This is a genomic window from Mycoplana azooxidifex, from assembly GCF_014196765.1.
Classification (GTDB): Bacteria; Pseudomonadota; Alphaproteobacteria; order Rhizobiales; family Rhizobiaceae; genus Mycoplana; species Mycoplana azooxidifex.
This window is the reverse complement of record NZ_JACIEE010000004.1, coordinates 383,344-441,014: the sequence shown is the minus strand read 5'-3', so window position 1 is coordinate 441,014 and position 57,671 is coordinate 383,344. Positions and strand designations below refer to the sequence as shown.

At 67.1% G+C, this 57,671-nt stretch carries 40 protein-coding genes and 1 riboswitch (2 of these 41 only partly in view); of the genes, 24 read left to right on the top strand and 16 right to left on the bottom strand.

Going from position 1 to position 57,671, the window contains the following annotated elements; translation table 11 throughout:
- The 5 genes from GGQ64_RS11265 to GGQ64_RS11245 all read right to left on the bottom strand — a co-directional run.
- Positions 1-650: the 5' portion of an FAD/NAD(P)-binding protein gene (locus GGQ64_RS11265; RefSeq protein WP_183803836.1), read on the bottom strand. Its footprint begins 721 nt before the window's first position; 650 of the gene's 1,371 nt are visible here — the first part of the coding sequence; its start codon is at positions 648-650; its stop codon lies off the left edge, out of view.
- Positions 651-1,101: 451 nt separating this feature from the next.
- Positions 1,102-1,308 (bottom strand): hypothetical protein, encoded by a 207-nt coding sequence (locus GGQ64_RS11260; protein WP_183803833.1) that lies wholly within the window; start codon positions 1,306-1,308, stop codon positions 1,102-1,104.
- A gap of 141 nt (positions 1,309-1,449) precedes the next feature.
- Positions 1,450-1,917, bottom strand: a complete 468-nt coding sequence (locus GGQ64_RS11255) for an RrF2 family transcriptional regulator (RefSeq protein WP_183803830.1) — start codon at positions 1,915-1,917, stop codon at positions 1,450-1,452.
- 247 nt (positions 1,918-2,164) lie between these two features.
- Positions 2,165-2,464 carry a DUF6074 family protein gene (locus GGQ64_RS11250; protein ID WP_210300224.1) on the bottom strand — a complete coding sequence of 100 codons (300 nt, stop codon included), beginning with the start codon at positions 2,462-2,464 and terminating at the stop codon, positions 2,165-2,167.
- A gap of 80 nt (positions 2,465-2,544) precedes the next feature.
- Positions 2,545-3,045 carry an Lrp/AsnC family transcriptional regulator gene (locus GGQ64_RS11245; RefSeq protein WP_183803826.1) on the bottom strand — a complete coding sequence of 167 codons (501 nt, stop codon included), beginning with the start codon at positions 3,043-3,045 and terminating at the stop codon, positions 2,545-2,547.
- Positions 3,046-3,236: 191 nt separating this feature from the next.
- Here GGQ64_RS11245 and putA point away from each other — a divergent pair, with 191 nt between their 5' ends.
- Positions 3,237-6,938, top strand: coding sequence for a trifunctional transcriptional regulator/proline dehydrogenase/L-glutamate gamma-semialdehyde dehydrogenase (gene putA, locus GGQ64_RS11240; RefSeq protein ID WP_183803823.1), 3,702 nt, complete (start codon positions 3,237-3,239; stop codon positions 6,936-6,938).
- 60 nt (positions 6,939-6,998) lie between these two features.
- Here the strand turns inward: putA and GGQ64_RS11235 are convergent, their stop codons facing one another.
- The 4 genes from GGQ64_RS11235 to GGQ64_RS11220 all read right to left on the bottom strand — a co-directional run bounded on the left by GGQ64_RS11235 (position 6,999) and on the right by GGQ64_RS11220 (position 9,475).
- Positions 6,999-7,433 (bottom strand): metallopeptidase family protein, encoded by a 435-nt coding sequence (locus tag GGQ64_RS11235; RefSeq protein WP_183803809.1) that lies wholly within the window; start codon positions 7,431-7,433, stop codon positions 6,999-7,001.
- A 644-nt stretch (positions 7,434-8,077) separates the two neighbouring features.
- Positions 8,078-8,458 (bottom strand): RidA family protein, encoded by a 381-nt coding sequence (locus tag GGQ64_RS11230; protein WP_183803806.1) that lies wholly within the window; start codon positions 8,456-8,458, stop codon positions 8,078-8,080.
- A 14-nt stretch (positions 8,459-8,472) separates the two neighbouring features.
- Positions 8,473-9,078 carry a 3-isopropylmalate dehydratase small subunit gene (gene leuD / locus GGQ64_RS11225; RefSeq protein ID WP_183803803.1) on the bottom strand — a complete coding sequence of 202 codons (606 nt, stop codon included), beginning with the start codon at positions 9,076-9,078 and terminating at the stop codon, positions 8,473-8,475.
- 148 nt (positions 9,079-9,226) lie between these two features.
- Complete coding sequence (locus GGQ64_RS11220) at positions 9,227-9,475, bottom strand: hypothetical protein (RefSeq protein WP_183803800.1); 249 nt, start codon at positions 9,473-9,475, stop codon at positions 9,227-9,229.
- 170 nt (positions 9,476-9,645) lie between these two features.
- Between GGQ64_RS11220 and GGQ64_RS11215 the strand changes: the two genes are divergently transcribed.
- A complete protein-coding gene (locus tag GGQ64_RS11215) occupies positions 9,646-10,557 on the top strand; it encodes an HpcH/HpaI aldolase/citrate lyase family protein (RefSeq protein ID WP_183803796.1) in 912 nt (303 codons plus the stop codon).
- Positions 10,554-10,760 (top strand): DUF1737 domain-containing protein, encoded by a 207-nt coding sequence (locus GGQ64_RS11210; RefSeq protein WP_183803792.1) that lies wholly within the window; start codon positions 10,554-10,556, stop codon positions 10,758-10,760. The genes GGQ64_RS11215 and GGQ64_RS11210 overlap by 4 nt, the downstream gene beginning before the upstream one ends.
- Before the next feature lie 10 nt (positions 10,761-10,770).
- Here GGQ64_RS11210 and GGQ64_RS11205 read toward each other — a convergent pair whose 3' ends face one another.
- The 3 genes from GGQ64_RS11205 to GGQ64_RS11195 form a co-directional block, all read right to left on the bottom strand.
- The gene (locus GGQ64_RS11205; protein ID WP_183803788.1) at positions 10,771-12,114 is read right to left on the bottom strand and encodes a sensor histidine kinase; all 1,344 of its coding nucleotides are present in this window, start codon (positions 12,112-12,114) and stop codon (positions 10,771-10,773) included.
- A 24-nt stretch (positions 12,115-12,138) separates the two neighbouring features.
- Positions 12,139-12,801 carry a response regulator transcription factor gene (locus GGQ64_RS11200; protein WP_183804270.1) on the bottom strand — a complete coding sequence of 221 codons (663 nt, stop codon included), beginning with the start codon at positions 12,799-12,801 and terminating at the stop codon, positions 12,139-12,141.
- A gap of 101 nt (positions 12,802-12,902) precedes the next feature.
- Positions 12,903-14,546, bottom strand: coding sequence for a phosphoethanolamine transferase (locus GGQ64_RS11195; RefSeq protein ID WP_183803785.1), 1,644 nt, complete (start codon positions 14,544-14,546; stop codon positions 12,903-12,905).
- 342 nt (positions 14,547-14,888) lie between these two features.
- Between GGQ64_RS11195 and GGQ64_RS11190 the strand changes: the two genes are divergently transcribed.
- Genes GGQ64_RS11190 through GGQ64_RS11165 form a run of 6 tightly spaced genes read left to right on the top strand, consistent with a single transcriptional unit; the run spans position 14,889 to position 22,217 of the window.
- Positions 14,889-15,875 (top strand): BMP family protein, encoded by a 987-nt coding sequence (locus tag GGQ64_RS11190; RefSeq protein WP_183803782.1) that lies wholly within the window; start codon positions 14,889-14,891, stop codon positions 15,873-15,875.
- Between the two features lie 11 nt (positions 15,876-15,886).
- Positions 15,887-17,326, top strand: a complete 1,440-nt coding sequence (locus tag GGQ64_RS11185) for an amidase (RefSeq protein WP_425488503.1) — start codon at positions 15,887-15,889, stop codon at positions 17,324-17,326.
- Positions 17,323-18,912, top strand: a complete 1,590-nt coding sequence (locus tag GGQ64_RS11180; RefSeq protein WP_183803778.1) for an ABC transporter ATP-binding protein — start codon at positions 17,323-17,325, stop codon at positions 18,910-18,912. Before GGQ64_RS11185 ends, GGQ64_RS11180 begins: the two co-directional genes overlap by 4 nt.
- Complete coding sequence (locus tag GGQ64_RS11175; protein WP_183803775.1) at positions 18,902-19,951, top strand: ABC transporter permease; 1,050 nt, start codon at positions 18,902-18,904, stop codon at positions 19,949-19,951. Before GGQ64_RS11180 ends, GGQ64_RS11175 begins: the two co-directional genes overlap by 11 nt.
- On the top strand, positions 19,948-20,889 hold the full coding sequence (locus GGQ64_RS11170; protein ID WP_183803772.1) for an ABC transporter permease: 942 nt from the start codon (positions 19,948-19,950) through the stop codon (positions 20,887-20,889). The genes GGQ64_RS11175 and GGQ64_RS11170 overlap by 4 nt, the downstream gene beginning before the upstream one ends.
- Before the next feature lie 29 nt (positions 20,890-20,918).
- Positions 20,919-22,217, top strand: a complete 1,299-nt coding sequence (locus GGQ64_RS11165; protein WP_183803769.1) for an amidohydrolase family protein — start codon at positions 20,919-20,921, stop codon at positions 22,215-22,217.
- Between the two features lie 62 nt (positions 22,218-22,279).
- Here the strand turns inward: GGQ64_RS11165 and GGQ64_RS11160 are convergent, their stop codons facing one another.
- On the bottom strand, positions 22,280-22,678 hold the full coding sequence (locus GGQ64_RS11160) for a (R)-mandelonitrile lyase (RefSeq protein WP_183803766.1): 399 nt from the start codon (positions 22,676-22,678) through the stop codon (positions 22,280-22,282).
- Positions 22,679-23,086: 408 nt separating this feature from the next.
- On the opposite strand from GGQ64_RS11160, the gene leuB reads away from it, so the two are divergent.
- Positions 23,087-24,199: a 3-isopropylmalate dehydrogenase gene (gene leuB, locus GGQ64_RS11155; RefSeq protein WP_183803762.1), complete on the top strand. Its 1,113-nt coding sequence runs from the start codon at positions 23,087-23,089 to the stop codon at positions 24,197-24,199.
- A 163-nt stretch (positions 24,200-24,362) separates the two neighbouring features.
- A complete protein-coding gene (locus tag GGQ64_RS11150) occupies positions 24,363-25,136 on the top strand; it encodes a phosphatase PAP2 family protein (RefSeq protein ID WP_246422574.1) in 774 nt (257 codons plus the stop codon).
- A 58-nt stretch (positions 25,137-25,194) separates the two neighbouring features.
- On the opposite strand, the gene GGQ64_RS11145 is transcribed toward GGQ64_RS11150, so the two are convergent.
- Positions 25,195-27,084: an MFS transporter gene (locus tag GGQ64_RS11145; RefSeq protein ID WP_183803759.1), complete on the bottom strand. Its 1,890-nt coding sequence runs from the start codon at positions 27,082-27,084 to the stop codon at positions 25,195-25,197.
- Between the two features lie 536 nt (positions 27,085-27,620).
- On the opposite strand from GGQ64_RS11145, the gene GGQ64_RS11140 reads away from it, so the two are divergent.
- Entirely contained in the window at positions 27,621-28,655 is a 1,035-nt protein-coding gene (locus GGQ64_RS11140) for an aspartate-semialdehyde dehydrogenase (RefSeq protein WP_183803757.1), read from the top strand.
- Positions 28,656-28,853: 198 nt separating this feature from the next.
- Positions 28,854-29,666, top strand: coding sequence for a lytic murein transglycosylase (locus GGQ64_RS11135; protein WP_246422594.1), 813 nt, complete (start codon positions 28,854-28,856; stop codon positions 29,664-29,666).
- 66 nt (positions 29,667-29,732) lie between these two features.
- On the opposite strand, the gene GGQ64_RS11130 is transcribed toward GGQ64_RS11135, so the two are convergent.
- Together GGQ64_RS11130 and pdxY are read right to left on the bottom strand one after the other, a co-directional pair.
- Positions 29,733-30,374 (bottom strand): carbonic anhydrase, encoded by a 642-nt coding sequence (locus GGQ64_RS11130; RefSeq protein WP_183803738.1) that lies wholly within the window; start codon positions 30,372-30,374, stop codon positions 29,733-29,735.
- Between the two features lie 144 nt (positions 30,375-30,518).
- Positions 30,519-31,397, bottom strand: coding sequence for a pyridoxal kinase PdxY (pdxY, locus tag GGQ64_RS11125; protein WP_183803735.1), 879 nt, complete (start codon positions 31,395-31,397; stop codon positions 30,519-30,521).
- Positions 31,398-31,717: 320 nt separating this feature from the next.
- On the opposite strand from pdxY, the gene GGQ64_RS11120 reads away from it, so the two are divergent.
- The 11 genes from GGQ64_RS11120 to GGQ64_RS11070 all read left to right on the top strand — a co-directional run.
- Positions 31,718-36,508, top strand: a complete 4,791-nt coding sequence (locus GGQ64_RS11120) for an NAD-glutamate dehydrogenase (protein ID WP_183803731.1) — start codon at positions 31,718-31,720, stop codon at positions 36,506-36,508.
- Between the two features lie 199 nt (positions 36,509-36,707).
- The gene (locus tag GGQ64_RS11115) at positions 36,708-38,126 is read left to right on the top strand and encodes an MFS transporter (RefSeq protein ID WP_183803728.1); all 1,419 of its coding nucleotides are present in this window, start codon (positions 36,708-36,710) and stop codon (positions 38,124-38,126) included.
- A 28-nt stretch (positions 38,127-38,154) separates the two neighbouring features.
- A riboswitch (TPP riboswitch) is annotated at positions 38,155-38,258 on the top strand.
- A gap of 141 nt (positions 38,259-38,399) precedes the next feature.
- Positions 38,400-39,185 carry an ABC transporter permease gene (locus tag GGQ64_RS11110; protein WP_183803724.1) on the top strand — a complete coding sequence of 262 codons (786 nt, stop codon included), beginning with the start codon at positions 38,400-38,402 and terminating at the stop codon, positions 39,183-39,185.
- The gene (locus tag GGQ64_RS11105; protein ID WP_183803723.1) at positions 39,182-40,126 is read left to right on the top strand and encodes an ABC transporter substrate-binding protein; all 945 of its coding nucleotides are present in this window, start codon (positions 39,182-39,184) and stop codon (positions 40,124-40,126) included. Before GGQ64_RS11110 ends, GGQ64_RS11105 begins: the two co-directional genes overlap by 4 nt.
- Positions 40,127-40,131: 5 nt before the next feature.
- Positions 40,132-40,869: a hydroxyethylthiazole kinase gene (locus tag GGQ64_RS11100; RefSeq protein WP_183803720.1), complete on the top strand. Its 738-nt coding sequence runs from the start codon at positions 40,132-40,134 to the stop codon at positions 40,867-40,869.
- Positions 40,856-41,518: a thiamine phosphate synthase gene (gene thiE, locus GGQ64_RS11095; protein ID WP_183803717.1), complete on the top strand. Its 663-nt coding sequence runs from the start codon at positions 40,856-40,858 to the stop codon at positions 41,516-41,518. Before GGQ64_RS11100 ends, thiE begins: the two co-directional genes overlap by 14 nt.
- Positions 41,515-42,315, top strand: coding sequence for a bifunctional hydroxymethylpyrimidine kinase/phosphomethylpyrimidine kinase (gene thiD / locus GGQ64_RS11090; RefSeq protein WP_183803714.1), 801 nt, complete (start codon positions 41,515-41,517; stop codon positions 42,313-42,315). The genes thiE and thiD overlap by 4 nt, the downstream gene beginning before the upstream one ends.
- Before the next feature lie 20 nt (positions 42,316-42,335).
- Positions 42,336-44,081 (top strand): TRAP transporter large permease subunit, encoded by a 1,746-nt coding sequence (locus tag GGQ64_RS11085; RefSeq protein WP_183804261.1) that lies wholly within the window; start codon positions 42,336-42,338, stop codon positions 44,079-44,081.
- Between the two features lie 11 nt (positions 44,082-44,092).
- Positions 44,093-45,088: a TRAP transporter substrate-binding protein gene (locus GGQ64_RS11080; RefSeq protein ID WP_183803710.1), complete on the top strand. Its 996-nt coding sequence runs from the start codon at positions 44,093-44,095 to the stop codon at positions 45,086-45,088.
- 610 nt (positions 45,089-45,698) lie between these two features.
- Positions 45,699-50,162, top strand: a complete 4,464-nt coding sequence (locus tag GGQ64_RS11075) for a MupA/Atu3671 family FMN-dependent luciferase-like monooxygenase (protein ID WP_183803707.1) — start codon at positions 45,699-45,701, stop codon at positions 50,160-50,162.
- 64 nt (positions 50,163-50,226) lie between these two features.
- A protein-coding gene (locus GGQ64_RS11070) for a non-ribosomal peptide synthetase/type I polyketide synthase (RefSeq protein ID WP_183803704.1) crosses the window boundary here: on the top strand, positions 50,227-57,671 show its 5' portion. 1,786 nt of this gene lie beyond the right edge of the window; 7,445 of the gene's 9,231 nt are visible here — the first part of the coding sequence; it begins with the start codon at positions 50,227-50,229; its stop codon lies off the right edge, out of view.

The window sequence follows — 57,671 nt, the reverse complement described above, 5'->3', positions numbered from 1 at the left end:
ATGGCTGCCATGCGGGGGCCGTCTCCCGCCACGAGAAGAGGCGTGTCGGCCTTGCGCTGCCTGCTCCAGAGAAGCTGTTCGGCTGTGCGCCAGGAGGCGGATTCGCCTCCTTGCCTGCCATGTCCGGTCGAAAGGAAAACCTGGTCGAAAGCCATTTCGCTTCCGTCGTCGAGCGCCAGGCAAAGGCGGCCCCCGGAAGCCGGCCGAAGGGCCGTGACGGCAGCGGAGACGGTCTGGACCGTCGTGTCGCGGCGGGCGGCAAACGCCTCGCCGAAACGGGCCGTCAGATAGTCGCGAAAGACCGAGCGCGGCACATAGACGTTTTCGAAGCCGCGAAGTGCCAGAACGGAGCCGCGCCCGCTGCTCAGGCCGGCCTTCAGCCAGTCGACGAAATCCAGCGGCCGGTCGGCAAGCGCAGATAGCTGGCCCGCCCGCTCGCTCATCAGCGCCTGCCCGGCGGGGCCGTTGCCGAAGCTCTGGGGAAAGTCGGCCACGTCTATCATCCACAGGTGGAACGGCCGGCGCAGGCGGCGCAACAGGGCGATCGCCGTCGTCATTCCGGCCGGGCCGCGCCCGACGATGGCAATGTGCGGGTGGCCGTCGGTCGGCTGCATCGAAGGGTTTACCCTGACAGCGTTGCGAGAAGACATGTCGCGTTCTCTCCCTTGTTTGCGCATCCCTCCGGTGTTGGCCGGAAACGGCCGGCCCGGCATTCGGGGCGGGGCCTCAGGGGCGCAGGGACGAGATCATAACGCAGTTTTCTATAAAATCTATAGAATATAATTTTGTACTGCGGGAAACCCTTCCGGCGAGGATAGCGCCGGGGCCGCGGGAAGCCGGTTGCCTGCCGCAGGCAGCCACAACGGCAAGCCCGCGCGGCACGGTTCCTGCCATTTCAACCTGTGGGGATCAATTCATCGGAGTCTGCGGCCGCATCGCTCTTCGATCCGGCGCCGATCCGGATTGCCGGATCGTGGATGCCGCGTCAGAGACGCGACGGGGAAGGCGAGCGTCGCTCGCTCGCACGCCAGACATGGGCCTGACTGAATGCCGGCCCGTGATGGCCGGTACGCCCGATCCGCCGGGGCGGGCGCCGCCCCGTCAATAGAAGACGTGGATCGGCCAGGCAGGCGGCTGGCGCGACGACTTCGGTTGCCGTGCCTGTGAAACGGGTTTCAGGAAATCCAGGAGCCCCTTGCGCTCGGCCTTCCGGTCCGTGACGGATGGTCCTTCTCCCGATTCGCCGGCACTCGCTTCGGCCGGATGCGGAGAGAAATAACCAAGCGTCATTCCACCCATATAGAACATGCGCCAACTCCTGATCGTTCCCGGTCGTTAACGGCCGTGAAGGGATCATGGCGGAAACAAGGCGATTGTCAATAGTCTATAGAATTGGTGATCTATGGGGTCGCCGGCGCAGCGGCCGTCATGCGCCCCTGCGAGACATGCCTAGCCCGCAACCTTCCGCTCTTCGATCTCGTCGTCGACGAGGCTTGCTGCGCCGGGGGCTGCGACGAACTGCTCCAGCGTCATCGTGTCGAGAATCGCGGCGATCGCGTCGCGGACATCGGTCATCGCTCGGCGAACCTGGCAGGCCTGCGGATCGGCACAATCGTCACAGGCCTCGTAGGCGGTGCGGCTGGCGCAGCGGATCGGCGCCAGGGGCCCGTCAAGCACGCGGATGGCGTGGCCGATCCTGATCGCGGACGCGGGATGCGACAGCGCATAGCCGCCGCCGGGGCCCTTCTTGGAGCGCAGCATGCCGGCGTTGCGCAGTTCGAGCAGGATCGTGTCGAGGAACTTCTTGGGGATGTTGTTGCGGAGCGCGATCTCGCTGACGAAGGCCGTCTCCCCGGGCGCCAGCCGCGCCAGATCGACTAAGGCCTTCAACCCGTACTTACCCTTCTTCGTCAGCATGTCTTTCTGCTTTCCAGATGCAAAATGTTCTCCGGGCGGATAGCGCATGAAGCGCGCCCCCGCTTGCGAGAAACTGCCCGTCTATCCCGGGAATCGAATGCGTGTCAGCCATACGAATGATTCAGACGCATTTTAGGCACGCAAGTCCTAAAAACATATAAAAAAGATATAATTTGCCGGCACAATCCGTGAACTGGTCACATGCCTGTGCGCACGGCCCTGAACGAGCGTGACTGCGTCAAGCGAATCAGGCCGTGCCGGCGTTTTCCTGCAGGCTGCGGGCCTCCTGCCGGCGCTGCAGTTCCGCCTGTACCTCGTCCTGGAAGTCGAGGACCTGCAGGCGCATCTCGGCATCGTCGCAGCCGAGCGAAAGCAGCTCTTCGGCGAGCTTGCGGCATTCGGAACGCCAGTAAACCAGCGCCGGCTCGCCGTGCAGGGCTTCCAGCTCGGCGGCGCAACGGCGCACCACCCTCGTCCGCCTTGCGATCGGAAACGGGATCGGAGCCGTGCTCGTCGTCGGGCGGGCGGTTGCGGATGCGGCGCTCATGAATGCTGTCCCCTCGTATGCGGTCGGTCCTGCATACCGGGCGCATGGTTAACGTCAGGTTTCCGCTTCGTTATTCCGTTTCACCGCGCGACATCCGTGATCGCGGGGCTCGTCGCGCCGCTGTCCTTGACGGCCTGCATGACCACGAAGGTCGAGGTGTTGGCGACGTTCGGCAGGCTGGAGATCTTCTCCCCCAGTACCTCGCGATACCTTCGGATGTCGGACGTGCGCACCTTCAGGAGATAGTCGAAGGAGCCCGCGATCATGTGGCACTCCTCCACTTCTTGAATGCGGCGCACAGCGCTGTTGAAGGCCTCCAGCGCCTTCTCGCGCGTATCCGACAGCTTGACCTCGGCAAAGGCGATATGGTCGAGGCCGAGCTTGCGCAGGTTGATCTCGGCGTGGAAGCCGAGGATGAAGCCCTCGTCGATCAGCCGCTTCAGCCGCGCCTGGCACGGCGTCTTTGACAATCCCACCCGCTTGGACAACTCTGTCACGGAGATCCGTCCGTCCTGGCTGAGCACGTCGAGGATGCGAATGTCGAATTGGTCCAAATCGTCGATGGTTTGCGCCTTCGCCATCCATATTTCCTTAAAAACGGGTTCCAAACAGATTGATCGGACTAATCTGTCGGAAAATCAAGTCAACATGAATTTCGCATCGATGCTACCATCTCTTCGCTGCGAGAGGGCGCGCCGGAGATGACCGGCGAAGCGGCGCGGCCCGGCCGGGCGACCGGTTGAATTGCCCCATCATCCGAGAGCGCGCCACCATGACCAAGACCTCCTCCTCCCCGGAAATCACCATTCCCGCCGGCCGCCCCTTTGCCGATTTCGCCCCGCCGATCCGTCCGCAAGGCCCGCTCCGCCAGGCGATCACGGCCGCTTATCGCCGGCCCGAGGCGGAATGCCTGCAGCCACTTCTCGAGGCGGCGGCGGTCCCGGCGGCGCAGCGCGCTTCCATCGCTGCCACCGCCCGCGGGCTGATCACCGCGCTGCGCGCAAAGCACAAGGGCACCGGCGTCGAGGGGCTGGTGCACGAGTATTCGCTGTCGAGCCAGGAAGGCGTGGCGCTGATGTGCCTGGCGGAGGCGCTGCTGCGCATTCCCGACACGGCGACCCGCGATGCGCTCATCCGCGACAAGATCGCCGACGGAGACTGGAAGTCGCATATCGGCGGCGGTCGCTCGCTGTTCGTCAACGCCGCGACCTGGGGCCTCGTCGTTACCGGCAAGCTCACCGGCACCGTCAACGACCGCAGCCTTTCGGCAGCACTTACCCGGCTGATCGCCCGCTGTGGCGAGCCGGTGATCCGCCGCGGCGTCGACATGGCCATGCGCATGATGGGCGAGCAATTCGTGACCGGGGAAACGATCGACGAGGCGCTCAACCGCTCGCGGGCGCTGGAGCAGAAGGGTTTTCGCTATTCCTACGACATGCTGGGCGAGGCAGCGACGACGGCGGCCGATGCGCAGCGCTACTACCGCGACTACGAGAACGCCATCCATGCCATCGGCAAGGCCTCTGCCGGCCGCGGCATCTATGAAGGCCCCGGCATCTCCATCAAGCTTTCCGCCCTGCATCCACGCTATTCGCGGGCGCAGGCCGGGCGCGTCATGGGCGAACTCCTGCCGAAGGTGAAGGCGCTGGCGCTGCTTTCCAAGACATACGACATTGGCCTCAACATCGATGCGGAGGAGGCCGACCGGCTGGAGCTTTCGCTGGACCTTCTGGAAAGTCTCTGCACCGATCCCGATCTTGCCGGCTGGAACGGCATGGGCTTCGTCGTCCAGGCCTATGGCAAGCGCTGCCCGTTCGTGCTCGATTTCGTCATCGACCTTGCTCGCCGCTCGGGCCGGCGCATCATGGTGCGCCTCGTCAAGGGGGCCTATTGGGACGCCGAGATCAAGCGCGCCCAGGTGGACGGGCTTGCCGAATTCCCCGTCTACACCCGCAAGATCCATACCGACGTCTCCTACATCGCCTGCGCGCGCAAGCTGCTCGCCGCAACCGACGCGGTCTTCCCGCAGTTCGCCACCCACAATGCCCAAACGCTGGCTGCGATCTATCATCTTGCCGGCCCGGGCTTCTCGATCGGCCAGTACGAGTTCCAGTGCCTGCACGGCATGGGCGAGCCGCTCTATGACGAGGTGGTCGGCCGCGGCAACCTCGACCGTCCCTGCCGCATCTACGCCCCCGTCGGCACGCACGAGACACTGCTTGCCTATCTCGTCCGCCGCCTGCTGGAGAACGGCGCGAACTCCTCCTTCGTCAATCGCATTGCCGATCCGGCCGTCTCCATCGACGAACTGATCGCCGATCCCGTCGAGGTGGTCCGCTCGATGGCGGTCGTCGGCGCCCGCCACGACCAGATCGCGCTGCCGGCCGATCTCTACGGCGCGCGGCCGAACTCCGCGGGCCTCGACCTCTCCGATGAGACCACGCTTGCCGCGCTCTGCGATGCGCTGGAAGCCAGTGCCGCCATCGCCTGGAAGGCCGAGCCGCAGCTTGCGACCGGTGCGAGCGGCGGCGTGACCCGCGAGGTCCTCAACCCGGGTGACCATCGCGATGTGGTCGGCACGGTCACCGAGGCGTCCGAGGAGACCGCACGGCAGGCCGCGACGCTGGCCGCTGCCGCCGCCCCGCGCTGGGCCGCCGTGCCGCCGGCCGAGCGCTCGGCCTGCCTCGTGCGCGCCGCCGATGCCATGCAGGAGCGCATGCCGACCCTGCTCGGCCTGATCGTGCGCGAGGCCGGCAAGTCGCTGCCGAACGCCATTGCAGAGGTGCGCGAGGCGATCGATTTCCTGCGCTACTATGCCGAACAGGCCCGCCGCACGCTCGGTCCGGCCCATGCGCCGCTCGGCCCGGTCGTCTGCATCAGCCCGTGGAACTTCCCGCTGGCGATCTTCACCGGCCAGATCGCCGCAGCGCTCGTCACCGGCAACCCGGTGCTGGCAAAGCCCGCAGAAGAAACGCCGCTGATCGCCGCCGAAGGGGTCCGCCTGCTGCATCAGGCCGGCATTCCTGCCGAAGCGCTGCAGTTCCTGCCGGGAGACGGCTGCGTCGGCGCCGCCCTCGTTGCCGCACCGGAGACGGCCGGCGTCATGTTCACCGGCTCCACCGAGGTCGCCCGCCTGATCCAGGCCCAGCTCGCCGGATGGCTTTCGGCCGACGGCAGACCGATCCCGCTTATCGCCGAGACCGGCGGCCAGAACGCGATGATCGTCGATTCGTCGGCGCTTGCCGAGCAGGTGGTCTTCGACGTGATCGCCTCGGCCTTCGACAGCGCCGGCCAGCGCTGCTCCGCGCTGCGCGTGCTTTGCCTGCAGGAGGACATTGCCGAACGCACGCTCGGCATGCTCAAGGGCGCCCTGCACGAATTGAAGATCGGCCGCACAGACAAGCTCTCCGTCGATATCGGGCCGGTCATCACCGCCGAGGCCAAGGGCATCATCGAGGGGCATGTCGAGGGCATGCGCAAAAAGGGCCGCAAGGTCGAGCAGATCGCCCTCGAGGCGGCAACGGGCGAGGGCACTTTCGTGCCGCCGACGATCGTCGAACTCGACAGCCTCTCGGAGCTCAAGCGCGAAGTCTTCGGTCCTGTGCTGCACGTGATCCGCTTCAAGCGCGACGATCTCGACCGGCTGATCGACGACATCAACGCCACCGGCTACGGCCTCACCTTCGGCCTGCATACGCGCCTCGACGAGACGATCGCGCATGTGACGAGCCGGGTGAGGGCGGGCAACCTCTACGTCAACCGCAACATCATCGGTGCCGTCGTCGGCGTGCAGCCCTTCGGCGGGCGCGGACTCTCCGGCACCGGGCCGAAGGCCGGCGGCCCGCTCTATCTCGGCCGCCTTGTCAAGGTCGCGCCGATCCCGCCGCAGCACAGCTCGGTGCATACCGATCCGGTGTTGACGGATTTCGCCAAGTGGCTCGGCCAACGCGGCATGAACGCGCAGGCGCAGGCCGCCCGCGATACCGGCGGCGCCTCTGCCCTCGGCCTCGACATCGAGCTGCCCGGCCCGGTCGGCGAGCGCAATCTCTACGCGCTTCATCCGCGCGGGCAGGTGCTGCTGGTACCAACGACCGAAGGCGGCCTCTACAGCCAGATCGTGGCCGTCCTTGCCACCGGCAATCGCGCCGTGATCGATGCGGCGTGCGGCCTGCAATCCTCGCTCAAGGACCTGCCGGCGAGCGTCGCAGCCCGGATCGCCTGGTCGAACGACTGGGCAAAGAGCGGTCCCTTTGCCGGCGCGCTCGTCGAGGGCGATGGCGAACAGATCCGCGCGGCCAATGAAAGGATCGCCGCCCTGCCCGGTCCGCTGGTGTTGGTCCAGGCCACATCGAGCGAGGCGATCGCGGCCACAGGTGCGGATGCCTATTGCCTGAGCTGGCTCTTGGAAGAGGTCTCGACCTCGATCAACACCACCGCCGCCGGCGGCAATGCCAGCCTGATGTCAATCGGCTGAGAGGTTCGGCAACCGTGGCGGCTACCGGCTCCAGCCGGTTGCCCGCGCCGGGAGGAAACCTCACCCCGCGGCGATCTCGGCGCTGGCCTCGATGCGTTCCATGTCGTCGTCGGAGAGGCCAAAATGATGGCCGATCTCGTGGATCAGCACATGGGTGACGATGTCGCCCAGCGTTTCCTCGTTCTCGGCCCAGTAGTCGAGGATCGGGCGGCGGTAGAGGGTGATACGGTTCGGCATCTCGCCGGTCTCGAGGGTGAAGCGCTCCGAGATGCCCCGTCCCTCGAACAGCCCGAGCAGGTCGAACGGGGTTTCCAACGCCATGTCCTCGAAAACGTCGTCGGTCGGAAAGTCGGAGATCTCGATGATCAGGTTGCCCGTGAGCGCGCGGAATTCCTCCGGCAGGTGACCATAGGCCTCCAGCGCCAGCGACTCGAACGTGCTGATCGTCGGGGCATGGCGGTTGCGCCAATCTTCTGTCTGGTCGATGCGGGCCATAAACACTCCTTTACATGTCATATAGCATTTCGCGCACGCATTTCGAGGGATGAGTTCCTGCACACGGCAAGCCGCTCCCAGCCGGACCTTTCCCGCGATAGCGGGGACGGCCGGCATCGATACTGCCCGCAGCGGCGAAGGCGTCCTCGTTCACAGTCATATCAAGCATTTGATAACATTTTATATTTCCTGTCGACATCGCCGGTGCTGGTCTCATCGCACAAAAAACTGAGCCTCGGACATCCCCCTCCTGCGTTGTCATGGCAAGATCGGCTCGTTCGGCCATCGGATACACCGCGAGACGTCGCGGCGAGGCCGAACCGGCGCCCGTTGCCAGGGAAAGGACGCAAGTCCCGGCATCGGGGGTTCGCAGAAAGTCCCTCCTCTGGAGACGGCGGGGTATCCCGAGTTTCGCTCCGGACGCGTCCGGGTGGCGCACATGCCCGTGGGTCCCGATCCACGGGAGCAGAAGGGAAAAGTTGCGGGCAGAAACCGCCGAGCGGGGCACTGAGAGGTGCTACATTTTCCATTTCAGATGAGGCAGCTTTCAGTGCCCCGTCCGAAACGTCACCACCCATGCCACGGCGTCATTCCGCGCGTGATCGCGCCCGTGTGACCGGATCCCTGAACGCGTCGGAAATTCGTCATACCTGCCGCAGCGCCGTCACTTCGATCTCGATCAGCATTTCCGGCTTGATCAGGTCGCAGACGATCATGGTTGCGGCCGGGCGGATCTCGCCGAAGGTTTCGCCGAGGATCGGGAAGACGATGTCGGCGAAGGACGCGTCGGTCACGTAGTAGTGGCAGCGCACCACGTCGGCGAGCGAGAAGCCCGCCTCCTCCATGGCCTTGCGGATGGTCGAGAGGCAGTTGCGAGTCTGCACCTCGACGCCCGCCGGCATCGTCATCGTGGCATAGTCGTAGCCGGTCGTGCCGGAAACGAAGCACCAGTCGCCCCGCACCACCGCCCGCGAATAGCCGGCGGTGCGCTCGAAGGGCGATCCGGAGGAGATCAGGCGACGCATGTGCGAAGGACCGCTCAGGCCCAGGGGCGGGCGGCGGCGTTGCTCTTCTCGAAAGTGTCGATCGCGGCAGACTTCTCCAGCGTCAGGCCGATGTCGTCGAGGCCGTTCAGCAGGCAGTGACGACGGAAGGCGTCTATCTCGAAGGCGATCTTGCCGCCGTCGGGACCGGAGATTTCCTGGGCCTCGAGGTCGACGGTCACGACTGCGTTGGAGCCGCGGCTGGCGTCGTCCATCAGCTTCTCGAGGTTCTCGGGGCTGACGACGATCGGCAGGATGCCGTTCTTGAAACAGTTGTTGTAGAAGATGTCGGCGAACGAGGTCGAGATGACGCAGCGGATGCCGAAGTCGAGGAGCGCCCAGGGCGCATGCTCGCGCGAGGAGCCGCAGCCGAAATTGTCGCCGGCGACGAGAATGCTGGCGTTCTGGTAGGCGGGCTTGTTCAGCACGAAGTCCGCATTGAGCGAGCCGTCCTCGTTGTAGCGCGCCTCCGCGAAGAGACCCGTGCCGAGACCGGTGCGCTTGATGGTCTTCAGGTAGTCCTTCGGAATGATCATGTCCGTGTCGATATTGACGACGGGCAGCGGCGCGGCGACGCCGGTCAGCTTGACGAACTTGTCCATGACGTGAACCTCGATTGCGATGCGGATCGTTCCGGGCTTGCGTTTAGAGCAGTTTTACCGGGAATTGAAGAAGAATCTTGCGCCCAGAACGCAAGATCAAGGCCGCCGGCGACCGGCGGCCTGCCCGGATCGAGGCCGGGTTGGGAAATCAGAGGTCGATGATCGTGCCGCGGCCGTCGTTCCAGACGCGCGGCTCGCGCTGGCCGGGCTGCCCTGTGCGGGCATAGACCTTGGCGCGCACCGGCGTCGGCTGGAGCTTGGCAGAGATCCAGCTCCCCAGCATCACGACGGAGGCGATGCCGGCGAGTGCAAGGCCGATCGAGGCGGCGAACACGAGTGTCGCGCCGGCGATGACGATGGCTGCGGTAACGAGGAAAATGGAGCGGATGCTTTGCATGACTGGCCCTTTCTCTAGCAACGAATGTGGGCAGTGAATGTGTTCATTACAAGGCTGTGACAGTGCCGCGGGAGAGCCAGAATGTCGCAGTTTGCGGTTCGTCAGTTCGGCTATGGTCGATGTCACGGAGGGCACTTGCTCATTTGCGGGAAGCCGGGCAAGAAGACGTCATGAACCCGCCGTTCCAAAATCACCCGCTCCGCCTGCGCCGATCGCTGCTCAGCGTCCCGGCCAGCAACGCCCGGGCGCTTGAGAAATCGTCGTCGCTCGCCTGCGACGGCGTCATCTTCGACCTCGAGGATTCCGTGGCGCCGGAGAAGAAGGCCGAAGCGCGCGCGGCGCTGAAGCGGCATTTCGCAACACTGGATCGTGCCGGGGGGCGGGAATGCATCGTCCGCATCAACCCCCTCTCGGAGGACGACGGTGCCGCAGACCTCGAGGCCGTGCTCGAATGCGCGCCCGACGCGGTGCTGCTGCCCAAGGTTTCGGGGCCGCAGGACGTGCTGGACGCGGCGGACTGGCTGAGCGAGCAGGGCGCCGACGACAGCCCGCGCCTCTGGGCGATGATCGAGACGCCGGCGGCGATCCTCAACCTCGCCGCCATCGCCGAGGTCGGGCGTACCAGCGGCGGCCGGCTCGATTGCCTCGTGATCGGGCTGAACGACCTGCGGCTTGCGACCGGCATTGCCGATGTCCCCGGCCGGCCCTACCTGGCGCCGCTGCTGGTGCAGGCCGTCGTCGCCGCGCGGGCCTCGGGGCTCGACGTGATCGACAGCGTGCACAACGGCTTTTCCGATCTCGATGCCTTCGCCGCCGAATGCGAACAGGGCCGGCAGATGGGTTTCGACGGCAAGATGCTGATCCATCCGGCCCAGATCGCCGGCGCCAACCGGCTCTTCGGCGTGCCGGAGGCCGCAGCCGAAGACGCGCGGGCCATCGTCGAAGCCTTTGCCCTGCCGGAGAACGCCGGCAAGGGTGCGATCAACTTCGACGGCCGCATGGTGGAGCGCCTCCACCTCGACCAGGCCGCCCGCCTCGTCGCCAAGGCCAAACTCATCGCAGACAAAGAGAGCAGCCCATGAAAGTCTACCGCCTCCTTACCGGCCCCGACGATGCCTCCTTCTGCCACAAGGTCACGCTCGCCCTGAACAAGGGCTGGTCGCTGCACGGCTCGCCCACCTATGCCTTCAACCCCGAGACGAAGCTGATGCAGTGCGGCCAGGCGGTGGTGAAGGAGGTCGAGGGTAGGGACTACGATCCGGATATGAAGCTGTCGGAACAGTAGTTCGCCCGGCTCAACCTGCCCGGGCGAAGACGATCCGGGCCTCCAGCCCGCCCGTGCGCCCCGCGGGCGGCGAGGCGAGTTCGAGACGTGCGTTCATCTGCGCCAGCAGTCGTTCGGCGATGGAGATCCCGAGCCCCGAGCCCTTGGCGGTGGTCCGTCCGCGCCCGAACCGCTTGCGGATCATTTCCAGTTCCCAGTCGGCCAGAAGCGGGCCTTCGTTGACGATCCGCACCGCGCCGTCGCGGTCGAGGAAGACGTCCACGGGCGCTTCGTCGGCGCCGTGCACCAGCGCGTTCTCGACCAGGTTGCGCAGCGCGATCGCAAACCCGTCCTCGCTCGCCGGATGCCGGAGCGTCGCGCCGTCCGCCCGGTGAAGCCGCAGCCGCCCGGCGGCCTGCGGATCGCGCTGGAAGTCGAGCACCACGAGTTCCAGCACGCGGGCGAGATCGACCGGCGCGTCGGCGGCGCCCAGTCCGGCCTCCGCGCGGGCCAGTTGCAGCAGCTTTTCCGCCAGATGGCTGAGCTTGACGAGCGATGCCTCGACCTGGCGGGCACGCGTCTTCTTCGCACCTGCCGGCAGTTCGTCGATCAGCACCTGTGTCTGTGCCAGTGCGCCTGCGATCGGCGTGCGCAGCTCATGGGCGCTGTTGGCGGTGAATTCCCGCTCGGCCTCGAGCGCCGACTTCAGTCGGGTGAGCAACAGGTTGACGGAGCGGACGATCGGCAACAGCTCGCGTGGCATTCCCTCGCGGGCGATCACGGCGAGATTGCCGCCGTCCTTGCTGGAGATCGCCTGCCGCAGTTCATCGATGGGGGCGAGCGTCCGGCGCACGATGAACCAGACCAGCGCGATGCTGGCCGGCACCAGCAGCAGCACGGGCAGGAACAGGGCCATCGCACCCTCGATAAGGGCTTCGTGGCGATTGGCGAGCGCATCGGCCACCTGCAGGTAGAGCCCGTCGTCGCCATGCGTGACGGCGGTATAGAATTCGTGGGTGGCGCTGCGCCAGAAACCCTGCTTCAGCGGTGCGTCGAAGGGTGCCGCGGGGGCGTCGTGCGATCGCAGCAGGACATCGCCCCGGTCGTTGCGCAGCTGGTAGGTCAGGTACTCCTCCCCGGAGGCCGGCACCACGTTCTCGAGCCGGGCGTTCGATCCGGCCGCGTCGCCACGTTCCACGTCGTCTGCGACCAGGATGAGCAGGCGCTCGGCGGTCTCCTGCAGCGCGCTGTCGAAAATCTCTGCGAATTCGTCCTGCATGACGATGACGCCGAGACCGGCGGCGAGCAGCCAGAAACCGGCCAGCGCGCCGGCCAGGGCCAGCGTCAATCTGCGGGTGATGCTGGGTTCCCTCATGCCGGGTTCCTCATGCCGGGTTCCTCATGCCGGCGTCCCGAGCCGGTAGCCGACGCCGCGCACGGTGAGAATGTGGTCGTGGCCGAGCTTCTTGCGCACGCGGCTGACATAGACTTCGACCGTGTTGCTTTCGATCTCCGAGCCGAAGGCGTAGAGCGCTTCCTCGATCTGCCCCTTGGAGACGGTGGCGCCGGGGCGGGCGAGCAGCACGTCGAGGACTGCCCACTCCCGGCCGGAGAGAGTGATTTCCTGGTCGCCGGAGACGATCCGCCGGTCGGCGGGGCCGATCTCCAGCGCGCCGAGGCGGATGACCGGGGAAGGGTTGCCGCCGTAGCGGCGGACCACGGCCAGCATGCGGGCGGACAGTTCGCCGAGGTTGAACGGCTTGACCAGATAGTCGTCGGCGCCGCTGTTGAGCCCTTCGATGCGGTCGGAGATCTGGTCGTGCGCCGTCAGGATGATCACCGGCGTCCTGTCGCCGGCGTCGCGCAAGGCGCGCAGGAAGGCGATGCCGCTGCCGTCGGGCAGGCGCAGGTCGAGCAGGATCAGGGCGTAGTGGACCGCCTTCGTCGCGGCGCGGGCGTCGTCGAGTTCGAGCACCCAGTCGACGGCATGGCCGCCGGCGGCAACATGGTCGCGCACCGCCTCGCCCAGGATGGCGTCGTCCTCGATCAAAAGTACCCGCATATCGCGTCCTTCCGGAAGCGCGCCCGAACCGGACGCCTCCAGGCCCATCGTCCGGATTTTTGCAGATGCGATCAAGCCGTCTTCGACGGCGGTCGCCGGCATCAGCTCGAAATCACGTGCCGGCACGTGGACAGGACATCCAGGGAGGGATCGTAGATGCCGGTCTCGACCGACATCAGCCCCAGCACGGTGTGGAAGAGATTGTCATGCGAGGCGGGCTCGCCGGCCCGCTGCTTGAGGCAGGCGCGGTTCACCGACGCGCGGTCCCGGTTGCCGAGCCAGAGGACGAAGGGGACCTGCGTCTGTTCCCTCGGCGCGATCACGTAGGGTGCGCCGTGAAGATAGAGCCCGTTCTCGCCGAGCGATTCGCCGTGGTCCGACATGTAGATCATCGAGGCGTCGAAGCGGTCCTCGTGGCTCTTGAGGGCGTCGATGACTATCGCCAGCACGTGGTCGGTATAGGCGATGGAATTGTCATAGGCGTTGACGATCTCCTCGCGCGTGCAATCGCCGAATTCGGCGGTCCGGCAGTCTGGCGTGAAGCGGCGATAAGCCTCCGGATAGCGCTCGTAGTAGGAGGGGCCGTGGCTGCCGAGCTGGTGGATGACGAGCACGCTGTCCTTGGTCACGCCCTCGAGCCAGGGGCCGAGCCGGTCCAGCAGGATGCCGTCGCTGCATTCGCCCTCGGTGCAGAAGCGGGGGTCGGCGTTGTCGGGGAGGAAACGATAGGCGACGCGATCGGCCACGCCCTTGGCTCCGGTGTTGTTGTCCCACCACTCCACTGCGATGCCCGCGTGCGACAGGACGTCGAGCAGGTTCTCGGTCGAAAGCCCCTTGCGATGGGAATAGGTCGCGCGGGTATGGATCGAGAACATGCAGGGCAGCGATACGGCCGTCGCCGTGCCGCAGCTCGTCGTGTCGGGGAAATAGGTGATGTCGCGGGCCGCAAGCTCGGGGTTGGTCGGGCGTGCGTAGCCGCCGAGCGAGAAGTTCTGCGCCCGCGCCGTCTCGCCGGCCACGACGACGAGCACCTTCGGCTTGCGGCCGGCCGGTGCCACCACATGCGCATCCCGGCCCAGCGGCTCGACGACGATGTTCACCTCGCCCCCGGTGCTTGCCGCATAGCGCACCGCGCTGACGATCGGTCCGACCGGGTTGAGGGTCGCAAGCCAGTCGTGATGTGCGCGACTCGTGGTGATCAGGACGCGCATCTGCGTCGAGGCCGCCAGGACCGCGACCAGCATCAGCGGCAGGACGAAGAAGGCATTGGCCCTTGCCTTGGCAAGAAAGGGTCGGTGCGTGATGCGGACCCAGGCGACCAGCAGCGAGGGGACGACGCCGAAGAGCGCGATATGCGAGACAAAGGCGGGCGTGATCAGGTTTCCCGCTTCCGCATGGGTCGTCTCGGCTGCGTTGCGGATCATGTCGACGCTGATGACGACGCCGAAGCGGTCCATGAACCAGGAGGCGCAGGCGCTGGCAAGAAAGAGGGAGATGAACATCGGCTTGGCGACGAACCGCATTGAAAGGGTGATGCAGACGGCCGAGAGCAGCGCGACAAGGCCGAGCGCGAAGATCACTACCGCCTGGGGCGTGCCGCCAAAATAGAGCGCCGTCTTCGCCCAGAAGGTCTGGTTTGCGGTGGCGACGAGGAACAGGACGACGAGGAAACTCAAGGGGATGGCGCCAATCGAGGGGCGAAGGGTGCGCTCGCTCCGCACCGGGCTGTCCGTGATTGTCGCCATGGGTCGGCCTTCTTGCTCCGTTTCGTTGCAGATCGGGGGATTCCGCCGCACGGGGCCGCCCGCGTTGATGAGAGCGATGCGTGCCCGGCAGGGGACATGGACAGGAATGCCCTGCCGGGCACGCCCCGTTCCGAATTTCGGGAAACTGGCGGAGGATGCTGACAGCAACCTGAATGCGACCCGGCGCAAACGGCACGGGGCTCGGCTGCTGCCGGATATGGTCGCTTCTGCGGGGAAAAAGCGCTTGCTGGCGAATTCGTGGGCGGTCGGCGCGCTTGACTCGTTTTTGTGCGAATCCTATGGATTTTTAAACCAAATGGTCAAAACAAGGGGAACGAAAACATGACTGGAAGCCTTCAGATTAAACGCCGGACTGTTCTTGCCGGCGGCCTCGTTCTCGGCGCCGGCGCCTTCCTGCCGCAGGCCCGCGCGCAAGCGCCGCTGAAGGTCGCGGGCATCCATGCTTCCCCCGTCGAGAACGCCTGGAATTCGCGCCTGCACGAGGCGCTGCAGGCCGCGGCGAAGGACGGCGTGATCGAATACACCTTCTCGGAAGGCGTCTCCGGCACCGACTATCCGCGGGCGATGCGGGAATATGCCGAACAGGGCAACAAGCTGATCGTCGGCGAATCCTATGCGGTCGAGCGCGAGGCGCGGCAGGTCGCGGCCGACTATCCGGACACCGCCTTCCTGATGGGCTCGAGCGGCGATGCTGCCGGCGACAATTTCGGCGTGTTCGGCACCTGGAACCATGACGGCGCCTATCTTGCCGGCATGCTCGCCGGCAAGATGACGAAGTCCAACGTCGTAGGCTCGGTCGGCGCGATCCCGATCCCCGAGGTCAACATGCTGATCAACGCGTTCGCCGCCGGCGTGAAGGCAGTCAACCCCGAAGCCAAGCACCTCGTCTCGTTCATCGGCACCTTCTTCGATCCGCCGAAGGCGCGCGAGGCAGGCCTGGCGCAGATCGACGGCGGTGCCGACATCCTGTTCGGAGAGCGCATCGGCACGGCCGACGCCGCCAAGGAACGCGGCATCAAGTCGGTCGGCTCGCTGCTCGACTACACGCCGCGCTACCCCGACACCGTCTTCGCCAATGCCATGTGGTACTTCCGCCCGATCCTCGATGCGGCGGTCGCCGACGTTAACGCCGCAAAGCCGGTCGGCAAGAGCTACACCGCCTTCGGCCTGATGAAGGAAGGCGGCAGCGACATCGTCTACGTCAAGGGCGTGGCACCGGCCGATGCGGAAACGGCGATGGAAGCCAGGCGCGCCGAGATCAAGGCCGGCACCTTCGAAGTGCCGATCATGATGGAAGAGCCGAAGTAAGCAGACAGACCGTGCCGCCGAGCGTCGAAAGCGAAACGATCGGGGATGCCACGGCGCTGGCCGGGGCGATCGCGGCCGGTGTGCTTTCGGCCGGGGAGGCCATGGAGGCGGCCCTTGCCGCCGCCTCGCACCATACCGGCCTCGGTGCGATCTGTCGCATTGACGAAGACCGCGGTCGCGCGGCGGCAGCAAGGCTCGACGAGGAACGGCGGACAGAGCCAGTCCGTTTCGCGGCACGCCCCTTTGCCGGCGTGCCGACGCTCGCCAAGGATCTTGGTGGGCCGTTCGCCGGATTTGCCGTGCGCGCCGGTTCCCGCATGCTCGACGGCATGCTCGATCCTAAGCCGGATTCCGATCTCGCCAACCGCTTCCGCGATGCCGGCCTTGCCCTGTTCGGCCTCACCACCAGCCCGGAATTCGGGCTGTCGCTCGCGAGCGAACCGGATAGCGGCCCGCTCTGCCGCAATCCGCTCGATCCGGGCCGCACCGCGGGCGGCTCCTCGGGCGGCGCGGCTTCTGCTGTGGCAGCCGGCATCGTGGCGATCGCGCACGCCACCGACGCTGGCGGTTCGATCCGCGTGCCGGCGGCCTGCTGCGGGCTCGTCGGGCTGAAGCCGACCCGCGGCGCCATCCCCGGCGGTCCCCATTTCGGCAATCACCTGGGCGGCATCGTCGGCGAACTCGCCGTCTGCCGGTCGGTCCGCGACACCCGCCGGATCCTCGAGGCCGTGCATGGCAGGGCGAGGGGACCCTTCGCCGATCCGGCCGAAGCTTCGGTCGCAGACGGCGGCCTGCGCATCGGCGTGCTGACACAGACCGGCGCCGACTTTCCGACGGAGCCTGCGCGCAGCGGCGCCGTGGAGGCGGCTGCGAAGACGCTGGAGGCGCGCGGACACCGTATCGTGGCCCTCGACTGGCCGGCCTTCGCCGGCCTGGTGTCGGCATCCTCGGCCGTCTTCGCCGACATCGTCTCGATTAATCTCGCCAATCTTGTCGACGCGCTGTCGCTCGACCTCGGCCTTGCCGAGCCGCTGACACGCGCCTTCGTGGAAAGGGGACGGAGGATATCGGCCGGCGGCCTCTGGACATCGCTCGATGCGGCGGTGCATGTGAGCCACAACACCTGGGCGCTGTTCGACAGCCTGGATTGCCTTCTCATGCCGATGCTTGCCACAGCTCCCCTTGCCGTCGGATCCTTCCCGTCCGACCATGACGATACCGACCTGCACCTGCGGCGGATGACGGCCTTTGCGCCGCTTGCGGGGCTTGCCAACATTTCCGGCTTCCCCGCCCTGACGCTGCCCTATGGCGCGGATGGGGATGGCTTGCCGCTGCCGGTGCAGCTGATGGCGCCAATGGGCGGGGAGCGGCTTCTGCTGTCGCTGGCGGCCTCTCTCGAAGGCGAAGGACGCTGGCAGCATCGCTTTCCCATTGCGGGGCTTGCCGCATGATCGCCGATACGACCGCCGCGCCCGTCCTCGAACTTGCGCATATCAGCAAGCGTTTCGGCCCGATCGTCGCCAATGACGACATCTCGATTGCGCTCGGCAGGGGCGAGTTGCTGGCGCTGCTCGGCGAGAACGGCGCCGGCAAGACGACGTTGATGAGCATTCTCTTCGGCCACTACACGCCCGACGAAGGGACGGTGCGCGTCGACGGTGTGGAACTGCCGCACGGACGCCCGCGCGCGGCCATCAAGGCCGGCGTCGGCATGGTGCACCAGCACTTCTCGCTGGCGCCCAACCTGACCGTGCTCGAAAACGTCATGACCGGGACGGAGCCGCTCTGGTCGCCGCGCTCGCGCACGAGTGCAGCGCGCCGCAAGCTTCTGTCCATTGCCGAGCGCTTCGGCCTCGGCGTCGATCCGGACGCCCGGCTCGGCGACCTGTCGGTCGGCGAGCAGCAGCGCGTCGAGATCCTCAAGGCGCTCTACAACGACGCCCGCATCCTGATCCTCGACGAGCCGACCGCCGTCTTGACCAACATCGAGGCGGAGCGGCTGTTCACGACGCTGCGGGAAATGGCCAGGCAGGGCCTGTCGCTGATCTTCATCTCCCACAAGCTGGACGAGGTGATGGCCGCTGCCGACCGCATCGTGGTGCTGCGCGGCGGCAGGGTGGCGGCCGAGCGAAGGGCGGCTGAGACGAACAAGGCGGAGCTTGCCGAACTGATGGTGGGACACCGCGTGACGCGGCCGACGCGCGAGCCGGCGAAAGCCGGCGCGACCGTCTTCCAGGCATCGCGCCTGACGGTCTCGATCGGCGGCGTGGAGCGGCTGAAGGAGATCGACTTCTTCCTTCGCGAAGGCGAGACCCTCGGCATCATCGGTGTCTCCGGCAACGGCCAGGCGGCGCTGTCGCAACTGATGGGCGGCCTTGCTGCCCCGACCGGCGGGGAAATGCGGCTGTTCGGCGAACCGGTCTCGGCACTCGACGTGCACGACCTCGTGGAGGCCGGCATCGGCCGGATCCCGGAGGACCGCCACAGGCAGGGCGCGATCGGCGAGATGACGATCTGGGAGAACGCCGTGCTGGAGCGCATCCGCCAGCCGCTGTTCTCGCGCCGCGGCATCGTCAACCGCTCGGCCGGCCAGGCCTTTGCGGCAACGATCATCGAGGAATTTGACGTGCGCGGCGGGACGCCCACGAGCCGTACGCGGCTTCTGTCGGGGGGCAATATGCAGAAGCTGATCCTCGGCCGGAACCTCTACCGGCGGCCGAAGATCCTGATCGCAGCCCAGCCGACGCGCGGGCTCGACGAGGGGGCGGTGGCGGCCGTCCACGCCCGCATCCTGGACGCGCGCCGGCAGGGGACCGCGGTGCTCCTGATTTCGGAGGACCTCGACGAGGTGATCGGCCTCGCCGACCGTATCCAGGCGATCGTCAAGGGGCGCCTTTCCGCGCCGATCGCCGCCGAAGACGCCGATCCGCGCCGGCTCGGCCTGATGATGTCGGGGGACTGGACGTCCAGTGACAGGACCCCCAATGACCGGATCAGCGACGGGCCTCCCGGCGAAGGACATCCTCATGCGTCTTGAACGCCGCGAACACCGCCCGCTGCTGCTGGTCGTGCTGTCTCCCATCCTCGCGGTGGTGGCGGCGCTCGCCCTTGCCGGGCTCTTGATCGCCGCTGCCGGCGCGCCGGTGCTGGAGGCCTATGGGCGGATCCTGACCGGCGCCTTCGGCACCCGGCTTGCCGCGACGGAGACGCTGACGCGGGCGACGCCGCTGATGCTGACGGGGCTTGCGGCCGCGGTCGCCTTCCGCGCGCGGCTCTGGAACATCGGCGCCGAGGGGCAGTTCTATCTCGGCGCAATCATGGTGGCCGCACTCGGTTCGACCGCGCTTTCCGGCCTGCCGGGGCCGGTGCTGATCCCGCTGCTGTTTACAGCCGGCGCGATTGCCGGCATGGCGCTGATGCTGGTACCTCTGTGGCTGCGGCTGCGCTTCTCGGTCGACGAAGTGGTGACGAGCCTGCTTTTGAACTTCGTCGCCGTACTGTTCGTCTCGATGATGATCGACGGGCCGTTGAAAGATCCGCTCGCCTTCGGTTGGCCGCAGTCGATGCCGGTCGCAGACCATGCATTGCTGCCGAAGCTGATCGAGCGCTCGCGCCTGCATATCGGGCTTGCCGTGGCAATCGTCGCCGCGCTGCTGGTCTACCTGCTGCAGTCGCGTACCGTCTTCGGCCTGCAGTCGCGCGCTGCCGGCCTCAACCCGGAGGGCGCCGTCTTCGCCGGCGTGCCGCTGGCGCGCACGCTCGTCAAGGTCGCCTGCCTCTCGGGTGGGCTTGCGGGCCTTGCGGGTGCGATCGAGGTGATGGGGGTCAAGGGCTACGTGACCACCGACCTTTCGCCGGGCTACGGCTATGCCGGCATCATCGTCGCCATGCTCGCCAACCTCAATCCGCTCGGCGTGATCGCCGCAGCATTCTTCACCGCCACCATGTTCGTCGGCGCCGACGGCATGAGCCGGGCGCTGGGGATCCCGACCTATATCGCCGACGTCACCGTGGCGCTGTCGCTGCTCACCATGCTCATCGCGATCTTCTTCACCCAGTACAGGATCCGCCGATGAGCACGTTCTTCGACATCGTCGCCTCGGCAGGTCTCTGGGCAGCGGTGCTGCGCATCGCCACGCCGCTGATCTTCGGCACCCTCGGCGCGCTGCTCTCCGAGCGCTCGGGCGTGCTCAATCTCGGCATCGAGGGGATCATGACCTTCGGCGCCATGGCCGGCTGGCTTGCCGTGTTCAATGGGGCAGACCTGTGGACGGGCATGCTGGTGGCAGCGCTCTCGGGCGCGCTGTTCGGGCTGGTGCATGCGGCGATGACGGTCACCCTCGGCCTGTCGCAGCATGTGACCGGGCTCGGCATCACGCTGTTCGCGTCCTCCCTCAGCTATTACATCTTCCGCCTGACGGTGCCGCTTGCATCGACGCCGCCGACGGTGACGCCGTTCCAGCCGATTTCGGTCCCCGGCCTCTCCGACCTGCCCTTCGTCGGCCCGGCGCTGTTCACCCAGACGCTGCCGACCTATCTGTCGATCGTCATCGCGCTGCTGCTCGCCTATGTCGTCTACCGCACCCCGCTCGGGCTTGCGCTGCGCATGAGCGGGGAGAACCCGCATGCGGCGGAAGCGCAGGGCGTCGACCCGGTCCGGGTGCGCTATGGCGCGATCATGGCGGGCAGCGCGCTGATGGCAATGGGCGGGGCGTTCCTGACGCTGTCGGCCTTCAACAGCTTCTTCCCGACGATGGTGCAGGGGCGCGGCTGGATCTGCATCGCGCTCGTCGTCTTCGCCTCCTGGCGGCCGGGGCGGGCGCTGTTCGGGGCGCTGCTGTTTGCCTTCTTCGACGCCTTCCAGCTGAGGCTGCAGACGGTGCTCGGCAATGTGCCCTACCAGATCTTCCTGATGATGCCCTATATCCTCTCGATCGCAGCGCTCGCCGTCATGGCCCGTCGCGCCCGCGTGCCGCAGGCGCTGATGCAGCCCTACCGGCGCGGCGAGCGCTAGTTTCTTCCGTCCATTCGCACAGGTGCCCCATGTTCGACTTTGTGATCAAGAACGCCAATCTCCCCGACGGCCGCGAGGGCATCGACATCGCCATTGCCGGCGACAGGATCGCCGAGGTCGGGCCGAAGATTGCAGCTGAGGCCGGCGAGACCATCGATGCGACCGGCCGGCTGGTGAGCCCGCCCTTCGTCGACCCGCATTTTCACATGGACGCGACGCTGTCGCTCGGGCTGCCGCGGATGAATGTCTCTGGCACGCTGCTGGAAGGCATCGCGCTCTGGGGCGAACTGCGGCCGACGCTGACGCGGGAAGCGCTGGTGGAGCGGGCGCTGCGATACTGCGATCTCGCCGTCAGCCAGGGGCTGCTGGCGATCCGCAGCCATGTCGACACCAGCGACCCGAAGCTGGTGACGGCCGAGGCGCTGATCGAGGTGCGCGAGAGGGTCGCGCCCTATATAGACCTGCAGCTCGTCGCCTTCCCGCAGGACGGCTACTGCCGGGCCGAGGGCGGTGTGGAGGCGCTGAACCGGGCGCTCGACATGGGCCTCGATATCGTCGGCGGCATCCCGCATTTCGAGCGGACCATGGCCGACGGGGCTGCTTCCGTCGCGGCCCTGTGCAAGATTGCCGCTGACCGCGGCCTGCCCGTCGACATGCATTGCGACGAGACGGACGATCCGATGTCGCGGCATATCGAGACGCTCGCCGCCGAGACGGTGCGCTACGGCCTGAAGGGGCGCGTCGCCGGCTCGCACCTGACCTCGATGCATTCGATGGACAACTACTACGTCTCCAAGCTGATCCCGCTGATGGCGGAGGCCGAGATCAATGTCATCCCCAACCCGCTGATCAACATCATGCTGCAGGGGCGCCACGACAGCTATCCGAAGCGGCGCGGCATGACGCGGGTGCGCGAGCTGATGGCGGCCGGCCTGAACGTCTCCTTCGGCCACGACTGTGTGATGGATCCCTGGTACTCGATGGGATCGGGCGACATGCTGGAGGTCGGCCACATGGCGATCCATGTGGCGCAGATGGCGGGAATCGAAGACAAGAGAAAGATCTTCGACGCGCTCACCGTCAATTCGGCAAAGACCATGGGGCTGCAGGGATACGGGCTGGAAAAGGGCTGCAACGCCGACCTGGTCGTCCTGCAGGCGCGCGACCCGATCGAGGCGCTGCGGCTGAAGGCCAACCGGCTCGTGGTGATGCGGCGCGGCAAGGTCATCGCCCGCGCAGCCCCCCGCTTCAGCGAACTGCTTCTCGAAGGGCGTCCGGCAGCGGTGGACGCTGCGGAATACGCGCCTTTGCGGCCGGGCAAGGCGTAGGATATCCCGGTTCCGCCGACGCATCCGCCCGACAGGCGGCGTCTCGTCCCCGCCTGTCGCCGTCAGCCGCCGGCATACTGTTCGTCGGAAACATGCTCCAGCCAGGCGACGGCCTTGCCGTCGAGGGCTTCCTGCAGCGCTATGTGGGTCATGGCCGTATCCGGGGCGGCGCCGTGCCAGTGCTTTTCGCCCGGCTCGAACCAGACTGTGTCACCGGCCCTGAACTCGCGGATCGGGCCGCCCCAGCTTTGCGCAAGCCCCTTGCCCGCGGTGACGACCAGGGTCTGTCCGAGTGGATGGGTATGCCACGCCGTCCGCGCGCCGGGCTCGAAGGTGACGGTGACGGCGCGCAGGCGTGCGGGCGCCGGAGCCTCGATGATCGGATCCTGGCGGACGCGACCGGTGAAATAGTCGGATGGCGGGGTGGCCGATGGGCGGCTGCCGCAGGGCTCGATCTTCATGGTGCATGTCCTCCTCGTTGGTGGCGGGCGACGAGGCATCCTGCAACGGAACGGAGCGGACGGGAAGATGCGATGCGCCATTCGATCCGGACCGGACCGTCGACCGCCCGTCAGCGAAATCCCGGCGGCGGACGATGCTGGAAGAGAAGCGCATCGATCGCCGAGCGGATCGCGGCGAGGACAGCCTGCACGTAATGATACATTTCAGGTGCTCCATCTCGTGCGCCGTGCCGGGTTCGACGGCGCCCGCCGCTTGATCGCATGGAGGACGGCCCTGCTTCTGTCCCCGCGGTGACAGTTGTCGTATGGGGCGCAAAATTCTTTCGTTTCGACGATTTTCCTTGAACGGAAGTTGCGCTAAGAACCGCGCGACCTGAACTCCACCGAGCATTCGACAAGGACAGTCCCATGACAGTGCGCAACCTTTTCCTCCTGCCCGGCGACGGCATCGGCCCGGAAGCCATGGCGGAAGTCCGCAAGATCATCGCCTACATGAACGCCGAGAAGGGCGCCGGTTTCGTCATCGATGAAGGCCTCGTCGGCGGCTCGGCCTACGACGCCCATGGCGCGGCGATCTCGGAAGAGGACATGCAGAAGGCGCTGGACGCCGATGCCGTGCTGTTCGGCGCGGTCGGCGGTCCGAAGTGGGATGCGGTCCCCTATGAAGTCCGTCCCGAGGCCGGCCTGCTGCGGCTGCGCAAGGACCTGGAGCTGTTCGCAAACCTGCGCCCGGCGATCTGCTATCCGGCGCTCGCCGCCGCATCCTCGCTCAAGCCCGAACTGGTCGAGGGCCTCGACATCCTTATCGTGCGCGAACTGACGGGCGGCGTCTATTTCGGCGAGCCGAAGGAGATCATCGACCTCGGCAACGGCCAGAAGCGCGGCATCGACACGCAGGTCTACGACACCTACGAGATCGAGCGCATCGCCGGCGTTGCCTTCGAGCTGGCGCGCACCCGCAACAACCGCGTCTGCTCGATGGAAAAGCGCAACGTCATGAAGTCCGGCGTACTTTGGAACCAGGTCGTGACCGAGACGCACAAGGCCAGGTATTCCGACGTCCAGCTCGAGCACATGCTGGCGGATGCCGGCGGCATGCAGCTCGTGCGCGCGCCCAAGCAGTTCGACGTGATCGTCACCGACAACCTGTTCGGCGACATGCTCTCCGACGTCGCCGCCATGCTCACCGGCTCGCTCGGCATGCTGCCGTCGGCCTCGCTCGGCGCGCCCGATCCGAAGACCGCAAAGCGCAAGGCGCTCTATGAGCCGGTGCACGGCTCGGCGCCCGACATCGCCGGCCAGGGCATCGCCAATCCGATCGCCATGATCGCCTCTTTCGCGATGTGCCTGCGCTACTCGTTCAACCTGGTGAAGGAAGCGGACAATCTCGAGAAGGCGATCGCCAACGTGCTCGACCGCGGCATCCGCACCGGCGACATCATGGCCGAGGGATGCACGAAGGTGGGCACCGTGGAGATGGGCGAAGCAATCCTGGCCGAGTTCAAGACGCTCTCGGCCTGATTTCGGAAGCACCGTTTCCGACGAAACGCGGCATCGTCACGGCAACGTGGCGGTGCCGTTTTCCGTGGTGGCCGGCAGGGGGACGAGCGGGACAAATTTGCAGCGTATTCATTGAAGGAACCGGTGCTGGGGCCTATGTCGCCTGCGAAGCATGACACGGGGCATGACAGGCAGCCGGGGCGCGATGATCGACAGGACACGTCAAAAACAGTCTTTCTGGACCGCGCTCAAGCGGCGTTATGCGGCGCGGCGCAAGCTGCATCGGCAGGTTCCCTGGAGAGGCTTTGCGCTCTCTGCGCTCAACGTGGTGGCGATCGCATTCTTCGTCTTCGACCGGCCGCTCGGGCAGGCCGCCGAGATCCTGTCGCCGCCGCTGGTCAAGATCGCCGGTGACCTGACCGACATCGGCAAGCTGGCCTTCATTCTCGGCGCGATCGCGATGCTGGCCGCGGTCGTCTATCTCGTCAGGCGGCTGTTCAAGGTTCGGCGAAAATTCAGGCTGGTCTACCTGATGCAGATGGCGGCCTACGTGGCGCTGTCGGTCGTCTCCGCCAGCATCGTCGTGCACGCGTTGAAGTTTTCGATCGGCCGCGCCCGTCCGCCGCTCTACAACGAGGAGGGGATCTTCTCCTTCCACCCCTTCGGGGGCTGGATGCACGAGAGCTTTCCCTCCGGCCACTCGGCCCATATCGGCGCATTGTTCATGGCACTGGTGCTGCTCTTTCCCCGCTTCCGGCTGTTCTTCATCGGGCTCGGACTGTGGCTTGCGGCGACGCGGGTGATCATCGGCGTCCATTATCCGAGCGACGTGGCGGCGGGGCTTGCGCTCGGCTGCTGGTTTGCGTTCGCGACCTCGATCGTCTTTGCCCGTTTCGGCCTCGTCTTCACCCTCGACCGCCAGGGCTGGCCGACGCCGCGGCTCAGCCGGCTGATCTGATCAAAAAAAGGGCCCGGCGGTTTGCGCCGGGCCCTTCGCGGATATCAGAGTCGTTCCATCAATCCATGGCGTGGATGTCGCGGTCCTTCGTTTCCGGTAGGAAGAGAAGGCCGATCACCAGCGTGATCGCGGCGAAGACGATCGGGTACCAGAGGCCGTAGTAGATGTCGCCCTTGGCCGCGCTCATGGCGAACGCGGTTGCCGGCAGCAGGCCGCCGAACCAGCCGTTGCCGATGTGATAGGGCAGCGACATGCCGGTGTAGCGGATGCGGGTCGGGAACAGTTCGACGAGAAGAGCGGCGATCGGGCCATAGACCATCGTCACGTAGATGACGAGGACCGTCAGGACGGCGATGACCATGGTCCAGTTGACGGCAGCCGGGTCGGCGATCATCGTGAAGGCACCGCCGTTGGCGATCGTGAAGACCGGCATGCTGTCGACGCCGGTGGCCTCCTCGGCTGTCAGCAGCTTGGCGGCTATAAGATCGGCGCCGGCCATGCTGGTCTTGTCGCCGGCCCGGATGGCGGCCGCGTCGAGGGCGAGTTCCGGATTGGCTGCGACGAAGGCGTCGAGCCTGGCGTCGGGAACCTTGGCTGCTGCGCGCACCAGCGGATAGCCGGCATCGTGCAGGGCCATGTTGACCTGCTTCTCGAAGGCGGACGTCATCGCCTTTGCCTGGTCGCCGGCAGCGACGGCGTCGAAGCTGTTGATCGTCGTGTCGCCGACCTGGACCGTTGCCGGTGTGCCGGCGGCTGCCGTGGTCACGACGTCATAGGGCACCGAGTTCTTGGTGAGGAACGCGGTTGCGATGTCGCACGAGGTGGTGAACTTCGCCGTACCCGTCGGGTTGAACTGGAACTTGCAGTCGCCGGGTGCTGCGGTCACGGTCGCACGGACGGTTGCCTGGGCCTGGGCGAGGGCAGGGTTGCCGGCCCAGGTCAGTGCCTTGAACAGCGGGAAGTAGGTCAGGATGGCGAGCAGCAGGCCGGCCATGATGATCGGTTTGCGGCCGACCTTGTCCGACAGCCAGCCGAACAGGACGAAGAAGCCGGTGCCGATCAGAAGCGATATGGCCACCATGATGTTGGCGGACTGGCCGTCGACCTTCAGGACGCCGGTCAGGAAGAACAGGGCGTAGAACTGGCCGGAGTACCAGACGACGGCCTGGCCGACGACGGCGCCGAACAGCGCGAGCAGCGCGATCTTGGCGTTCTTCCACTGGCCGAAGGCTTCGGTCAGCGGAGCCTTGGAGCCCTTGCCCTCTTCCTTCATCTTCTTGAAGGCGGGGGATTCGTTCATCTTCAGGCGGATCCAGACGGAGATGCCGAGGAGAACCACCGAGACGAGGAACGGGATGCGCCAGCCCCAGGCCGCGAAGGCTTCCTTGCCGAGCATGAACTGCACCGACAGGATGACGACGAGCGACAGGAACAGGCCGAGCGTCGCCGTGGTCTGGATCCACGAGGTGTAGTAGCCGCGGCGACCGTTGGGCGCGTGCTCGGCGACATAGGTGGCAGCACCGCCGTATTCGCCGCCGAGCGCCAGGCCCTGCAGCATGCGCAGGACGAGCAGCAGGATCGGAGCGGCGATGCCGATGGACCCGGCACCGGGCAGGATGCCGACCAGGAAGGTCGACAGACCCATGATCAGGATGGTGATGAGAAAGGTGTACTTGCGGCCGACCAGGTCGCCGAGTCGGCCGAAGACCAGCGCGCCGAAGGGGCGGACCAGGAAGCCCGCGGCAAAGGCGAGAAGGGCGAAGATGTTGCGCGTCGTTTCCGGGTATTCGCTGAAGAAGGCGGCGCCGATAAAGACGGCGAGCGAGCCGTAGAGATAGAAATCGTACCATTCGAACACGGTACCCAGCGACGAGGCGAAGATGACTTTCTTCTCCTCGGCTGTCATCGGACGCGTTTTGGTGTCGTCCGCCGTCGCGACATTTGCCATTGTGAAATCCTCCAGTTCAACCAGCTGTCGAGCGCCCAGTCCCCTTGCACGCCGACCCTCCTCGGTCAGGCGAGCGTGGTGCGCCTGGCAAGAGGATGGCAGAAAAGGGGAATCTGCGCTGCGCGGCTTTCGGATTATGACTTTAGTCTAATGTGAAGCGCCGGTTGCGCAGCGGCGCCCGGCGGCGGCGGGCATGGCAGGGCGACGCAATCTTGACGCGAACTTGATCGCCGTGCAGTCGAGCATCCCTTGACTCGCGGGCAAAAACGCTTATTAGCAGCCTCCGGAAAAGGACAGCGCCATGCTTTGCCGCGAGCTAGAAATCGCAGACAGCAGCCGGCCGGCAGAGATTGCCGGGGAGGCACGGCGCGTGCCCGCTTCTTCCAAATTCATGGCCAAAACGACGACGAAAACCGTCTGACGTCCTTGGCCGCCGCTCTCTCCCCGGCACGGCCGGGGACAAGAGGCCCGCGTGCTCCGGCTGCCGGGCTTCCCCTCAACGAACCGAGGAGAGGCAGAGAAAGAGAGCAAGACCCATGGGTTTCAAGATTGCAATCGCCGGCGCTACCGGCAATGTCGGGCGCGAAATGCTGAACATCCTGTCCGAACGCGGCTTCCCGGCTGACGAGGTCGTGGCGCTGGCCTCGAGCCGCTCGATCGGCACGGAGGTTTCCTTCGGCGACAAGACGCTGAGGGTGCACAATCTCGAAACCTACGACTTCTCCGACACCGACATCTGCCTGATGTCCGCCGGCGGCGCCGTTTCGCTGAAGTACTCGCCCAAGATCGGCGCCCAGGGCTGCGTCGTCATCGACAACTCGTCGGCCTGGCGCTACGACTCCGAAGTGCCGCTGATCGTTCCGGAGGTTAACCCGGACGCGATCGACGGCTTCACGAAGAAGAACATCATCGCCAACCCGAATTGCTCGACGGCGCAGCTCGTCGTCGCGCTGAAGCCGCTGCACGACCGCGCCACCATCAAGCGCGTCGTTGTATCGACCTACCAGTCGGTTTCCGGCGCCGGCAAGGACGGCATGGACGAACTGTTCAACCAGACCCGCGCCGTCTTCGTCGCCGATCCGATCGAGAGCAAGAAGTTCACCAAGCGCATCGCCTTCAACGTCATCCCGCACATCGACGTGTTCATGGAAGACGGCTACACGAAGGAAGAGTGGAAGGTGCTGGCCGAAACCAAGAAGATGCTCGACCCGAAGATCAAGGTGACCTGCACGGCCGTGCGCGTTCCTGTCTTCATCGGCCATTCCGAATCGGTCAACATCGAGTTCGAAAACGAGATCACCGCCGACGAGGCGCGCGACATCCTTCGCGAGGCACCGGGTTGCCAGGTGATCGACAAGCACGAAAACGGCGGCTACATCACGCCCTACGAATCGGCAGGCGAGGATGCGACCTACATCTCGCGCATCCGCGAGGACGCGACCGTCGAGAACGGCCTGAACATCTGGGTGGTCTCGGACAATCTGCGCAAGGGTGCCGCTCTGAACGCAATCCAGATTGCCGAACTTCTCGTCAATCGCGGGCTGATCAAGTCCAAGAAGCAGGCCGCCTGAGGGAACTTTTCCCGGCCCACGAAATTGAAGGTCCCGCATCCACCGTCAGACGATGCGGGACTTTTGCCTGAAACGACGCACTGCGGCGCCATAAACGCCCTGAGACTGCATCGAACGGCTAGGAACTGTCTGACAGGCATTGGCAAGTTTGCGCGCGAAGCGATTCGAGAGATCACGGGGTTTATTTCAATGGGCTTGATGAAGCGGATGTTCCAGGGGCTGGCAGCGATCGTGCTGACGGCTGCGATACCGGCGGTGGCCACGGCCGCGCAATGCGGCAACAATGCCACGGGCTTCGCGGCCTGGGTCGACCAGTTCAAGGGTGAGGCCGCCGCCAACGGCATCAGCCCGCGCACGCTCGACCAGGCCTTCGCCCAGGTCGACTACAGCCGGGCGACGATCCGCGCCGATCGCGGCCAGAAGAGCTTCAAGCTGTCGCTCGACCAGTTCATGCAGAAGCGCGGCGGCCAGGCGATCATGAAACGCGGCAAGGGGCTGAAGCGCCAGAACGCAGCCCTGTTTGCCCGGATTGAGGGCCAGTATGGCGTGCCGGCCGGCCCGCTGATCGCCATCTGGGGCATGGAGACCGGTTTCGGCGGCTTCCTCGGCAAGGAGCACACGCTCTCTGCCGTCGCCACGCTCGCCTATGATTGCCGCCGGTCGGAATACTTCACCAACCAGCTCTATGCGGCGCTGAACCTCGTCCAGAACGGCACGCTCAGCACCCAGGCGCGCGGTGCTGCCCACGGTGAGATCGGCCAGACGCAGTTCCTACCGGTCAACGTGCTGAAATACGGCGTGGACGGCGACGGCGACGGCCGGATCGATCTCGTCCGCTCCAAGGCCGACGCGCTTGCCTCGACAGCGAACTTCCTGCGCGGCCATGGCTGGACCCCGGGCGCCGGCTACCAGCCGGGTCAGGCGAATTTCGCCGCGATCCAGGGCTGGAATGCGGCGAACGTCTACCAGCGCGCGATCGCCATCATCGCCGCCGAGATTGACGGCGACTGACCGTCACCCAACCGAAGACAGTCTGAGAGGCTCGGTCGCGCGCCGGGCCTTTTCACGTTCCCAGCTTCACGTTCCTGGGCGGCGGAAATCGCCAGTCTTGGCATCCATGATCCACAGCTCGCCGGTGGAGATGTCGAACCAGGCGCCGTGAAGGTTGAGCTTGCCGCGCTGCTCCAGGATCTCGACGCAGGGGAAGGTGCGCAGGTTGGCGATGGAATTGCGGATCGAGATACGCTCCAGCGCACGCTGGCGTTCGCCCGGCGTCATGACGTCGTTGCTCTGGATCTGTTCGGCGGCAGGCTTCAGGAGGTGCATCCAGCGGCCGATGAAGTCGCCGGGAGACAGGGGTTCGGCATCCAGGTCGAGTGCCGCCTTGATGCCGCCGCAGCGACCGTGGCCCATGACGACGATGTCGGACACCCGCAGCGACTGGACCGCGAATTCGAGGGCGGCGGAGGTCGAATGATAGTGTCCGTCGGGCTCGTAGGGCGGCATCAGGTTGGCCACGTTGCGCACGACGAAGAGTTCGCCCGGCCCGCTGTCGAAGATCGTTTCCGGCGCGGCGCGGGAGTCACAACAGGCGATCACCATCGTCCGGGGCTTCTGGCCGCTGTCGGCCAGCGTCCTGTAGCGCTGCTGCTGCTCGTTGAAGCGCCCGTCCATGAAGTTCTGATAGCCGGTCAGAAGGCGGTCAGGAAAGCGATGCATGTGGTCGATACCCCCGTGCGGTGACGAATGAGTAATAGGCGCGGCGATTGCTGTAGCGAGCGGGGCGCCCAAGCGCAAGCCTCGAGCCGGCGGACGCTCCGACGGCTGCGAGAACATTTTGCGCCCTTGCGCAACCGGCGCACATCACTGGCCGCGCTTGGCGCCGCCGGGATGAACGAGCCGTCGCATCTGTACCATGGCCATCGGCGTCGACAGGCTCGAGGCGTCCTGCTCCAGCGTCAGTTCGTCGGCGCCACGCTTGGCGCTGCGCGCCACGATTTCGAAGACGCTTGCGGTGGTGAGATGCAGCGCCCGCTCCTCGGAATGTCCTTCGAGGATGCGCGACAGGAACAGGGCCGCCATCAGGTCGCCGGTGCCGTGCGGTGGTTCGGGCACCTGCCGGTGTTCGGCGAGAAGGGCCGTCCGGCCGGAGAGATAGAGATTGCCGATGCTGCCCGACATCATCGGGTAGGCCGACGTCACCAGCATGCGCGATGGCCCGAGCGACAGGGCCGCGTCCATGATCGCGGCATTGCTTTCGAGCGGCGCTCCCACAAGCCAGGCCAGCTCGAAGCGGTTCGGGGTGGCGATCGATGCGATCGGCAGAAGCTCGTCGCGGATCGCCTCGGCTGTGGCAGCGGGGACGTAGAGGCCGCCTTCGTCGCCGCAGATCGGATCGCACAGATAGAGGAGGTCGGGATTTTCCGCCTTCAGGGTCCGCACCAGCCGGGCGACCGACGTCGCCTGGGCGGGATCGCCGATATAACCGGACAGGACACCCCGGATCTCGCCGCGCCAGGGTGAGGCCAGAAGATCGTCGACGATCGCGTCGAACTCGGAAGGCGCCATCGCCACACGCGTCGACCTTCCATGGCCCGGATGCCAGGACAGGATGACGGTCGGCAGCGCCCAGACCGGGTGGCCGAGGGTCTCGAGCGCGAAGACCGCGGCGCGGTTGCCGACCGTGCCGCGCACGACATGGCTCGATATGACCAGGATTGCGCCCTTTTCGCTCTCGTTCATCCGACCGTTCCTCGCCTTCATTATGCCGCCAGATCCAATGAACCATGGGCCGGTGCTCTGCAAGACATTGTTGCGGCGGCGCGCCTACCGGTGTGACTGCGCGCGATCCTGCCCAGACGGGATGCCGTGGCGCGATCGGCGCCCGCGCTTTCGACTGATTTTGCTCTGGAATCCTGGAAAAATCGCGCGTGCCGGGGTGGTATTGTCGGGATTTCGGGGATTTTCTGCCAAAATCGATTGAAATCCGGCCTCCTCCTATAAAACGGTCGCGAACCGCCTTTCTTCTGCTAGGGTCCAGCAAAAATCTCGGGGAGTGATTCATGGCGTCACGCATCAACACCAGGCGCGAGAAGCAGATCGAGGCGGTCACGGCCGCCGTGTCGAAACTGGGAGAGAAGGCGATCGATCCTTCGACCCTGTTCGGGCGAGCGAGCAACGATGACCTGGAAGGCTATAGCGCCGATATGCTGGCCGCCACTGCGGCCCATGCCTATCGCGAGATCAGCGCCTGGGACGGCGGCGAGCCGCGGGTCACCGTGGCGACGGTCGAGGCGATCGCCCCCCAGGGCAAGCCGGTCTCGATCCTCTCGGTTACCGATCGCAACCAGCCCTTCCTCTACGACTCGGTGATGGGCGAGGTCACGAGCACGCATCGCGACATCCACCTGGCCATACATCCGATCCTCGTGATCGAGCCGGACAAGCAGCCGAGGCTGTTTTCGCCGGAGGAGGCGAGCGACCCGCGCCATCGGGTCAGCCATATCGAGATCCACCTGTCCGAACTCGCCGCCTCCGAAGCCGAAAGCCTGATCGAGCGCATACGGCTGGTGCTGGCCCAGGTCCACATGGCCGTCGGCGACTGGAAGCCGATGATGGAGACCCTGGCGGTGGCGGTCTCGGAGATGGCGGTGTCCGGTCCGGCCCGGCGCCAGGCGGAGAAGGACGAAGCCGTCGCCTTCCTGGAATGGTTGCGCGACAACAACTTCACCTTCCTCGGCATGCGCGAATACACCTACAGCCGCGACGGCGACAGCGCCTCGGTCGAGCGCAGCAGCGGTCCGGGACTCGGCATCCTTGCCGATCCCGACGTCCGCGTGCTGCGGCTCGGCAAGGACGCGGTGACGACGACGCCGGAGATCCTGGCTTTCCTCGAAGGGCCGGACTTCCTGATCGTGACGAAGGCGAACGCCCGCTCGGTCGTCCACCGCCGCGCCTACATGGACTATATCGGGGTCAAGCGCTTCGACGGCAACGGCAAGGTCGTGGGCGAACTGCGGATCGTCGGGCTGTTCACGTCGACCGCCTATACGCATGCGGCCTCGGAGATCCCGCTGCTTCGCTCGAAGGTTCAGGCCATCGTCGATCATTTCGGCTACGACCCGCACAGCCATTCCGGCAAGATGCTGATCAACACGCTGGAATCCTATCCGCGCGACGACCTCTTTCAGATCGACACGGGGGTGCTTGCGAGCTTCTGCGAGCAGATCAACGAGCTTGCGGACCGGCCGCGGATCCGCGTGCTGCCGCGCATCGACCACTTCGACCGCTTCGTCTCCGTGATCGTCTACGTGCCGCGCGAGCAGTATGATTCCGACGTGCGCGAGAAGATCGGCAGCTACCTGAAGACCGTCTACGAGGGGCGCGTATCGGCCTACTACCCGGCCTTCCCCGAGGGCGGGCTGGCGCGCGTGCACTTCATCATCGGCCGTTCCGGCGGCAAGACGCCGCGCGTCCCGCAGAAGAAGCTCGAGCTGTCGATCCGGGATATCGCCACCCGCTGGACCGACCGCTTCGAGGCGCTTTCAGGCCCCGATTCCGCCAAGCTGATCACGCCCCAGGCCTATCAGGAGGCGTTCTCCCCGGCCGAGGCCCATGCGGACCTGCGCTTCTTCGAGGCGGCGACGGAAACAGACCCGATCCAGATCGCCTTCTACCGGAAGCCGGGCAACACCGACGCGAAGATGCTGGAGTTGAAGATCTTCCATGCCGGCGATGCCGTGTCGCTCTCCCGGCGCGTACCGCTCCTGGAAAACCTCGGCTTCAACGTCGTCAGCGAGCAGACCCACGACATCACGGTCACGGACCTCGACGGCGCAAGCCGCCTGGTCGTGCTGCACGACATGGAGCTTCGCCACCGCGACGGGCTGGACATCGACCTCGCGAAGCTTTCCGGCGTGCTGACCGATGCCTTCCTGTCGACCTGGCGTGGGTTGACGGACGACGACACCTTCAACCGGCTGATCATGACCGCCGGGGTCGACGTCCGCGAAATCATGGTGCTGCGCGCCTATGCGCGCTACCTGCGCCAGACCGGGATCGCCTATTCGCAGGGCTACATCGCCGATACGCTGAACAAGTACCCGGCGATCGCGGCGGACCTGTTCCGCCTGTTCGCCGCAAGGCTCGATCCGAAGCTTGCCGAACGCAAGCGCGTCAAGCGCGGCGAGGAACTCGCCGTGCGGATCGAAGACGAGCTCGCAACCGTGCCGAGCCTCGACGAGGACCGGATCCTGCGCCGCTACGTCAATGCGATCCAGTCGACGCTCAGGACCAACTACTTCCAGCGCGACGCCTCCGGTGAGCCGCTTGCGACGCTCGCCTTCAAGTTCGATCCACAGGCGCTGGAAGGGCTGCCGGTTCCGCGGCCGTTCCGCGAGATCTTCGTCTACGGCGCCGAGGTCGAGGGCGTGCACCTGCGCTTCGGCCGCGTTGCCCGCGGCGGCCTGCGCTGGTCGGACCGCGCGCAGGACTACCGCACCGAGGTGCTCGGCCTCGTCAAGGCCCAGCAGGTGAAGAACGCGGTGATCGTGCCGGTCGGCGCCAAGGGCGGCTTCTATCCGAAGCAGCTTCCGGCAGGTGGCAGCCGCGACGCCGTCTTCAACGCCGGCAAGGAGGCCTACAAGACCTTCATCCGCACGCTGCTTTCGGTGACGGACAACATCGAGGGCCAGGCGGTGGTGCCGCCGGCCGACACCGTGCGGCTCGACGGCGACGATCCCTACTTTGTCGTTGCCGCCGACAAGGGCACGGCGACCTTCTCCGACACCGCCAACGCGCTGGCGCAGGAAGCCGGCTTCTGGCTCGACGACGCGTTTGCTTCCGGTGGTTCGGCGGGCTACGACCATAAGAAGATGGGCATCACCGCCCGCGGCGCCTGGGAGGCGGTGAAGCGGCATTTCCGCGAGATGGACATCGACATCCAGAAGACACCGTTCTCCGTCGTCGGCGTCGGCGACATGTCGGGTGACGTCTTCGGAAACGGCATGCTGCTGTCGCGCAAGACCCGGCTGATCGCCGCCTTCGACCACCGCGACATCTTCATCGACCCGAACCCGGATACCGAACTCTCCTTTGCCGAGCGCAAGCGCATGTTCGCCCTGCCGCGCTCCAGCTGGCAGGACTTCGACCGCGCCGCCCTGTCCAAGGGCGCGATGATCATTTCGCGCAACGAGAAGTCGGTCACGCTGACTGCCGAAGCCATGGCCGCGATCGGCATCGACCGGCAGAAGGCGACGCCGTTCGAGATCATGACCGCGATCCTGAAGGCGCCGGTGGACCTGCTCGGGTTCGGCGGCATCGGCACCTATGTGCGCTCGGCCGGCGAGACGGATGCGGAGGTAGGCGACCGCGCCAACGACGCGATCCGCGTCACCGCCGACGAGGTGCGGGCCAAGGTGATCGGCGAGGGCGCCAACCTCGGCGTCACCCAGCGCGGCCGCATTTCCTTCGGGCTCAAGGGCGGGCGCTGCAATTCGGACGCGATCGACAACTCGGCCGGCGTCAATACTTCCGACGTCGAGGTGAACATCAAGATCGCGCTCGCCTCGGCCATGCGCGACGACCGGTTGACGCGGGAGAAGCGCAACAAGCTGCTCTCTTCCATGACCGACGAGGTCGCACAGCTGGTGCTGCGCAACAACTACCTGCAGCCGCTGGCGATCTCGCTCTGCGAGCGTCAGGGGCAGGGAAACCGGACCGGCCTTTCCCGGCTGATGAGCCGGCTGGTTGCGGCGGGCCAACTCAATCGCCAGGTCGAGGTACTGCCGAGCGAACAGGCGATGGACGAGCGCTACCGGGCCGGCATGCCGCTGACGCGGGCCGAGATCGGCGTCCTGCTATCCTACTCGAAGATCGTATTGTTCGACGAGATCCTTGACAGCGAGCTGCCGGACGATCCCTACTTCGAACCGACGCTGATCGGCTATTTCCCCGCAAAGATGCAGCGGACCTATGCCGACGACATCAGGACGCACCGGCTGCGCCGCGAGATCATCGCGACCATCCTCGCAAACGGCGTGATCAATCGCGGCGGGCCGGCCTTCGTGAGCCAGCTCACGGACGGCTCGGGCTATACCAGCGCAGACGTGGTGAAGGCGGCGATGCTGGCCTTCGAGGGCTACGAGCTGTTCCCGCTCTATGCCGCGACTGACGCGCTCGACAACCAGATGAGCGGTTCGGCCCAGAACGAGGTCTACGAGAGCCTCGGCCGGGTGTTCTCGAACGCGACGTCGCTACTTTTGACCACCGGGGCGATCGACGCGCCGATGGATGCGGCGGTCCACAAGCTGAAGCAGGCGCTGAAACAACTCCGCCCGCACCTGTCGACGCTGCTGCCGGATGCGGCGCGCGAGGAATTGCGCCGCAAGGCGCTCTATTTCGAGGACAAGGGCGTTCCCGAACACCTGGCCCGGGAAATCACTGACCTGCGCGCTATGAGCTTCGTCCCCGAGATCATGCTGATCTCGACCGAGACCGGCGACAACCTGATCCGCACCGCGCAGACCTATGCCGGCGTCAGCGACATGCTCAACATCGGCACCCTGCTCGGGGCGGCCGGGCGGGTGCCGACGACGGACCTCTACGAATCGCTGGCGCTGTCGCGCAACCTTTCCGACATTTCCAATGCGAGACGGGCGCTGACGGTCGCCGTCCTCAACCGGCACAAGGGCGAGAAGAACCCGCTCGCCTCCTGGCAGGCGGCCGATGCCGAGAAGCTCGGGATGGTCACCGGCCGGCTGAGCGCGCTGTCGGAGGCAGGAGAAGCGACGCTTGCGAAGATCTCCGTCGCCGCCGGGGTCGTCAGCGACCTTGCGCACGGCAGGACGAGGTGACACAGTCCGGCCGGGCGCGGCCCTTGTCGCGCCCGGCTTCACGCTCCGAACCGCCTGATCCCGCTCGGCATCCGGCTAACCATCGGGCGGATGGATAACCTTTTCCGTGCGTCCCCCGGGATCGCGCGGTCCGCGGGGATTGGTCCGGCCTTGAAAAGGCGGAAGCTTGAAGGCAGGCGGCGCTTCGGGCGGAGGGACGATGACGACAGGGCAAGCCGAGGCCGGGCATCCGGCGGGACGGTCCGGAATCCTGGGATGGATGCTCTTCGACTGGGCGGCGCAGCCGTTCTTCACGGTCATCACCACCTTCATCTTCGGCCCCTATCTCGTCTCGCGCATGGCGGCCGATCCGGTGACCGGCCAGGCGGCCTGGAGCTATACGCTGACGATCTCCGGCATCATCATCGCGCTGCTGTCGCCGGTGCTCGGTTCCATCGCGGATGCTTCGGGCCGGCGCAAGCCCTGGATCGGAGCCTTCGCGGTCGTCCAGATCGTCTCGGTCTGGACGCTCTGGTATGCGGTGCCGGGCACGAGCCTGCTGCTGCCGCTGACGATGATGGTGCTGGCCACGGTCGCGGCCGAGTTCTCCATCGTCTTCAATGATTCGATGATGCCCTCGCTGGTGCCGCCCAAGGACGCGGGGCGGGTGTCCAACCTCGCCTGGGGGCTCGGCTATCTCGGCGGGATGATGGTGCTGATCGCCATCGTCCTGTTCTTCGCCGCAAGCCCCGATACCGGTCTGACGGCGCTCGGGATCGCGCCGCTGTTCGGGCTGGATGCGGCAGCCGGCGAGGATGCGCGCGTGACCGGACCGATATCGGCCGTGTGGTATCTCGTCTTCATCCTGCCGATGTTTCTGCTCACGCCCGACCGCGGCAAGGGCCTTCCCATCGGGCAGGCGGTCCGTTCCGGCCTTTCGTCCATTGGCGATACGCTCGGCGAGCTCAAGGTGCGACGCGGCATCCTGCGGTTCCTCGTGGCGCGGATGGTCTACCAGGACGGGGTCAACGGCCTGCTGGCGCTCGGCGGCACCTTTGCCGCCGGCATGTTCGCCTGGCAGACGATGGAACTCGGCATCTACGGCATCATCCTCAACGTCGTGGCGATCGGCGGCTGCTTCTGGGCAAGCCGGCTCGACAGCCGCCTCGGCTCCAAGAGCGTCGTGGTCGCAAGCCTCGCCTGCCTGATCGTCGCCACGCTCGGGATCGTCTCGACGGCGCCCGGACATACGCTGTTCGGCCTGCTGCCGCTGTCGAGGGAGGATTCCGGCGGCCTGTTCGGCACGGCGGCGGAGAAGGCCTACATCGTCTATGGCCTGCTCGTCGGCATCGCCTTCGGCCCGGTGCAGGCGTCTGCCCGTTCCTATCTCGCCCGAAGCGTGGCGCCGGAAGAGGCGGGCCGCTATTTCGGCCTCTATGCGCTGACCGGCCGGGCGACCTCGTTCGCCGCGCCGCTTTCCGTCGGGATCGTCACGAGCTTCACCGGATCGGCGGCGCTCGGCATGGGCGCGCTGGTGGTGTTCCTCGTCGTCGGCCTCGTCCTCCTGCTGCCGACGCCCTATCCGGCGGACAGACCGGGGAAATCCGCCAAAGTCGCGCCCGTTCCATTCGGCCGTTGACATCGGCCGATATTGTCGTCAGTTTCCCAACTATTCCGAGGGGGGCATCGTAACGGTGCTGAGATGGCGGTGAGCCGGACCCTTGAACCTGATCCGGGTCATACCGGCGTAGGAACGGAAAACGCCCGCAAGGTGCCTCTTTCTCTTCTCCGCTCACCTGGATCTCCGTGAAATCGTTCGGGAGATCGACCATGACGCTTGCTAACCATCCGGCCGCCGACAGGCCACTGCACCTGCCACAAGACGGACGCGCCGCCGGCGTCTGACAGGACCATGCGCGCCCTTCACGCGGGGCTGGCCACGGTCACCCTTGCCGCCCTCTGGCAGGCATCGGTCTGGCTTTTCGCTCCCCCACCCTATCTCCTGCCCTCGCCTGCGGCCGTGGTCTCCGCCTTCGCGGAGCGTCCCGGCTTCTTTGCCGGCCACAGCCTGGTAACGATGACGGAGATCCTGGCCGGGCTCCTGACGGGCACCCTCTTCGGCACGGCCACGGCCTTCGGCATTGCGGCGCTGCCGCGCTTCGGCCAGCTCGTCTGGCCGATGGTGCTGATCCTGCAGGCGTTTCCCGTCTTCGTGCTGGCGCCGATCCTCGTCCTCTGGCTCGGCTTCGGCATGGCCTCGAAGGTGGCGATGACGACGATCATCATCTTCTTTCCCGTCGCATCCGCCTTTGCCGACGGATTGCGGCGGACCGACCGCACCATCCTCGACGCCGTGTCGCTGACACCTGCGACGCATTGGCAGGCGCTTCTCGCCGTCCGGGTGCCGCTGGCGCTGCCGGGGCTCATCTCCGGCCTGCGGGTGGCCGCCCCGCTGGCGCCGCTCGGCGCCGTCGTCGGCGAGTGGGTGGGGGCCTCGGCCGGGCTCGGCTTTGTCATGGTGCAGGCGAACGCCCGCATGCAGACCGCGACCGTCTTCGCCGCCATGGCGGTTCTCGCCGCACTGACCGTGCTGCTGCGGCTCGCCGTCGACCGCCTCACCGCCGGCCTCACGCCCTGGGCCGAAGAAACAGAAACCCCGTCCTTCAATCCCTTGCGCAGGAGACCTCGCAAACCATGATCCGCACCCTTTCCTTCCTCTTGACGCTGGCGCTCGCCGGCGTCGCAGCCGGCCCCGTATCCGCCGCCGACAAGCTGACGATCCTGCTCGAATGGTTCGTCAATCCCGACCATGCACCGATGGTGATCGCCCGGGAACGCGGCCTCTTCGCCGAGGCCGGGCTGGAGGTCGAGCTCGTGCCGCCGGCCGACCCCTCCGCCGTGCCGCGGCTGGTCTCGGCGAAGCAGGCCGACATCGGCGTGCACTACCAGCCGAACCTGTATCTCGACCATGCCGCCGGCCTGCCGCTCGTCCGCTTCGGTACGCTGGTGGAAACGCCGCTGAACACGGTCACCGTGCTGGCAGATGGTCCGATCAAGAGCCTGAAGGACCTCAAGGGAAAGCGGATCGGTTTCTCCGTCTCCGGCTTCGAGGATGCGATGCTTGGGCGCATGCTCGCCTCCGAAGGCCTTTCCAAGAGCGACGTCGAACTGATCAACGTCAACTTCTCGCTGTCGCCCTCGCTGATCGGCGGAAAGGTGGATGCCACCCTCGGCGGGTTTCGCAATTTCGAGCTTACGCAAATGCGGCTAGCGGGCCACGAGGGCCGTGCCTTTTTTCCCGAGGAGCACGGCGTGCCGGTCTATGACGAGCTGGTCTTCGTGACCCACAGCGATCTCGTCGCCGACGACCGCCTCCCGCGCTTCCTCGCCGCCGTGGAGACGGCGGCCGTGTTCATCACCAACCATCCGGACGAGGCCTGGCAGCTCTTCGTCAAGACCTATCCCGACCTCGACGACGCCCTGAACCGGCAGGCCTTCACGGACACGCTGCCGCGTTTTGCCAAGCGACCGGCAGCGCTCGACCGCGCGCGCTACGAGCGGTTCGGCGCGTTCATGAAGGAGAGCGGCCTGATCGAGGCAGCGCCGGCCGTCGACGCTGTTGCCGTCGAGGTCCGGTGAGCGCGATGGGTACCTATCCCACACCGCAAACGGCGGCCCTTGTTCTCGCGCGCGTGCGAGAGCGAAGGCCGCGGGTTCACTGCCTGATGAACACGGTGGTGCAGAAGTTCACCGCCGACGGCATCACCGTCGTCGGCGGCATACCGTCGATGACCTCGTCGCCGGAGGAGATCGCCGACTTCGCCGCAAGGGCGGACGTGCTGACGGTCAACCTCGGCACGCTCGACGCGGAGCGCCGGCGGGTGATCCTGCGCGCCGTCGAGGTCGTCAATGCGGCCGGCAAGCCGTGGATCCTCGATCCCGTCCATTGCGACTACTCGCCTTCGCGTCTGGCCTTCGCGCAGGAGCTGATCGCGCTCGGGCCGACGATCGTGCGCGGCAATGCCGCCGAGATGGCCCTCATCGGCAGCACCGGGCCGGGCCTGCGCATCCAGACCGGCGAGGTCGACCGGATCGGCAGCGGCGGCGAAGGGGTCCGTGTCGCCAACGGTCACCGCTGGATGGCCGAGGTGACGGGGACCGGATGCCTGACCGGCGGCGTCATCGCCGCCTTCATGGCGGTGGAACCTGATGCCCTTGTAGCCGCGGCGAGCGCGCTTGCGGTCACCGGCGTCGCAGCCGAGCTCGCCGCCCCCCTCTCTCGCGGCCCCGGCAGTTTCGGCGTGGCCTTTCTCGACGCGCTGTCGGCGATCGGCGAACGGGAACTGCTTACCCATGCAAGGATTCATTATGACCAGGATTGACTATCGGCTGAACGCGCTGGTGGATGCCGGGCTTGCCGACGTCGGCCCGCTTGCCGCGCTCGCGCAGGCGGCCGCCCGCAACGGCGCGACGCTGATCCAGTATCGCGACAAGACCGCCTCGACCGCAGAGATGATCATGCAGGCGAAGGCGATCGGCGCGGCGCTGACGGGCACCGGCGTGCCGTTCGTCGTCAACGACCGCGTGGACGTGGCGCTGGCAGCCGGGGCCGACGGCGTGCATCTGGGAGCCGACGACATGGATGCGCAGACCGCGCGCCGGCTGCTGGGGCCGCAGGCGATCATCGGGCTGACGGTGAAGAACGCGGCCGATGCGGAGCGCGCCGGCCGGGCGCCAGTCGACTATGCCTGCATCGGCGGCGTGTTCGAGACGCTGTCGAAGACAAACCCCGACCAGCCGGTCGGGATCGGCGGGCTGAAGCTGCTGCGCGAGCAATTGCGCGGCCTCAACTCGGCGCTGCCGGTCGGCGCCATCGCCGGCATCGATCTCTCCCGGATACCCTCCGTCATCGCCGCCGGCGCCGATGGCGTGGCCGCGATCTCTGCGATCTTCCGCAGCCGCGACATAGCACGGGCGACGGCGGCATTCCGGGCAGCCGTCGACGCGGCGCTCGAAGGGAGGGTCGCATGACCGCCATCGCACTCACCATCGCCGGGTCCGACAGCGGCGGCGGCGCCGGCATCCAGGCGGACATCAAGACGTTCTCGGCGCTCGGCGTCTATGGCGCGAGCGTGCTGACCGCGGTCACCGCGCAGAACACGAAGGGGGTTGCGGCGGTGGAGGATATCTCGCAGCCGATGGTGGCGGCGCAGATGGAGGCGGTGCTGACCGACCTCTCCGTGAATGCCGTGAAGATCGGTATGGTCTCGCGGACCGAAACGATCGCGACGATCGCGGACGGCCTGCGGCGGTTCGGCCTGCGCCCCGTGCTCGACCCCGTCATGGTGGCGACCTCCGGCGACCAGCTGCTGCGGGAGGAGGCGATCACAGCGCTGACCGAGGAACTCGTGCCGCTGTCGCTGATCGTGACGCCGAACCTGCCCGAAGCGGCGCTGCTGACCGGTACGCCGGTCGCCACCGACTGGGCCGCGATGACCCGGCAGGCCGAGGCGATCATGAAGGCCGGCGCGGGCGCTGTGCTCGTCAAGGGCGGCCATGGCGACGGCGCCGAGAGCGCCGACCTCTACTTCGACGGCAACGAGGTGCGCCGCCTGTCGGCCCCCCGGATCGAGACGCGGCACGACCACGGCACGGGCTGCACGCTGGCGGCGGCGATCACCGCCAACCTCGCCAGGGGACACGACCTCTTCGCGGCGGCCGCCATGGCCAGGGCCTACTTGCAGCAGGCGCTGGCGGCCGGGCGCGACCTGGCCGTCGGGGGCGGTCGGGGGCCGGTGCACCACTTCCACCGCTGGTGGCCGGCTTGAGCAGGCGACTGCTCGCATCGATGGAGGCTGTGCTCGGCCAGTTGTGCGCGCTTATCCTTGCCGCGCTCCTTGCCATCGTGCTGGCCTCCGTCGTCCTGCGATACGTCTTTCATACCGGCGTCGTCGGCGTGGAGGAGCTGTGCATATGGCTGCACGTGGCGCTGATCGCGCTGGGCATGCCGCTGGCCCTGAACGGCGCGCTGGCGATGCGGATGGATCTGTTCTCGCGCAGCCTGCCGGCGCGCTGGCGGCAGGCCGGCGGCGACGTCTTCAGCGTCGTGGCGGCGCTGGTGCTGGTGTCCGGCAGTCACGAGATCATGGGCCTGCTCGGCGGCATCTCGCCGATGCTGGGGCTGCCGGAATGGGTGCGGTTCGGCTTTCTCGGCGGCGGCGGCCTGCTGCTGCTCGTAGCACTTCTGCTGCAGCGGATGGCGGAGGGCCGGCTGGTGCCCGCGCTTTCGTCCCTTGGCGTCGGGGCAGCTGTCTACCTGGCGGTGCCGTATCTGGCGGTCGGGACCTCCCTGCCGTCGAGCCTGTTCCTCGCGCTCGTGGCCGGGCTCGGCCTCATGGCCGCCGCGCCGCTGCCGCATGCCTTTCTCGCCGCCGCCTATGTGGCGATCGCCTTCGGCGCGAGCCTGCCGGAGCCTGCGATCGTCTCCACTGCCGTCTCCGGCATGTCGCGGTTCCTGCTGCTGTCGATCCCGTTCTTCCTTCTCGCTGGTGGGCTGCTTACCGCTTCGGGAGCCGCCGGGCGCCTGGTCCGGCTGGCGAAGGCGCTGGTCGGCCACCGGCGCGCAGGCCTGGCGCAGACGACGCTGCTTTCGGGGGTGTTCTTCTCCGGGGCCTCCGGCTCGTCGGTCGCCAACGCCGCTTTCGGCGCGTCGACCTTCTATCCCGAACTCGTCCGCAACGGCTATCCGCCGCAGAAGGCGGGTGCGATCATCGCCGCGACCTCGGTGCTGGACAATGTCATCCCGCCATCGATCGCCTTCCTGCTGCTCGCGGCGGCGACCAGCCTGCCGGTCGGTCCGCTGCTTGTCGGCGGCGTCTTCGCCGGCGGGCTGATGGCGGCCTGCTTGGCCGTGGCCATCCACGTCTGCGTGGACGAGGGCAGTTCGAGCCTGCCGGCCTCCGGCGAGGTTCGCAGGTCGGCCGCAGCGGCCGCGCTGCCGGCGCTCGGCCTCGGCGTGATCGTCGTGGCTGGCATCCGCCTCGGCGTCGTCACCACGACGGAGGCTGCCGCGGTCGCCGCCTTCTATACGCTCGCCCTCGGGCTGACTGCGGGAACGAGGGCCGGAACGCTCTGGTCAACCTTCCGGCGTGCCGCGACGGAGGCTGCCGCGATCGGCCTGCTGATCGGCTCGGCCGGCCCGTTTGCCGCACTCCTGGCCATGGACGACATCGCCGGCGCGGTGGCGCAGGTCGTCTCGAGTTTCGGCGGTGGTGCGCTTGCGGTGCTGCTGCTGTCGAACGTGGTGCTGCTTCTCCTGGGGCTGGTGCTCGACATCGGCGCGGCGATCCTGCTTCTCGGCCCGATCCTGCTGCCCGCCGCCGTCTCGGCGGGCATCGACCCCATCCAGTTCGGCGTGATCGTGGTCGTCAACCTGATGATCCACGGGCTGACGCCGCCGCTCGGCATGCTCGTCTATGTGGTTGGCGGTGTCACCGGTGTGCCGGCGCCGGCGCTGTTCCGCGCCGTCCTGCCCTACCTCGCAGCCCTGCTCTTCTCCCTCATTCTTCTCAGCGCCTACGCGCTTCTTTCGTGATCGGAGCCCCCATGACCCAGATGACACGCCGCCTGTTCCTGCGCTCTTCAGCAACGGCCGCCGTGCTGGCTGCGCCGGCGCTCGTCCGCCCGGCGCAGGCGCGTGCGACGACGATCACCGTCGCCTCCCTGCTCGGCGAGGACAAGCCCGAGACGAAGATCTGGCGGCAGATCGCCGAGACGGTCGAGGCGCGGCTGCCGGGCCGGTTCCGCTTCAATGTCGTCGCGAACGGGGCGCTCGGCGGCGAGAAGGAGGTGGCGGAGGGGGCAAGGCTGGGTTCGGTACAGGCGAGCCTCGCCACCCTGTCGTCGCTGGCGGGCTGGGTGCCGGAAGCGCAGATCCTCGACCTGCCGTTCCTCTACCGGGATGCGAGCCATGTGCGCCGGGTCGTCGAGGGGCCGGTCGGCGAGGACCTGAAGCTGCGGCTGCAGGCACAGAACTTCGTCGTCGGCGGGTTCATAGACTATGGCGCCCGGCACCTTCTGACCAAGGAGCCGGTCACCGAGCCGGCGCAGATGCGGGGGATGAAGATGCGCATCATCCAGAGTCCGCTTCACACGACGCTGTGGAGCGCCTATGGCGCCATTCCCGTCGGCATCCCCATCACCGAGACCTACAACGCGCTTTCGACCGGCGTGGCCGACGCCATGGACCTGACGAAATCCGCCTACGCCGGCTTCAGGCTCTATGAGGTCGTACCGTACCTCTCCGAGACCGCGCATATCCGCGCCTCCGGGGTGGTCTATTTCGCGGCCGGCTTCTGGAACCAACTGACGGACGCGGAGAGGGAGGTCCTGCGGGAGGCTTCCGCCATGGGGGCCGACTATTTCAACCGGCTGATTGTCGAGGACGAGGCGGCGTCGGTCCGGCAGGCGGTCGCGGGCGGCGGCGAGATCGTCAAGGTCGATTCACGGGAGGCCTGGGAGCGCGGCGCCGAGATCGTGTGGCGTGATTTTGCGGACGTCGTCGGCGGATGGGACAGGATTACGACGGTGCAGAGGGCGTAGGCCGGCTCCGGCGGACTGAGGTGGCGCGATCGCATGGCGATGATGCGTCTTGCGCAGCCAATAGGCTTAGCCCCAAAAAGGCGGGCCGCGGGTAGGGCGTGATTACGCGGTCCGCGTACAGGGGCATGCGTGTAAAGGTCAGGGTTGCTGACTTTTTTGCCCGCCTTGCGTGTGATGGGGATTTGCTCCAGCCGCCCTTGCCGAAGGGGTCCTCAAACTATCAATTTAAATCCAAAGATTTAGCTCTAGTCCCTCCCCGCCGATCACCAAAAGCGTGTGCGAGGCCTGCCGTGACGCAGTGCAACCCTATGATCAGATGGTGGGGAAAACGCGCAATCGGTCCCATTCACCCGCATCATCCGGTGGAGATATGGACGCTACCGCGCGCTTAGCGACATGGCGTAGGGATCAATCTTCTTGCTGTCCACGAGCACCCCTTAGCTCATACTGAAGGTTGTATGCGGTGCGAAGACAATGCCTACCGTGCACTCCCCTTACGACTGTGAAGGCAGCCAATATCATCATAATTAGAAGCCCTTAACCGCTGGATTCTACTGGGGGACCGGCTGATACTCCGACACTTTCGACGGTCTAGGCTCGAGGGTATCGCGTGGTTGAAATTCATCGGACCGCCTTTTTCTTTGGTAACGGCACACTGCTCCTTCGCTGCGCGGAAGCCTTCCGCGACGCGGGGGGAAGGATCGCCGGCATCGTCTCCACCGATCCGCAGATCGCCGCCTGGGCGGAGGCCGAGGGCATTGCCCGCATGGCGTTCGAAGAGGCCGAGATCGGGCAGGAAGCGGACTACATCTTCAGCGTCGCCAACCTGACCGTGCTGTCGCCGGCGACGCTAGGCAAGGCGAAGCTGGCGGCCGTCAATTTCCACGACGGGCCGCTGCCGGCGCGGGCGGGATCGAACGTTCCTGCCTGGAGCGTCATCGAGGGCGCGGCCGAGCATGCGGTGACGTGGCACGAGATGACCGAGCGCGTGGATGCCGGGCGCGTGCTGAAGGAGCGGCGCTTCCCGATCGGGCCGAACGACACGGCCTTCAGCCTCAACGCGCGATGCTATGAGGCCGGATTCGAAAGCTTCTGCGAACTCCTGTCCGAACTCATGGAGGGCCGGTGCGAGCCGGCGGCGGCCACCGGCGACCGGGGCTGGTATGCGAAGGCGAAACGACCCGAGGCGCTCGGCACGCTCAATTTCGCCGCGCCGGCGGGCGTGCTCTGCCGCATGGTGCGCGGCCTGAACTTCGGCGGCTATGCGAACCCGCTCGCGCTCGCCAAGCTGTGGACGGGGACATCGCTCCTGACGGTCGGCCGGCTCGAGATCGTGGCAGGCGGTGCGGGAACCCCCGGAGCCGTTGTCGCGAGCGATGGCGAGTCCGTCACCATTATGGCGGCAGATTCGGGCGTACGGCTAAGCGGGCTCGCCGATCTCTTCGGCAGGCCGATCGATCCTGCCGCGGCCGGACTGGTGCCGGGCGTCGTGTTGCCATCGGTTAGGAACTACCGGGGGCCGGGATCGTCGGAGACGGGCAAGGTCGAGCCCGAATGGGAAGCCGAATTGCGGCGGGCCGTCCCGGCGCTGCCGCCCTATCCGCTGTCGCATACCGCCGGCAGCGGCACGGCATTGCTTGCCATCGATAAGGTGGATGCCGACACGCTTGCCGCGGCCTGGCTCGCCTGGATCGCGGGCATGACCGGGCAGGCGGAGGCGACGATCACCTATCTTGATCCGGAACCTTTGGCCCCCCGGGCCCCCTGGTTTTCGGACCGGCGTCCTGTCACGCTCGACATCGCCGCCGGCATGACCCCGCACGATGCGACGGAGGCGTTGCGCCTTGCGCGGCAGGCCGCCTTCGCGCGGGCGCCGATGGCGGCGGACCTGCCGCTGCGGCTCACCGATACGGAAACGCGGCAAAGGGTGCTGCAGGCGCTCAAGGTCGTGCTGGCGGGACGGGCGGAACAGGCACCGGAGGATGCCGCCATCGTGCTCTGCGCCGATCCGCCGTCGATCCGCATCGCAAGCGGGCATTTCGCGCCGGCGGTGCTCGCAGCGCTTGCCGCGGACTTCGCCGTATTTCTCGATGCGTTCGTTGCGCGGGCGGGCGCGCCGCTTGCGACCCTGCCGCTCGGCTGCGAGATGGCGGTGGCGCGAAACGATGCTCCGGGCACTGAGCCGCGCACGATCCATGCGATGATTGCCGACATGTGTCGCTTGATGCCGGATGCGCCGGCGCTGGAGGCGGGGACAACCCGGCTGAGCTTTCGCGAACTCGACGCAAGGGCGGCGCGGCTGGCGGGTGCGCTTGCCGAACACGGCGCCGCGCCCGGCGTCGTGGTCGGGCTATGCCTCGAGCGGTCGGCCGAGCTGGTCGTGGCGATGCTCGCCATCCTGAAGACGGGGGCCGCCTACCTGCCGCTCGATCCCTCCTATCCGGCCGAGCGCATCGGCTTCATGCTCGAAGACTCCGGGGCGCCGATCGTCGTGGCGAGCCGTTCGGCGGCCAGCCGGCTGGCGCTCGATCCCGGCATCGTCATCCTGCCCGACGCGGTCGGGTCCGCCGTCGAGGATGCGCGCGGCACACCGGGCGACCTCGCCTATCTCATCTATACGTCCGGCTCGACCGGGCGGCCGAAGGGCGTGATGATCGCCCACCGCAACGTCACCAACTTCTTCGCCGGCATGGACGCCACTGTGCCGTTTTCCCCCGGCGCGCGCCTTCTGGCGGTCACGTCCGTGTCCTTCGATATCTCGGTATTGGAGATCCTGTGGACGCTCGCCTGCGGCGCGACGCTGGTGCTGCAGACCGACGGGGCGGGCGAGGGCGCGCTTCCCGCGTTCTCCCTCTTCTACTTCGCCTCCGAGGCGGCCGGCAGCGGCCACCAGGCCTATCGGCTGCTCCTGGAGGGAGCCCGCTTCGCCGATGAGAACGGCTTCGAGGCGATCTGGACGCCGGAGCGGCATTTCCATGCCTTCGGGGGGCTCTATCCGAACCCGGCGATCAGTTCGGCAGCCCTTGCCGGGCTGACGAAGAACGTCAAGCTGCGCGCCGGATCGACCGTGATGCCGCTGCATCATCCGGTGCGTGCCGCCGAGGATTGGGCGCTGGTGGACAACCTCTCCAACGGTCGTGCGGGCCTGGCGCTGGCCTCGGGCTGGCAGCCCAACGACTTCCTGCTCCGGCCCGAGGCCTTCGGCGACCGGAAGGAGATCATGCTCGGTTCGGTCGAGACGATGCGGAAGCTCTGGCGGGGCGAGACGTTGGCGTTTCCGGGCCACGACGGCAAGCCGGTCGAGATCCAGATCCACCCCCGTCCGGTGCAGCGGGATATGCCGCTGTGGCTGACCGCGGCAGGCAACCCCGAGACCTTCGAGGCCGCCGGGCGGCTGGGCTGCGGCGTGCTCACCCATCTGCTCGGCCAGACGATGGCAGAGGTCGAAGACAAGATCCGCGCCTATCGCGTGGCACGGGCGGAGGCGGGCCATGCCGGCCCCGGCCATGTGGTGCTGATGCTGCACACCTTCGTCGGCGAGGACGAGGAGACGGTGCTGGCGGCCGCGCGCCAGCCGATGAAGAGCTACCTGAAGAGTGCGGTCGATCTCGTGCGCCGCGCCGCCTGGACCTTCCCGACGATCGTCGAGCGGGCCGGAAAGGCGGGCATGACGCCGCAGGAGGTGTTCGAGAAGGAGGCGCTTTCCGCTTCCGAACTCGACGCGCTGCTCGATCACGCCTTCGAGCGCTACTACCGGACGGCAGGCCTGTTCGGAACGCCGGAAACGGCCGGGGAGATCGTGCGCAACGTGGCGGCCATCGGCGTGGACGAGATCGCCTGCCTGATCGACTTCGGCGTCGATACCGAAACCGCGCTCGCCAACCTGCCGAACATCCGGCGGCTGATGGACAAGCTGCAGGCCGAGGGCGGGATCTCCCGCAAGGCCTCCGTTGCCGAAGACATCGTTGCCGGCGGCATCACGCACCTGCAGTGCACGCCGTCGATGGCGACCTACCTTGCCGGCGATCCGGCCGGGCGACAGGCGCTCGGACGTCTCGACTGCATGATGGTGGGGGGCGAAGCCTTCCCGCCCGATCTTGCCCGCAGCCTGCGGGCGGCGTTGCCGGGGACGCTTCTCAACATGTACGGCCCGACGGAGACGACGATCTGGTCCTCTGTCGCGCGGCTGGATGCCGTCGGCGACCGCGTGCCGCTCGGCGCGCCCATCGCCAACACGGACCTGAGCGTGCGCTCGCCCGCGGGGCTGCCGCTTCCGAACCTGATCGAGGGTGAGCTGTGGATCGGCGGCGCGGGGCTCGCCCGCGGCTACTGGGGCCGGCCGGAGCTTACGGCCGAACGCTTCGTGGATACGCCGGAGGGCCGCTACTACCGCACCGGAGACCTGGTCCGCCGCCATCCGGACGAAACGCTGGAATTCCTCGGCCGGATCGACGGACAGGTGAAAATCCGTGGCCACCGGATCGAACTCGGGGAGATCGAGGCGCTGCTCGCATCCGATGACAGCGTCCGACAGGCCGCCGTCAGGGCGGTGGAATACGGCCAGGGCGACGTGCGCCTCGTCGCCTATGTCACGGCAGGGAGAACGCGTCCCGCCGTTGCCGGATTGCGCACCCTTCTTGCGACGAAGCTGCCCGACTTCATGGTGCCGTCGCAGATCGTCGTTCTGGAGCGCATGCCGCTGACGCCGAACGGCAAGATCGACCGCAAGGCGCTGCCCGTGCCCCAGGGCCGCGCGGAGCGGAGCAGGATGACGGCGGCGGAGGGCGATATCGAGACCGGCATCGTCGAAATCTGGCGCGAGGCGCTGGGGCTCGACGAGGTGTCGGTCACGGAAAACTTCTTCGACCTCGGAGGACATTCGCTGCTGGTCGTTCAGGTCCAGCGGCGGATGAGGGAGAAGCTCGGGCGCGAGGTCGCCATCACCGATCTCTTCCGCTTCCCCACCATCCGCGCGATTGCCGCACACCTGGGAGGGCAGGCGACCGGGACGGCCAGCGCGGCCGATCGCGGCGCCGCACGTGCCGCCGCACGGCTTGCCCGCTTCGGCCGGTAGCTGAGGCGGCAGGCGCCGGCAGCCGGGCAAACCAGACAAATCTCGAAGGGAAGATGCACCGCCCATGGACAGGAACCTACCCGACCAACGTATCGCGATCATCGGGCGCGCAGGGCGCTTCCCCTCCGCGCGCAATGTCGGCGAGTTCTGGTCCATGCTGTCCGAGGGCCGATCGGCCGCGCAGCGGCTGGGCGAGGCGGAACTGATCGCCGCCGGCGTCAGCCGCAAGGCGCTTGCCGATCCCGCCTATGTGCGTGTTGCGCATGTCCTTCCCGACATGGAATGCTTCGACGCCGGCTTCTTCGGCTTCTCGCCGCGCGAGGCGGCCATCCTCGATCCGCAGCACCGGCATTTCCTGGAATGCGGCTGGGAGGCGCTGGAGGATGCGGGCTATGTTCCGGAACGCTTCGACGGGCGGATCGGCGTCTTCGCTGGCTCGGGCATGCAGGCCTATCTTCCCTTCAACCTCCTGTCCAATCCCGCCCTCGTCGAAGAAATCGGCCTGTTCCTCCTGCGTCACAACGGCAACGACAAGGACTTCCTGCCGACGCGGCTGTCCTATCTCCTCAACCTCACGGGTCCTTCCATCGCGGTGCAGACCGCGTGCTCGACCTCGCTCGTGGCCGTCCACACGGCGATCGGTTCGCTCCTGAACATGGAATGCGACATGGCGATCGCCGGCGGGGTGACGATCGAGCTGCCCCATCGCACCGGCTATCGCTATGCGGAAGGCGAGATTCTGTCGTCGGACGGGCTCTGCCGCGCCTTCGACGACGACAGCCGGGGCACGGTGTTCGGCTCCGGCGCGGCACTCGTGGTGCTTCGGCGCTACGAGGACGCGCTGGCCGACGGCGACGACATCAAGGCGGTGATCCTTGCCAGTGCGGTCAACAACGACGGTGCCGGCAAGGCGAGCTATCTCGCGCCGTCGGTCGACGGACAGGCAGAGGCGGCGGCGGAGGCCCTGGCACTGGCCGGCGTCGAGGCCCGCAGCCTCTCCTACATCGAGACGCACGGAACCGGCACGCCGATCGGCGACCCGATCGAGCTCGCCGCCCTGCAACAGGTTTACGGAGCCGCGCCCGCGGGCAGCATCGGCATCGGGTCCGTCAAGACCAATATCGGCCACCTGGATACGGCTGCGGGGGCGGCTAGCCTCATCAAGGTGGTGGAGGCCATGCGCCACGGGCACCTGCCGGCAAGCCTTCATTTCCGCAAGCCCAACAGCCGTTTCGATTTTGCCGCAAGCCCCTTCCGGGTCGTTGCCGATGGCCGCGAATGGCCGTCGTCGAACGGTCCGCGCCGCGCCGCCGTCAATTCGCTCGGTGTCGGCGGGACCAACGCCCACATGATCGTCGAGGAGGCGCCGCCCCGCCCGCAGGCGAACGCTGCCGCCGAGTGGCGCTTCTTCCCCTTTTCCGCCCGCAACGAAGCCGCGCTCGAGCGGCTGCGCGAACGGTGGAAGTCCCATTCAGACGGGGAGGTTCCGGAGATGGCGGACATCGCATTCACGCTCAGGCAGGGGCGCCGGCATTTCGCCGAGCGCTTCGCGATCGCGGCCCGCACGGACGACGACCTTAAGGGGGCCCTGGCTGCGAAGGCGACGCCGCTCCGCCGGCACGGCAGGGCCCGTTCCAAGCCGCCGCGGATCATCTTCATGTTTCCGGGAGGCGGCGCCCAGTATCCGGGTGCCGGTGCCGGGATGATGGCGTCGTCGCCCGTCTTTGCCGCCGCGGTGGACCAGTGCTTTGCGATGCTGCCCGACACGGCGCCTTCGGACCTGCGCCAGGTGATGTTCGGTGCGCGCCTGAACGACGAAGGCGCCCGGGTCAAGCTCTCGCGTTCGAGCTACGCCATCCCGGCGCTGTTCATCCTCGAATACGCCTACTGCCGGCTGTGGGAGAGCTGGGGCATCCGCCCGGACGCCATCGTCGCCCACAGCGCCGGCGAATATGCCGGAGCGCTCGCCGCCGGCGTCCTGGAGCTTGCAGACGCGCTGAAGATCGTCACGCTCAGGGGGCAGGTGATGGAGCAGGCGCCGGCCGGCGCGATGACCGCCGTGCCGCTCGGTGAGATGCGCGTGCGCGAACTGATCGGCGAGGGGCTCGACATCGCCGCGATCAATACGGCCCATTCCACCATCGTATCCGGTCCCGTCGCCGGGATCGAGGCGCTGGAGGCGCAGCTTGCGGGCAGCGAACACGAGGCCCGGCGCGTCCACATCGACGTCGCCGCCCATTCGCGGCAGCTGGACGACCAGCTCGAACAGTTCAGGGACGGCCTCGAGGGTATATCCTTCCGGCAGCCGACCGTGCCCATGGTCTCGTCGCTGCGCGGCAGCTGGGCCGATGGGCAGGATTTCGTCTCGGCCGACTACTGGGTGCGCCATCTGCGGCATACGGTCCGCTTCGCCGATGCGGTCGCAGCCGTGCTCGAAGCGCCCGACAGCGTCGTCATCGAGGTCGGTCCGGGGCAGACGGTCGGGCCGCTGGTGGCGGCCGCAACGACGAAGAACGCGCCACTGGCGATCCTTCCCTCGGCGCCGCGCCCGCGCGACGGCGAGGACGAGATGGGTGTTGCCGTGGCCGCGCTCGGCGGGCTCTGGGCGAACGGCGTCGAGCTGGACGCCGACCGGCTTCCGGGACGCAGCGGTCGCCGCGTCTCGCTGCCGACCTATCCATTCGAGAAGGAACGGCACTGGATCGAGCCCGGTCGCGGCAAGGCGACCCAGGCGGAGCGCGACACCGCACCGCTGCTGGTGCGCATCGCCGATCCGGCGGACTGGGTGGAAGTGCTCGAATGGACGGAGCGGCCGCGTTCGGGCAGTGCCGCCGATCTTGGCGGCGACTGGCTGGTGCTTGCCGGCAGCGATGCGTTTTCCGAGGCCGTGCTCGCCAAGCTTGACGCGGCAGGCGCGCGCATGACGGTGCTGCGCGCCGGCGATGGTTTTGCCGCGGCGCCGGGCGGTTTCGTGCTTCGTCCGGACGCGCCGGAGGATTTCGAGGCGCTGGCCGCGGCCCTGCCGTCGGTGCCCCGCCGTGTGCTTTACCTCTGGGGCGCCGATCCTGCCCTTTCGGACCACGTCTTCGGCGCGTCCTACCTGCTCGCCCGGTTCCTGCAACAGGCCGACCCGGAGCCGGGAACGCGGCTGGTGCTCGTTTCCTCCGGTGCGGCATCCATGCCCGGTTCTGGGGCAGAGCGGCCGGAGCTCGCCGCATTGCTCGGCGTCGTCAGGGTTGCCCCGCGGGAAATTGCCGGCCTCAGCGCCAGCCTCGCCGATGTCGAGCCGGACCCGGATCCGTCGGTCGTGGCAGCGCTTCTGGCGGAAGCTGCCGGGAGCGACGAGGCCGATCACGTGGCCCTGCGCGGCAAGCGCCGCTTCGTCCGCACCCGCGTGCGCGTGCCCGCACCGGCCTCCGCAGACCTCCCCGGGGACCTTCCCGGCCGGTTGCGCAAGGGTGGGGTGTATCTCATCACCGGCGGCACCGGCGGCATCGGTCGCCAGCTTGCATTGTGGCTCGCCCGCTCGGCGGGAGCCCGGTTGGCGCTGCTCTCGCGCTCGGCAACGGACGACGCCGTGCTGCGCGGCGAAATCGAGGCCGAAGGCGGGGCGGTTGTGTTCCTACAGGCGGATGTCGCCGACGAGGCTGCGATGGCGGAGGCGATCGAGACGGTGCGGTCCCGGTTCGGGGCGCTGCACGGGGTCATCCACGCCGCCGGCATCCTTGACGACGCGCCGCTTTCGACCCAGCCGCTGGCGGCGGCCACGGCCGTGATGCGGCCGAAGCTTGCCGGCGCCATGGTGCTGAACCGGCTCCTGCCGGAGGGCAGTATCGATCTCTTCGCCATGATCTCGTCGTCCTCCGTCGTGATCGGCGGGGCCGGCCAGACCGGCTATGCCGCGGCGAACGCGGCGCTCGAGGCGCTAGCCGCGGCGCGCGGGGACGGACTGTCGATCGCCTGGGGAGCCTGGCGCGACATCGGCATGGCGGCACGCGCCTATGGCGCGGGCGAGGCTGGCGCCGGCGATCCGCTGCTGGGACTTCGCCACGACGAACCGGGCGGCAGGATCCGCTTCGAGACGGTGATCGATCCGGAAGGCGACTGGCGGGTCTCGGAGCATGTGGTCGCAGGGCAGCCGGTCCTGTGCGGCACGGCCTATGTGGAACTCGCCCAGGCGGCGGCGGAAGCGGTGATGGGCGCCGGCCTGTTCGAGCTTTCCGCGCTTTCCTTCGCCTTGCCGATGATCTTCGACGGCATGCCGCGCCGCGTCATCATCCGCCTGCAACCGCAAGGCAAGGGCTACGACCTGTCGATCGAGAGCACGATCGGTGCGGAACGGGTGCTGGTGGAGCATGTCCGGCTCCAGGTGGTCGCCGCAGGCCCGTCCGGGACGCATCTGTCGGGTTCTCTGGATACTTCGCTGCACGGGGCGACCGCGCTCCAAGGCGGACGCGCGCCGCAACAGGACGTCATCGCCTTCGGTCCCCGCTGGAACTGCATCGAGGCGTTGCGCGCCGGCGACGGCGTTGCGGAGGGCGATTTCCGCCTTGCCCGCCCGTTCGAGGGCGACTTGCGGACCCATCCTCTGCATCCCGCGCTGATGGACATGGCGATGACGGTCGGGCTCGCCGCGCTGGATCGGCGCGAGGGCCGGCTCTGGGTGCCGATGTCGATCGGGCGGATTCGTGTCTTCGGGCCGCTGCCTGCAGCCATTGCCAGCCGTGCCGTCCGGGTCGGTGGCGAGCCGGGTCGGTTCGTGTCCTTCGACGTCGCCGTGTTCGACCGGGAGGGCCGCGTCGTCGCGCTGCTCGAAAACCTCTCGATGCGCGAGGTCGAGCGCGACGGCTTCGCCGGTTCGGCATCGCAGCCGGGCCTGACGACGCAGCTCATGGCCACCGGCATCCGTGCCTGCGAGGCGCAAGACCTGTTCGCGCGCGTCTTCGCACATCCGGGCCGCCAGCTGATCGTCTCGCCGGTGTCGCTGGACCACGTCCGCCTCGCGCTCGCCGAGGTCGCAGCACCTTCGCCTGCGCATGCGGCCCGGCAGGGTGGAGGCGGCCAGATCAGCGATCCGGTCACCGCACAGCTTTCGGCGATCTGGACCGAGATCCTTGGCGTTTCCAACGTCGGGCTGGACGACGACTTCTTCGCGCTCGGCGGCCATTCGCTCAATGCCGTGCGGATGTTTGCGCGCATGCGCAAGGAATTCGGCGTGGCGCTGCCGCTTGCAACCCTGTTCCAGGCGTCCAGGCTCGGCGATCTCGCAGCCCTGGTCCGTGCCGAGGTGCGAAGCGTGGAGGCGGCCGTGACGGTGGCCGAGGCACCGGTCGAGCCTGTGCCGGACACGGCGGCAGTCCGTCGTGTCGGAATGACGGAGGGGCAGCGCGAACTCGCGACCGCGATCAACATCAATCCGGCTGCGTCTCTGTCCTACAACCTGTCCTTCAGCCTGCACCTCGACGGCGCCATCGACAGTCCAGCGCTGCGCACCGCGCTGGACGGGATCGTCGCGCGCCACGACAGCCTGCGCGCGTCCTTTGACGTGAACAATCAGACGGTGACCATCCATCCGCACCGGGAGGCGAGCTTCGAGGCGGCGGATCTCTCCGCCCTCTGTGAGCTGGAGCAGAGAGCGCGGCGCGACGCGCAGCATGCGCAGAACGCGCGCATGCCCTTCGATCTGATCAACGGGCCGGTGCTACGCGCCCTGCTCCTGCGGCTTTCGCCTTCAAGGGCCGAGCTTTTGCTGTTCGTCCATCACATCGCCTGCGACGGCTGGTCGATGGGCGTGCTTCTGACTGATCTCGCCGCGCTCTATGCGGCCGCGCTGACGGGAAGGCCGGCCGGGCTCCCCGCGCCGACCAGCATTGCCGCGCTGGTCGCGGCCGAAGCGGAGTGGGCCGAGGGGGCGGAGGCTGCACGCCACCGCGACTACTGGCTGAAGAAATATGCCGGGCCGCTGCCGGCGATCGACCTGCCGACGGACCGGCCATACCCGGTCGTGCGCGGCACGCAAGCGGACCGCGTGGAGACCAGGCTCGACACCGGCCTGGAGGCGTCGTTGCGCGCCCGGGCCCAGGAGGCCGGCACGTCGCTTCGCAACATCGTCCTCGCCGCATTCCGCTATTACTTGTCGCGGCTGTCGCGCTCGACCGACGTGGTGATCGGGGTGCCCGCTTCAGGACAGCTCGCCCATCGGCTGGAGGGTGCAGTCGGGCATGGTGTCAGCCTGCTGCCGGTGCGCGGAACCATCCGCCCGGATGTGAAGCTGGGCGAGCTTCTGGCGCAGACCCGGCAGGAGCTTCTGGAAGCGATCGACCACCAGACCTATTCCTATGGTTCGCTGATGCGCGATCTGCAGGTGCCCCGCGATCCGTCGCGGCTGGCGCTGGTTCCGGTCGTCGTCAACCTGGACGGTCTCGCCGACATAGGCGATCTCCGCATGGGCGACACGCCGGCCCGGGTCGAGGTCAATCCGACCGGGCACGAGTATTTCGAGCTCTTCTTCAACCTGTTCGATGCGCCGGGCCGGGTCGAATTCTCTTGGAACTATGCGACCGCGCTGTTCGACCGCGAGACGATCGCCCATCTGGCGACGAACTTCCGACAGTTCCTCGCAGCGATCGCATCGACGCCGGAAGGGCTCGAGGCGCCGGTCTCGGAGCTGCTGCGCGGCGATACCGGCCTGCCGGCGAGTGGAAGCCATGTCGATCCGGCGGCGGCCGGTCCGCAGACGATCGTCGAGGTGTTTCGAAGCGTCGTGGCCCGGGCGCCCACCCAGGTCGCCGTGCGCTATCTCGACCAGGCGATGGACTATGCGACGCTCGATGCGCGTTCGGACGCGTTGGCAGCGCTGCTGGCATCGGAAGGGGTTCGCCACGGCGATCTCGTCGGCATTTCGTCGAGCCGATCGCTGCTCCTGCCGGTCGCAGTCCTCGGGGCGCTGAAGGCGGGAGCCGGATATGTCCCCTTCGACGTGACGCTGCCGGCCGACCGGCTGCAGTTCATGGCGCGGGATACCGGCATCAAGGTGCTGCTCGGGGCGTGCGAGCCGGTCTCGGCGACCGGGGTTCGCGCCATCCCGATGGCGGACCTGCCGACCGGCCCGGCCAGGCCGCCGGAGCCCGGCATCACCGGCGAGACGATCGCCTACGTGATGTTCACGTCCGGGACAACCGGGGTGCCGAAGGGCGTGGTGCTGCCGCACCGTTCCGTCATCCGGCTGCTCAGGGATACCGACTGGCTGCGGCTCGGTCCGGAAACGGTGACGCTCCATTCCTCCGCCTTTGCCTTCGACACCTCCATCATCGACATCTTCGGCGCGCTGCTGCACGGCGGGACGATGGTGGTTCCGCCGGACGGGACGCTCTCGATCTCCGAGCTTTCCGACGCGATCGCCAGCCAGGGCGTCAATACGCTGTGGCTGACCTCCGGCCTGTTCCATGCGGTGGCGGACATGCGGCCATCGACCTTTGCGCGCGTCGACCAGGTCGTGGTCGGCGGCGA

Excerpts from the sequence above, each read along its gene's own strand:
- GGQ64_RS11220 (WP_183803800.1), bottom strand. The coding sequence starts at position 9,475 with ATGCAAAGCATCCGCTCCATTTTCCTCGTTACCGCAGCCATCGTCATC.
- GGQ64_RS11085 (WP_183804261.1), top strand. The coding sequence starts at position 42,336 with ATGGAGGCTGTGCTCGGCCAGTTGTGCGCGCTTATCCTTGCCGCGCTC.
- GGQ64_RS11130 (WP_183803738.1), bottom strand. The coding sequence starts at position 30,374 with ATGCATCGCTTTCCTGACCGCCTTCTGACCGGCTATCAGAACTTCATG.
- GGQ64_RS11235 (WP_183803809.1), bottom strand. The coding sequence starts at position 7,433 with ATGGCCCGCATCGACCAGACAGAAGATTGGCGCAACCGCCATGCCCCG.
- GGQ64_RS11200 (WP_183804270.1), bottom strand. The coding sequence starts at position 12,801 with ATGCGGGTACTTTTGATCGAGGACGACGCCATCCTGGGCGAGGCGGTG.
- GGQ64_RS11230 (WP_183803806.1), bottom strand. The coding sequence starts at position 8,458 with ATGCGTCGCCTGATCTCCTCCGGATCGCCCTTCGAGCGCACCGCCGGC.
- GGQ64_RS11170 (WP_183803772.1), top strand. The coding sequence starts at position 19,948 with ATGAGCACGTTCTTCGACATCGTCGCCTCGGCAGGTCTCTGGGCAGCG.
- GGQ64_RS11215 (WP_183803796.1), top strand. The coding sequence starts at position 9,646 with ATGAACCCGCCGTTCCAAAATCACCCGCTCCGCCTGCGCCGATCGCTG.
- GGQ64_RS11120 (WP_183803731.1), top strand. The coding sequence starts at position 31,718 with ATGGCGTCACGCATCAACACCAGGCGCGAGAAGCAGATCGAGGCGGTC.
- GGQ64_RS11135 (WP_246422594.1), top strand. The coding sequence starts at position 28,854 with ATGAAGCGGATGTTCCAGGGGCTGGCAGCGATCGTGCTGACGGCTGCG.
- putA (WP_183803823.1), top strand. The coding sequence starts at position 3,237 with ATGACCAAGACCTCCTCCTCCCCGGAAATCACCATTCCCGCCGGCCGC.
- leuB (WP_183803762.1), top strand. The coding sequence starts at position 23,087 with ATGACAGTGCGCAACCTTTTCCTCCTGCCCGGCGACGGCATCGGCCCG.
- GGQ64_RS11145 (WP_183803759.1), bottom strand. The coding sequence starts at position 27,084 with ATGGCAAATGTCGCGACGGCGGACGACACCAAAACGCGTCCGATGACA.
- GGQ64_RS11160 (WP_183803766.1), bottom strand. The coding sequence starts at position 22,678 with ATGAAGATCGAGCCCTGCGGCAGCCGCCCATCGGCCACCCCGCCATCC.
- GGQ64_RS11250 (WP_210300224.1), bottom strand. The coding sequence starts at position 2,464 with ATGAGCGCCGCATCCGCAACCGCCCGCCCGACGACGAGCACGGCTCCG.
- GGQ64_RS11255 (WP_183803830.1), bottom strand. The coding sequence starts at position 1,917 with ATGCTGACGAAGAAGGGTAAGTACGGGTTGAAGGCCTTAGTCGATCTG.
- GGQ64_RS11260 (WP_183803833.1), bottom strand. The coding sequence starts at position 1,308 with ATGTTCTATATGGGTGGAATGACGCTTGGTTATTTCTCTCCGCATCCG.
- leuD (WP_183803803.1), bottom strand. The coding sequence starts at position 9,078 with ATGGACAAGTTCGTCAAGCTGACCGGCGTCGCCGCGCCGCTGCCCGTC.
- GGQ64_RS11175 (WP_183803775.1), top strand. The coding sequence starts at position 18,902 with ATGCGTCTTGAACGCCGCGAACACCGCCCGCTGCTGCTGGTCGTGCTG.
- GGQ64_RS11195 (WP_183803785.1), bottom strand. The coding sequence starts at position 14,546 with ATGGCGACAATCACGGACAGCCCGGTGCGGAGCGAGCGCACCCTTCGC.
- GGQ64_RS11205 (WP_183803788.1), bottom strand. The coding sequence starts at position 12,114 with ATGAGGGAACCCAGCATCACCCGCAGATTGACGCTGGCCCTGGCCGGC.
- GGQ64_RS11190 (WP_183803782.1), top strand. The coding sequence starts at position 14,889 with ATGACTGGAAGCCTTCAGATTAAACGCCGGACTGTTCTTGCCGGCGGC.
- GGQ64_RS11100 (WP_183803720.1), top strand. The coding sequence starts at position 40,132 with ATGGGTACCTATCCCACACCGCAAACGGCGGCCCTTGTTCTCGCGCGC.
- GGQ64_RS11150 (WP_246422574.1), top strand. The coding sequence starts at position 24,363 with ATGACAGGCAGCCGGGGCGCGATGATCGACAGGACACGTCAAAAACAG.
- GGQ64_RS11115 (WP_183803728.1), top strand. The coding sequence starts at position 36,708 with ATGACGACAGGGCAAGCCGAGGCCGGGCATCCGGCGGGACGGTCCGGA.
- thiE (WP_183803717.1), top strand. The coding sequence starts at position 40,856 with ATGACCAGGATTGACTATCGGCTGAACGCGCTGGTGGATGCCGGGCTT.
- thiD (WP_183803714.1), top strand. The coding sequence starts at position 41,515 with ATGACCGCCATCGCACTCACCATCGCCGGGTCCGACAGCGGCGGCGGC.
- pdxY (WP_183803735.1), bottom strand. The coding sequence starts at position 31,397 with ATGAACGAGAGCGAAAAGGGCGCAATCCTGGTCATATCGAGCCATGTC.
- GGQ64_RS11245 (WP_183803826.1), bottom strand. The coding sequence starts at position 3,045 with ATGGCGAAGGCGCAAACCATCGACGATTTGGACCAATTCGACATTCGC.
- GGQ64_RS11105 (WP_183803723.1), top strand. The coding sequence starts at position 39,182 with ATGATCCGCACCCTTTCCTTCCTCTTGACGCTGGCGCTCGCCGGCGTC.
- GGQ64_RS11180 (WP_183803778.1), top strand. The coding sequence starts at position 17,323 with ATGATCGCCGATACGACCGCCGCGCCCGTCCTCGAACTTGCGCATATC.
- GGQ64_RS11110 (WP_183803724.1), top strand. The coding sequence starts at position 38,400 with ATGCGCGCCCTTCACGCGGGGCTGGCCACGGTCACCCTTGCCGCCCTC.
- GGQ64_RS11140 (WP_183803757.1), top strand. The coding sequence starts at position 27,621 with ATGGGTTTCAAGATTGCAATCGCCGGCGCTACCGGCAATGTCGGGCGC.
- GGQ64_RS11210 (WP_183803792.1), top strand. The coding sequence starts at position 10,554 with ATGAAAGTCTACCGCCTCCTTACCGGCCCCGACGATGCCTCCTTCTGC.
- GGQ64_RS11080 (WP_183803710.1), top strand. The coding sequence starts at position 44,093 with ATGACCCAGATGACACGCCGCCTGTTCCTGCGCTCTTCAGCAACGGCC.
- GGQ64_RS11165 (WP_183803769.1), top strand. The coding sequence starts at position 20,919 with ATGTTCGACTTTGTGATCAAGAACGCCAATCTCCCCGACGGCCGCGAG.